At 41.5% G+C, this 57,671-nt stretch carries 59 protein-coding genes and 1 pseudogene (2 of these 60 cut by a window edge); 33 read left to right on the top strand and 27 right to left on the bottom strand.

The window, feature by feature from the left end:
• The 8 genes from OFN73_RS00300 to sstT all read right to left on the bottom strand — a co-directional run.
• Positions 1–109, bottom strand: partial view of a TlpA family protein disulfide reductase gene (locus tag OFN73_RS00300; RefSeq protein WP_270861724.1) — the 5' end (the start) only. It extends 506 nt beyond the left edge of the window; 109 of the gene's 615 nt are visible here — the first part of the coding sequence; its start codon is at positions 107–109; its stop codon lies beyond the left edge, outside the window.
• Between the two features lie 12 nt (positions 110–121).
• Positions 122–577 (bottom strand): SsrA-binding protein SmpB, encoded by a 456-nt coding sequence (smpB, locus tag OFN73_RS00305; protein ID WP_270861725.1) that lies wholly within the window; start codon positions 575–577, stop codon positions 122–124.
• Positions 578–581: 4 nt separating this feature from the next.
• A complete protein-coding gene (locus OFN73_RS00310; RefSeq protein ID WP_270861726.1) occupies positions 582–1,337 on the bottom strand; it encodes a 4-(cytidine 5'-diphospho)-2-C-methyl-D-erythritol kinase in 756 nt (251 codons plus the stop codon).
• On the bottom strand, positions 1,334–2,167 hold the full coding sequence (gene truB, locus OFN73_RS00315) for a tRNA pseudouridine(55) synthase TruB (RefSeq protein WP_270861727.1): 834 nt from the start codon (positions 2,165–2,167) through the stop codon (positions 1,334–1,336). The genes OFN73_RS00310 and truB overlap by 4 nt, the downstream gene beginning before the upstream one ends.
• On the bottom strand, positions 2,164–4,215 hold the full coding sequence (locus OFN73_RS00320; protein ID WP_270861728.1) for an ATP-dependent helicase: 2,052 nt from the start codon (positions 4,213–4,215) through the stop codon (positions 2,164–2,166). The genes truB and OFN73_RS00320 overlap by 4 nt, the downstream gene beginning before the upstream one ends.
• A 7-nt stretch (positions 4,216–4,222) precedes the next feature.
• A complete protein-coding gene (locus OFN73_RS00325; protein WP_270861729.1) occupies positions 4,223–4,624 on the bottom strand; it encodes a hypothetical protein in 402 nt (133 codons plus the stop codon).
• 2 nt (positions 4,625–4,626) lie between these two features.
• A complete protein-coding gene (locus OFN73_RS00330) occupies positions 4,627–6,342 on the bottom strand; it encodes a M3 family oligoendopeptidase (protein ID WP_270861730.1) in 1,716 nt (571 codons plus the stop codon).
• Positions 6,343–6,433: 91 nt separating this feature from the next.
• The gene (gene sstT, locus OFN73_RS00335; RefSeq protein ID WP_270861731.1) at positions 6,434–7,699 is read right to left on the bottom strand and encodes a serine/threonine transporter SstT; all 1,266 of its coding nucleotides are present in this window, start codon (positions 7,697–7,699) and stop codon (positions 6,434–6,436) included.
• A gap of 155 nt (positions 7,700–7,854) precedes the next feature.
• Between sstT and metK the strand changes: the two genes are divergently transcribed.
• The 5 genes from metK to OFN73_RS00360 all read left to right on the top strand — a co-directional run bounded on the left by metK (position 7,855) and on the right by OFN73_RS00360 (position 13,097).
• Positions 7,855–9,054, top strand: a complete 1,200-nt coding sequence (metK, locus tag OFN73_RS00340; protein WP_270858903.1) for a methionine adenosyltransferase — start codon at positions 7,855–7,857, stop codon at positions 9,052–9,054.
• Positions 9,055–9,217: 163 nt separating this feature from the next.
• Entirely contained in the window at positions 9,218–10,564 is a 1,347-nt protein-coding gene (locus OFN73_RS00345; protein ID WP_270861732.1) for an FAD-dependent oxidoreductase, read from the top strand.
• A gap of 72 nt (positions 10,565–10,636) precedes the next feature.
• Positions 10,637–12,079: a pyruvate kinase gene (pyk, locus tag OFN73_RS00350; protein WP_270861733.1), complete on the top strand. Its 1,443-nt coding sequence runs from the start codon at positions 10,637–10,639 to the stop codon at positions 12,077–12,079.
• Positions 12,080–12,212: 133 nt separating this feature from the next.
• Positions 12,213–12,575 (top strand): tetratricopeptide repeat protein, encoded by a 363-nt coding sequence (locus OFN73_RS00355; RefSeq protein WP_270861734.1) that lies wholly within the window; start codon positions 12,213–12,215, stop codon positions 12,573–12,575.
• A 159-nt stretch (positions 12,576–12,734) separates the two neighbouring features.
• Entirely contained in the window at positions 12,735–13,097 is a 363-nt protein-coding gene (locus OFN73_RS00360) for a hypothetical protein (RefSeq protein ID WP_270858907.1), read from the top strand.
• Positions 13,098–13,504: 407 nt separating this feature from the next.
• On the opposite strand, the gene OFN73_RS00365 is transcribed toward OFN73_RS00360, so the two are convergent.
• From OFN73_RS00365 to OFN73_RS00410, 10 genes are all read right to left on the bottom strand, one after another.
• The gene (locus tag OFN73_RS00365; RefSeq protein WP_270861735.1) at positions 13,505–14,581 is read right to left on the bottom strand and encodes a hypothetical protein; all 1,077 of its coding nucleotides are present in this window, start codon (positions 14,579–14,581) and stop codon (positions 13,505–13,507) included.
• Positions 14,581–15,756: a hypothetical protein gene (locus tag OFN73_RS00370; protein WP_270861736.1), complete on the bottom strand. Its 1,176-nt coding sequence runs from the start codon at positions 15,754–15,756 to the stop codon at positions 14,581–14,583. The genes OFN73_RS00365 and OFN73_RS00370 overlap by 1 nt, the downstream gene beginning before the upstream one ends.
• A 46-nt stretch (positions 15,757–15,802) precedes the next feature.
• The gene (gene hisD / locus OFN73_RS00375) at positions 15,803–17,095 is read right to left on the bottom strand and encodes a histidinol dehydrogenase (protein ID WP_270861737.1); all 1,293 of its coding nucleotides are present in this window, start codon (positions 17,093–17,095) and stop codon (positions 15,803–15,805) included.
• Positions 17,096–17,494: 399 nt separating this feature from the next.
• Positions 17,495–20,599 carry an Eco57I restriction-modification methylase domain-containing protein gene (locus OFN73_RS00380; protein WP_270861738.1) on the bottom strand — a complete coding sequence of 1,035 codons (3,105 nt, stop codon included), beginning with the start codon at positions 20,597–20,599 and terminating at the stop codon, positions 17,495–17,497.
• Positions 20,600–21,580, bottom strand: coding sequence for a 1-aminocyclopropane-1-carboxylate deaminase (locus tag OFN73_RS00385; RefSeq protein WP_270861739.1), 981 nt, complete (start codon positions 21,578–21,580; stop codon positions 20,600–20,602).
• The gene (locus tag OFN73_RS00390) at positions 21,567–22,577 is read right to left on the bottom strand and encodes an OmpA family protein (protein ID WP_270861740.1); all 1,011 of its coding nucleotides are present in this window, start codon (positions 22,575–22,577) and stop codon (positions 21,567–21,569) included. Before OFN73_RS00390 ends, OFN73_RS00385 begins: the two co-directional genes overlap by 14 nt.
• Entirely contained in the window at positions 22,567–23,850 is a 1,284-nt protein-coding gene (locus OFN73_RS00395) for a MotA/TolQ/ExbB proton channel family protein (RefSeq protein ID WP_270861741.1), read from the bottom strand. The genes OFN73_RS00390 and OFN73_RS00395 overlap by 11 nt, the downstream gene beginning before the upstream one ends.
• Before the next feature lie 9 nt (positions 23,851–23,859).
• Entirely contained in the window at positions 23,860–24,924 is a 1,065-nt protein-coding gene (gene fbaA, locus OFN73_RS00400) for a class II fructose-bisphosphate aldolase (RefSeq protein ID WP_270858916.1), read from the bottom strand.
• A gap of 20 nt (positions 24,925–24,944) precedes the next feature.
• Positions 24,945–25,766 carry a peptidylprolyl isomerase gene (locus tag OFN73_RS00405; RefSeq protein ID WP_270858917.1) on the bottom strand — a complete coding sequence of 274 codons (822 nt, stop codon included), beginning with the start codon at positions 25,764–25,766 and terminating at the stop codon, positions 24,945–24,947.
• Between the two features lie 124 nt (positions 25,767–25,890).
• A complete protein-coding gene (locus tag OFN73_RS00410) occupies positions 25,891–26,700 on the bottom strand; it encodes a peptidylprolyl isomerase (RefSeq protein ID WP_270861742.1) in 810 nt (269 codons plus the stop codon).
• A gap of 77 nt (positions 26,701–26,777) precedes the next feature.
• Between OFN73_RS00410 and nth the strand changes: the two genes are divergently transcribed.
• Together nth and OFN73_RS00420 are read left to right on the top strand one after the other, a co-directional pair.
• Positions 26,778–27,410, top strand: coding sequence for an endonuclease III (gene nth, locus OFN73_RS00415; protein ID WP_270861743.1), 633 nt, complete (start codon positions 26,778–26,780; stop codon positions 27,408–27,410).
• 19 nt (positions 27,411–27,429) lie between these two features.
• Positions 27,430–27,759, top strand: coding sequence for a hypothetical protein (locus OFN73_RS00420; protein WP_270861744.1), 330 nt, complete (start codon positions 27,430–27,432; stop codon positions 27,757–27,759).
• A gap of 113 nt (positions 27,760–27,872) precedes the next feature.
• Here OFN73_RS00420 and OFN73_RS00425 read toward each other — a convergent pair whose 3' ends face one another.
• Genes OFN73_RS00425 through OFN73_RS00445 form a run of 5 tightly spaced genes read right to left on the bottom strand, consistent with a single transcriptional unit; the run spans position 27,873 to position 31,110 of the window.
• Entirely contained in the window at positions 27,873–29,147 is a 1,275-nt protein-coding gene (locus OFN73_RS00425; RefSeq protein ID WP_270861745.1) for a M20/M25/M40 family metallo-hydrolase, read from the bottom strand.
• 8 nt (positions 29,148–29,155) lie between these two features.
• On the bottom strand, positions 29,156–29,428 hold the full coding sequence (locus OFN73_RS00430; protein WP_270861746.1) for a cation transporter: 273 nt from the start codon (positions 29,426–29,428) through the stop codon (positions 29,156–29,158).
• 8 nt (positions 29,429–29,436) lie between these two features.
• Positions 29,437–29,712: a heavy-metal-associated domain-containing protein gene (locus OFN73_RS00435; protein WP_270861747.1), complete on the bottom strand. Its 276-nt coding sequence runs from the start codon at positions 29,710–29,712 to the stop codon at positions 29,437–29,439.
• Positions 29,705–30,028 carry an aryl sulfotransferase gene (locus tag OFN73_RS00440; protein ID WP_270861748.1) on the bottom strand — a complete coding sequence of 108 codons (324 nt, stop codon included), beginning with the start codon at positions 30,026–30,028 and terminating at the stop codon, positions 29,705–29,707. Before OFN73_RS00440 ends, OFN73_RS00435 begins: the two co-directional genes overlap by 8 nt.
• Positions 30,025–31,110: a transglutaminase-like domain-containing protein gene (locus OFN73_RS00445; protein ID WP_270861749.1), complete on the bottom strand. Its 1,086-nt coding sequence runs from the start codon at positions 31,108–31,110 to the stop codon at positions 30,025–30,027. Before OFN73_RS00445 ends, OFN73_RS00440 begins: the two co-directional genes overlap by 4 nt.
• Positions 31,111–31,244: 134 nt before the next feature.
• Between OFN73_RS00445 and cmoB the strand changes: the two genes are divergently transcribed.
• The 15 genes from cmoB (at position 31,245) to OFN73_RS00520 (ending at position 44,529) form a co-directional block, all read left to right on the top strand.
• Positions 31,245–32,138, top strand: a complete 894-nt coding sequence (gene cmoB, locus OFN73_RS00450; RefSeq protein ID WP_442868092.1) for a tRNA 5-methoxyuridine(34)/uridine 5-oxyacetic acid(34) synthase CmoB — start codon at positions 31,245–31,247, stop codon at positions 32,136–32,138.
• Between the two features lie 163 nt (positions 32,139–32,301).
• Positions 32,302–33,105 carry an NAD(+) synthase gene (nadE, locus tag OFN73_RS00455; RefSeq protein WP_270861750.1) on the top strand — a complete coding sequence of 268 codons (804 nt, stop codon included), beginning with the start codon at positions 32,302–32,304 and terminating at the stop codon, positions 33,103–33,105.
• Positions 33,106–33,113: 8 nt separating this feature from the next.
• Positions 33,114–34,250: a DegT/DnrJ/EryC1/StrS family aminotransferase gene (locus OFN73_RS00460; protein ID WP_270861751.1), complete on the top strand. Its 1,137-nt coding sequence runs from the start codon at positions 33,114–33,116 to the stop codon at positions 34,248–34,250.
• Positions 34,243–35,184, top strand: a complete 942-nt coding sequence (locus OFN73_RS00465; protein ID WP_270861752.1) for a tetraacyldisaccharide 4'-kinase — start codon at positions 34,243–34,245, stop codon at positions 35,182–35,184. The genes OFN73_RS00460 and OFN73_RS00465 overlap by 8 nt, the downstream gene beginning before the upstream one ends.
• A 14-nt stretch (positions 35,185–35,198) precedes the next feature.
• Positions 35,199–36,047, top strand: a complete 849-nt coding sequence (argB, locus tag OFN73_RS00470) for an acetylglutamate kinase (RefSeq protein WP_270861753.1) — start codon at positions 35,199–35,201, stop codon at positions 36,045–36,047.
• 9 nt (positions 36,048–36,056) lie between these two features.
• Positions 36,057–37,508 carry a threonine synthase gene (gene thrC, locus OFN73_RS00475; protein WP_270861754.1) on the top strand — a complete coding sequence of 484 codons (1,452 nt, stop codon included), beginning with the start codon at positions 36,057–36,059 and terminating at the stop codon, positions 37,506–37,508.
• Positions 37,505–38,218, top strand: coding sequence for a 3-deoxy-manno-octulosonate cytidylyltransferase (gene kdsB / locus OFN73_RS00480; protein WP_270861755.1), 714 nt, complete (start codon positions 37,505–37,507; stop codon positions 38,216–38,218). The genes thrC and kdsB overlap by 4 nt, the downstream gene beginning before the upstream one ends.
• A gap of 1 nt (position 38,219) precedes the next feature.
• A complete protein-coding gene (gene ligA / locus OFN73_RS00485) occupies positions 38,220–40,166 on the top strand; it encodes an NAD-dependent DNA ligase LigA (RefSeq protein WP_270861756.1) in 1,947 nt (648 codons plus the stop codon).
• Entirely contained in the window at positions 40,156–40,860 is a 705-nt protein-coding gene (gene tlyA, locus OFN73_RS00490; protein WP_270861757.1) for a 23S rRNA (cytidine-2'-O)-methyltransferase TlyA, read from the top strand. The genes ligA and tlyA overlap by 11 nt, the downstream gene beginning before the upstream one ends.
• Complete coding sequence (locus OFN73_RS00495; RefSeq protein ID WP_270861758.1) at positions 40,861–41,376, top strand: lipocalin family protein; 516 nt, start codon at positions 40,861–40,863, stop codon at positions 41,374–41,376.
• On the top strand, positions 41,358–42,278 hold the full coding sequence (locus OFN73_RS00500; RefSeq protein ID WP_270861759.1) for a bifunctional riboflavin kinase/FAD synthetase: 921 nt from the start codon (positions 41,358–41,360) through the stop codon (positions 42,276–42,278). Before OFN73_RS00495 ends, OFN73_RS00500 begins: the two co-directional genes overlap by 19 nt.
• Positions 42,268–42,972 (top strand): carboxy-S-adenosyl-L-methionine synthase CmoA, encoded by a 705-nt coding sequence (cmoA, locus tag OFN73_RS00505; protein ID WP_270861760.1) that lies wholly within the window; start codon positions 42,268–42,270, stop codon positions 42,970–42,972. Before OFN73_RS00500 ends, cmoA begins: the two co-directional genes overlap by 11 nt.
• Positions 42,973–43,141: 169 nt before the next feature.
• Positions 43,142–43,522, top strand: coding sequence for a hypothetical protein (locus tag OFN73_RS00510; RefSeq protein WP_270861761.1), 381 nt, complete (start codon positions 43,142–43,144; stop codon positions 43,520–43,522).
• Positions 43,523–43,529: 7 nt separating this feature from the next.
• Positions 43,530–43,772 carry a hypothetical protein gene (locus tag OFN73_RS00515; RefSeq protein ID WP_270861762.1) on the top strand — a complete coding sequence of 81 codons (243 nt, stop codon included), beginning with the start codon at positions 43,530–43,532 and terminating at the stop codon, positions 43,770–43,772.
• Between the two features lie 388 nt (positions 43,773–44,160).
• Complete coding sequence (locus tag OFN73_RS00520) at positions 44,161–44,529, top strand: phosphoadenosine phosphosulfate reductase domain-containing protein (RefSeq protein ID WP_270861763.1); 369 nt, start codon at positions 44,161–44,163, stop codon at positions 44,527–44,529.
• Here the strand turns inward: OFN73_RS00520 and OFN73_RS00525 are convergent.
• The 4 genes from OFN73_RS00525 to OFN73_RS00540 form a co-directional block, all read right to left on the bottom strand.
• Positions 44,431–45,027, bottom strand: a complete 597-nt coding sequence (locus OFN73_RS00525; protein WP_270861764.1) for a hypothetical protein — start codon at positions 45,025–45,027, stop codon at positions 44,431–44,433. The two genes, OFN73_RS00520 and OFN73_RS00525, sit on opposite strands and share 99 nt — an antisense overlap.
• Before the next feature lie 464 nt (positions 45,028–45,491).
• Positions 45,492–46,406: a cysteine synthase A gene (cysK, locus tag OFN73_RS00530; RefSeq protein ID WP_270861765.1), complete on the bottom strand. Its 915-nt coding sequence runs from the start codon at positions 46,404–46,406 to the stop codon at positions 45,492–45,494.
• A gap of 44 nt (positions 46,407–46,450) precedes the next feature.
• Positions 46,451–46,864 (bottom strand): RrF2 family transcriptional regulator, encoded by a 414-nt coding sequence (locus OFN73_RS00535; RefSeq protein WP_270858939.1) that lies wholly within the window; start codon positions 46,862–46,864, stop codon positions 46,451–46,453.
• Positions 46,865–46,873: 9 nt separating this feature from the next.
• On the bottom strand, positions 46,874–48,166 hold the full coding sequence (locus tag OFN73_RS00540) for an O-acetylhomoserine aminocarboxypropyltransferase/cysteine synthase family protein (RefSeq protein ID WP_270861766.1): 1,293 nt from the start codon (positions 48,164–48,166) through the stop codon (positions 46,874–46,876).
• A gap of 201 nt (positions 48,167–48,367) precedes the next feature.
• Here OFN73_RS00540 and OFN73_RS00545 point away from each other — a divergent pair, with 201 nt between their 5' ends.
• From OFN73_RS00545 to OFN73_RS00595, 11 genes and pseudogenes are all read left to right on the top strand, one after another.
• Positions 48,368–48,700 carry a hypothetical protein gene (locus tag OFN73_RS00545; RefSeq protein WP_270861767.1) on the top strand — a complete coding sequence of 111 codons (333 nt, stop codon included), beginning with the start codon at positions 48,368–48,370 and terminating at the stop codon, positions 48,698–48,700.
• A 122-nt stretch (positions 48,701–48,822) separates the two neighbouring features.
• Positions 48,823–49,536: an SIR2 family NAD-dependent protein deacylase gene (locus tag OFN73_RS00550; protein WP_270861768.1), complete on the top strand. Its 714-nt coding sequence runs from the start codon at positions 48,823–48,825 to the stop codon at positions 49,534–49,536.
• Positions 49,517–50,137, top strand: coding sequence for an HAD family hydrolase (locus OFN73_RS00555; RefSeq protein WP_270861769.1), 621 nt, complete (start codon positions 49,517–49,519; stop codon positions 50,135–50,137). Before OFN73_RS00550 ends, OFN73_RS00555 begins: the two co-directional genes overlap by 20 nt.
• Positions 50,138–50,197: 60 nt before the next feature.
• A complete protein-coding gene (locus OFN73_RS00560; protein ID WP_270861770.1) occupies positions 50,198–51,100 on the top strand; it encodes a polyprenyl synthetase family protein in 903 nt (300 codons plus the stop codon).
• Positions 51,100–52,407, top strand: a complete 1,308-nt coding sequence (gene hemA, locus OFN73_RS00565) for a glutamyl-tRNA reductase (RefSeq protein ID WP_270858945.1) — start codon at positions 51,100–51,102, stop codon at positions 52,405–52,407. The genes OFN73_RS00560 and hemA overlap by 1 nt, the downstream gene beginning before the upstream one ends.
• A complete protein-coding gene (locus OFN73_RS00570; RefSeq protein ID WP_270861771.1) occupies positions 52,397–54,106 on the top strand; it encodes a proline--tRNA ligase in 1,710 nt (569 codons plus the stop codon). The genes hemA and OFN73_RS00570 overlap by 11 nt, the downstream gene beginning before the upstream one ends.
• Before the next feature lie 26 nt (positions 54,107–54,132).
• Complete coding sequence (locus OFN73_RS00575) at positions 54,133–54,681, top strand: PD-(D/E)XK nuclease superfamily protein (protein WP_270861772.1); 549 nt, start codon at positions 54,133–54,135, stop codon at positions 54,679–54,681.
• Positions 54,678–55,448, top strand: a pseudogene (locus tag OFN73_RS00580) (DNA-methyltransferase); the annotation flags it as partial. The gene OFN73_RS00575 and the pseudogene OFN73_RS00580, both read left to right, overlap by 4 nt.
• 111 nt (positions 55,449–55,559) lie before the next feature.
• Entirely contained in the window at positions 55,560–56,351 is a 792-nt protein-coding gene (locus OFN73_RS00585; RefSeq protein WP_270861773.1) for a DUF3298 and DUF4163 domain-containing protein, read from the top strand.
• A 69-nt stretch (positions 56,352–56,420) separates the two neighbouring features.
• Positions 56,421–57,401, top strand: a complete 981-nt coding sequence (locus OFN73_RS00590) for an agmatine deiminase family protein (protein WP_270861774.1) — start codon at positions 56,421–56,423, stop codon at positions 57,399–57,401.
• 16 nt (positions 57,402–57,417) lie between these two features.
• Positions 57,418–57,671: the 5' end (the start) of a carbon-nitrogen hydrolase gene (locus OFN73_RS00595; RefSeq protein WP_270861775.1), read on the top strand. 685 nt of this gene lie beyond the right edge of the window; 254 of the gene's 939 nt are visible here — the first part of the coding sequence; its start codon is at positions 57,418–57,420; its stop codon lies off the right edge, out of view.

Here is a 57,671-nt window from a genome sequence, read left to right on the forward strand (position 1 = left end):
ATGGGGTAAATTTCGCCGCCGCTTCGCTATTTTGCGCATTTTGCGCACTTTCATCATTACAACCACAAAGAAGCAATCCAGCAAAAATCAGCGTTAAAATTTTTCTCATTATTTCTCCTTTTTATTTAAAATTTTTCATCGCACTTCTAGCCTCCCTGTCGGCTTCCTTGCGTTTTAGCGCCTCTCTTTTATCATGCAGGTTTTTGCCACGCGCTAGTGCTACCCTAGCCTTGACGCGATTTTTGTCGTTTAGATACAGCGAGGTAACGACCAGCGTAAGGCCGTCCTTGCTGACATGACCTAGAAGTTTGTCGATTTGCTTTTTGTGCATTAAAAGCTTCCTTGGGGCCTTTTCGTCTGGGCGAAAATGCGGGTTAGTGTGCTCCAAATAGCTTATATGCGCCCCTAGCAAAAACAACTCGCCTCTTATTATGCGACAAAAGCTATCTTTGAGATTTGCCCTGCCAGCGCGCAAGGATTTGACCTCGCTACCCTTTAAAACCACGCCAGCTTCGAAATTTTCTAAAATTTCGAAGTCGTGGAAGGCTTTTCTGTTTTTTGTAAGTTCTTTTATCATTTTTCTACCTTAAATCTACCTTGAAGCACGAACTGCCACTTCCGCTTAAAAACTCGCCCTTTTCTAGGCGCAAATCTGGATAAAGTGCGCGCGCTGGGGCTAGCAAATCATTTAGGCTATCAGCGTCAAAATTACTTAAAATTTCGCTTGATTTTAGCTTTAAAAGCTTGTTAGCTAGGCCTAAATCAATTTTATTAAAATGATTTTTTCTAAATTCCCTATACACTGCGCCAGTATCGCAAAATATCTCTTTTAAACAGAGCTTTAAATTTGGAATTTCATCGTCAAATTCCTCGATTATTTCGCCTTTGCCACTCACATTTGCGCTTTTTTCGCCACTTAAAAAAAAGCAAATATCGCTTCCGAGCGAATTTGCAATTTGCATTAAATTTGGCTTTGAAATTCCCAAATTTAGCTCATCGTTTATCATTTTTAAAAACACAGCGCAGTTGCTACTACCGCCACCCAATCCACCGCCTGCTGGAATTTGTTTGTAAAGTTTTACATAAAATTTTGCAAAAAATTCATCGAGCTCATTTTTGTAACCACTCTCGCACAGCCGCTCGTATGCGCTTTGGATTATGTTTTTACCGGCGATTTCTTTGTTGCACTCTATGCAAAATCCGCCCCGCTCGCCCCGCTCAAAGCTAATCTCGTCATAAAGCTCATGGCATAGCACGAAACGAGAGGCGATATCGTGAAATGCGCCGTTTGCGCCAGTAATTTTCAAAAAAACATTTATTTTAGCAAAACTTTTCAAATCTTTATCCTATTCCATAAATATTTTACTTCACTATCGCAAATTTCGATTATTGCGTGAAATTCGCCCAAATTTATCAAATATTCGCCACTGTTTTGAAATTTAAAATTTTGCGCGCGAAGTTTTTTGCCGAGCAAAATTTCATTTTTATCGCCATTATAAAAATTTTCTTTTAAATTTAGATAATCTTTGGGATTTATACTCGCTTCGTCATCAAATTTGGCATTTTCTAGGCTAAATTCGCCCTCGCTTACTCGGCAAAGTGCGCTTAGTGTCCCGCACATGCCTAGCTTTTCGCATAAAAGTTTGCCGTATGAGCGGATATATCCGCCCTCACTAACTGAAATTTTAAAGCTCAAAAACGGGTGGCGATAGCTTAGGATTTCGCACTCATACACGCTCATAACCTGCTCTTTAAGCGCTACTTCCTCGCCTTTTCTAGCTAGTTCATACGCACGCACGCCATCGATTTTTTTGGCGCTAAATTTTGGTGGCGTGTATCGCACAAGCCCAAGCAAGCTATCCCTTGCGCCCAAAATTTGCTCCATGCTAAGCTTTGGCACATTTTCTACGCTATAAATATTTTCGTTATCGCCACTTTCGCTACTAGCGCCAAACCACAGCGTGGCGATATAGATTTTTGGGGCCTTACGCAAAAAGCGAAAAAACCGCGTGTATTCGCCAAAGCCAATGACCAAAGCCCCGCTAGCAAAGGGATCTAGCGTGCCAGAAAATCCGGCTTTTTTCACGCCGTATTTGCGCTTCAAGCGTCCTAAAAACTGATTTGATGAAATTCCGGCAGGTTTGTTTGCTAAAAAAAGTCTATTCATACTAGTTTTTGCACGAAATTTTTCATTATCATGCGCTCGATTCCGCCGAAATTTATGGTAAGTTTGTCGCCATTTACTGCGCTTACCTTCCCCATACCAAAGAGTTTGTGGGTGATTAAATCACCCTTTTTAAACTCGCCGTCATTTTGTGGGCTAAGTGGAGTATCGATTAGCCCTGCTTCGCCTAAAAATCGCGATTTGGATAAATAGTCCCGTTTCCCGCGATAAAAGCGCGAGTTTGCAAAACTAAGCGTTAGCTCTTTTTTCGCCCTAGTTATAGCTACATACGCTAGCCTGCGCTCCTCTTCTAAATCTGTCGTGTCGCTGATGATTGGGAAAAACCCCTCTTCAAGCCCGATGACAAAAAGGTGCGAAAACTCCAAACCCTTGCTAGCATGCACGCTCATGATATTTATCGCCTCTGCGCTGATATTATCTTGATCGCTAAGAAGTGCCAAATCGTTTAAAAACTCGCCCAAATCAAAATTTGGCTTATTTATGGCTTCATCTTTTAGCATAGCGCAAAATTCGTTGATATTAGCCAATCTATCATCGCCCTCTGGCATGCCCTCGTAGTATTCTTTTAGCTCAAATTTATCCAGCACTCCGTCGATTTTTTTCTCCACGCTCTGCTCGTGCGAAAGTTCGTTTATGTGGAGTTTGAGCTTTTCTAGGGCCTCTTTTGACTTTGCGCTTAGATTTGCACCCTGATCCGAAAACGCATCAAACAAGCTTAAATGCTTCCTAACTCCGATTTCATCGAGCCTTGCAAGGCTAACCTTGCCAACGCCCCTTTTTGGGACATTTATAATGCGACGCATTGAAAAATCGTCGTTTTCGTTGATGATTAGGCGCAGGTATGCGATGATGTCTTTGATCTCGGCTCTTTCGTAAAATTTCACGCCGCCGACTATGCGATATGCGATTTTCGCACGGTTTAGCCCCTCTTCGAGTGCGCGCGAAAGAGCATTTACGCGGTAAAGCACGGCGATTTGGGCTGGGTGGATACCTGAGTTTATGAGCTCTTTGATTTTTGCCGCTACCTGCGCGCTTTCGTCGCTTTCGTTTTCGCAGTGTAGGATTTTGACATCTTCGCCCTTGCCAAATGTGCTTTTTAAATTTTTGCCAAGGCGATTTTTATTATGCGAGATTAGCTCGTTTGCAGCGAAGAGAATTTGGCTAGTCGAGCGGTAATTTTCCTCTAATTTCACATATTTTACATTTTCAAATTGATCGCGAAATTTTAGGATATTTTCCACCCTAGCCCCACGCCAGCTATAAATGCTCTGATCATCATCGCCCACGACGGTTAAATTTTGGTGCGCTTTGCAAAGCTTTTGTAGTAGTTTAAACTGAATTTCGTTCGTGTCTTGATACTCATCGACGGTTATGTAGGTGTATTGGCGCGAAACTTCATCGCAAAGTGCCTCGTTTGCGTCTAAAATTTTATAAGGAAGCACGAGCAAATCATCAAAATCGACTAAATTATTGCTTAGCAAATACTCCTCGTATCTGGTGTAAGCTTCTAGCATTTTGGCGTAAAATCCCTCGTTTGCCTGCTTGATATCATCGCTTAGCGAGGCGATATTGTTTTTAAGCTCATCTGGGCCAATTAGGGCGTTTTTGTATTTTGAAATCTCATTTGCCATGGTGCTTATTTGCAAATTTATCTCAAACGATTTTAGGATTTTTTTCTTATCGTATGTGTCTATGACGGCGAAATTTGGCTTACGGCCAAGCTCGCTAATGTAAAATTTCAAAAATAAAAGTCCAAATTTATGAAATGTGCATAGTAGTGGCACACCCACTTCAAGCCCTAAATTTGCGATTAGATTAAGCGCGCGAGAGCGCATTTCGCTAGCTGCTTTATTTGTGAAAGTTAGCGTGAGCGTGTTTTGCGCTGGCACGCCGTTTGCTAGCAGGTAAGCTAGGCGCGCGGTGATTGTTTTAGTTTTGCCACTACCTGCGCCCGCTAAAATCAGCATAGCCCCGTCTATGTGCAGTGCTGCCCTGCGCTGAGCCTCGTTTAATTCGTCTAAAAATTTCATATCTTTCCTATCTAGCAAAAATTCTGCGAGATCTCTCTTTTTTGATCCACTCGCTATCAATTTTGGCTAAATTTACAGCCACTGGGGTATTATTTTGAACTAGCTCCATTATCCCATATAGCGGGATTGATACGACCGCTGCGAAATCCTCGCTACCAAAACCAGCTTCAAATTTCAAATCGTCCTTTTGGATATGCGCGCTTGAAAGCGTGTAGTTTTCTAGCTCGAAGAAAATCACAGGTTTTTTGATAAAGCCTGCACTTACCTCGCTAGGAAGTTCAGGGTCGAATTTCACCTCGCTTGTGCGCGCTACCACGCCAAAACTCTCGCCAAGCTCGAAAAAAAGCTCCAAAATTTCCTTTATATGCGCAATCTCTTTTTGTATGAATTTTTCGTTTTCTAAAATCATCTTTATTCCTTTACAAACTCGCTAACAAGGGAGCGAATTTGAGAAATTCCAATCTCCCAAAATTTATCATCGTCTAAATTTAGCCCAAATTTTGCGACTAAATTTTTAGGCGAATCACTTCCGCCCGAGCTTAAAAATTCAGTGTAAATTTCGGCGAAATTTGAAATTTTGCCACTTTTATACAGCCCATAAAGCGCCAAAACTAGCAACTGCGCAAAGCCATAAGAGTAGCAGTAAAACGGCGTATGGATAAAGTGCGGTATATAACTCCACCAAATTTTATATTCATCTCTAAGTTCTAGCGCCTCGCCAAACATTTTTTTGGACTCTTCTAGCCAAATTTCATTGATTTGCTCGGTGGCTAGCTCATCAGGCGAGGCGTGAATTCTGCGCTCAAATGTCGTAAATCCTATCTGGCGATACAGCGTGGCAAAAATATCTTCGAGTTTGTTTGCTATCATGGCGCGAGCCACGCTTTTATCCGCGCGCGAGAGCATATAGTCAAAGACTAGCATTTCGCAAAATACAGAGGCTGTCTCAGCTGTGGTAAGTGGCGTAAATGAGTAAAAATATCCCACGCCATAGCTTAAATACTGGTGGATTGCATGACCTAACTCGTGCGCTAGGGTGAATACATCGCGACGCTTGGCGGTGAAATTTAGTAGCACAAACGGGTGCGTATCAGCCGAACCAGAGTGCGAAAATGCACCACTTTGTTTATTTGGCTTTGGCATTGCATCAATCCAGTTTTTCGCAAACGCTTCCCTTGCGATTTGCCCAAATTTAGGGTTAAATTTATCAAAGGCGTCAAGGACGATTTGTCTGGCCTCATCAAAGCTAAATTTGCTATCGTCGTTTAAATTTAGCGGTGCGTATCGATCAAAATCATAGAGCTTTTCAAGTCCCAAAATTTCGCGCTTTTTATCATAGTAGCGCCACACTAAATCAAAATTTCGCTCGGTTGCGCTAATGAGCGCATCGACGCTTGATTTTTCGATTTGGTTTTCTTCGTGCATGATTAGCTCGCCTTGTGCGTATCCGCGAAGCTCGCAACTGATTTTAAGGCTAGTTTTTATCATATTATAAATGTAGGTTAAAAGGTGTGAATTTTGCTCTAAGACCGCACTTAGCGAGACTGCGGCCTGCTTGCGTGCATTTCTATCGCTATCGTAAAGGTGTGATAAAAGCTCCTCTTCACTGATTTTCTCGCCCCCAAAGTCAAATTTTAGCCTTGCCATACTCTCATCAAACAGCCTCGAAAACGCCTCTGCGCCAACCACGCTCGTTTTTAGCAAAACCTTTTCTTCAAGCAGGCTTAACTGGTGCGATTTGTGTTTTTTAAGCAAATTTAAATAGTAAGCAAAACGCCCGCTACCCGCGATGAAATTTTGCGCTCTCTCCTCGCTAAGCTCGTTAAATTCTAGCTCGAAAAATAGCAAATTTTGGGCGATATCGTTGCAGATTTGCTCCACTTTGGCTTGCCTTGCCCCACGCGTAGTATCTCTGGCGAAATCTAAATGCACGAAGCTCATAATCTTTGAAATTTGCGCGTTTATGCGCTCGTATTCGCCTAACGCTTCGCAAAATTCATCGCAGGTTAAATTCGCTAAATTTCCCCTAAATTTCGCCTCAAATTCGCTAGCCTTAGTGCGTGTATTTTCTATGGCAAGCTCAAATTTTTCCTCGTTTTGAAATAATTCACTCAAATCCCAATTCATACTTTTCCTTTAAATTTTTGGCGCAATTCTAGCCAAAAAGAGTTATACAGTGGTAAGCGACCAAAAATTTGGTCGCTTAAATTTTTAAATTTTAATGTTTTGAAGTTTGTGAAACGATAATTGTAAAAAGTGCGTCGGTAGAGCTATTTAGGGCTGTTTCCATTGAGTCTTGGATTACAGAGATTATGACACCGACGGTGATGACCTTAAATGCGATATCGTTGTCGATACCAAAAAGCGCACAAGCAAGCGGAATAAGCATAAGCGAACCGCCAGGCACGCCACTTGTGCCACATGCGCCCACGGCTGAGACTACGCATAGAAGCAAAGCTGTGCCAAAATCTGGGTGAATTCCTAGCGTGTATGCAGTCGAAAGTGCCAAAATAGCGATAACCACAGCGGCTCCCGCCATATTTACGGTAGCTCCTAGTGGGATAGAGATAGAGCTTAACTCATCATCAACGCCAAGTTTTTTGCAAAGGTTCATATTTACAGGGATATTCGCAGCCGATGAGCGTGTGAAAAACGCTGGAATTCCGCTCTCTTTAAGGCAGGTAAAGACGATAGGGAAAGGGTTTTTCTTGGTTACGAAAAATACGATTAGCGGATTTACCACAACAGCTACTAAAATAAGTGCTAGCACAAGCACGCCTGTAAGCTTAGCATAGGTTGCTAGACCTTCCACGCCCAAATCATACACAGTGTAGGTAATAATGCCAAAAATACCGATTGGCGCAAGCTGGATTACGACTTGGATTATTTTCGTTACACCTTCGCTTAAATCGCCGATGAAGCGTTTGGTTTCGTTCGTGCAAAATTTAAGCGCGATTCCAAGTCCTACCGCCCATGCGACAATACCGACATAATTACCGCTAGAAAGGGCATTTACAGGGTTATCAACGATTTTGAAAAATGTAGTTTTTAGCACTTCCCAGACATTTGCAGGTGCAGGTGAGTTTGCCGCGTCAACGCCATCAAGCGCAATCGGAGTCGGAAACATAAAGCTTACTCCAACGCCAACAAAAGCAGCCAAAAGCGTGCCTACGATATAAAGCACGATAACTCTTTTTAGTCCTGTCGTGCTTCCAAAAGTTTTATTGACAAGCGAACTTAAAATTAGAATAAAAACTAGCACTGGGGCGACAGCTTTAAGCGCACTTACGAAAAAATCACCAAACAATCTAGCCAAATTCGCTATATTACTCCACGCATTTGTTTCACCGCCGTCTAAATCCAGCCCAGATACACCGACCCTAGCAAAATACCCTAGCGCAGCACCGAGCAAAAGTCCGATGATAATGCGCATTATCAGGCTTTTGTTGCTGTAACTTTGTATTAGCTTATCTAAATAAGTCATCTTGCCTCCATTTCAATGAGTAAAATTTGTCGCAATATATCTAAATTTTTATTTAACATTATTTAAATTCTTTAAAAATTTAATAAAATTTCATTTTACATTAAATATTAAACGCTAGAATTACGCCCAAAATTTTCAAAATTTTAGGAGCTTAAATGTATCTATTCACGAGCGAGGTCGTAAGCCCTGGTCACCCAGATAAATGCGCCGACATAATCGCAGATTCAATTGTCGATGAAATTTTAAAAAAAGATCCCAAAGGACGCGTAGCTAGCGAGGTTTTCGTAGCGGGCAAACATATCGTAATCGGCGGCGAAGTAAATGCCAAGGTCGATTTTACACACGATGATTATCGCCATATCGTCAAACGCGCTCTTAGCGACATTGGCTACAATGACAATCCATTTTTTACCCGCGAGCAATGCCTACACCCGCAAGATGTCGAGGTCGATGTATATCTAAACCAACAAAGCCCAGATATCAATCAAGGTGTAGATCAAGAAAGTGGCGAGATCGGCGCGGGAGATCAAGGCATAATGTTTGGCTTTGCGAGCTCGGAGACGCAAAATTTCATGCCAGCAGCGATTACTTATGCAAGGCTTCTTTGCGATAAGGTTTATGAGTATGCCAAAACTCACCCAAATCAGCTTGGTGTGGATATTAAAACACAAGTTACGCTTGATTATGGCACGAAGTCAAATTTTGAAGACTGCAAACCACAATCAATCCACACAATCGTAGTAAGCGCGCCTTGCGTGGAGAGCATGAGTATCGAATATGTGCGCGAGCTAATCCAAAATTTAATCGACACAGCAGGCCTTCCAAAAGAGCTTTATCAAAAAGAAAAAACCATAATTTATATCAACCCAACAGGTCGCTATGTAAATCACAGCTCGCTTCACGATAGCGGTTTGACTGGACGCAAACTCATCGTCGATAGCTTTGGCGGATATTCGCCGATCGGTGGTGGCGCGCAATCTAGCAAAGACTACACCAAAGTCGACCGCTCGGGGCTTTACGCAGCGCGCTATATCGCTAAAAATATCGTCGCAGCAGGGCTAGCGAAAAAATGTATAATCCAGCTAAGCTATGCTATCGGCGTAGCAAAACCAGTTAGTGTGAGTGTCGATTGTATGGGCACAAACGCTGGTATTGATGATGATACACTATCGAAATTTGTCCTCGAAAATTTCGCCCTAACCCCACGCTGGATTACTGAGAAATTCGGCCTAGACAAACCAAGTGCCCAGACATTTTTATACGCAAAAGTAGCTGCTTACGGCCAAGTCGGCAACCCAAAATACCCATGGGAGCAACTCGATAGCGTAGAGCTTTTCAAATCTTTGAAAAAATAAAATTTCGCAAGGAATTTAACCTTGCGAAATTTTTAAATTCTTAGTTATTTTATGACAATTTAATCTTAAATTTAACTCCGAGAAATTCCGATAAATTCGGCGAAATTTAACACTTTTTTAAGTAAAATTTTTGCAAAATATCGCATACTTTTAAGGGGTGAAAATGCAAGAAAAACACTACGAAGTCGTCATCGTCGGCGGCGGTATTTCTGGCGGTGCGCTAGCATACACTTTGGCGCAATACACTGATATAAAATCCATCGCAATCATCGAAAAATACGAGGGTTTAGCCACGCTAAATACAAAAGGCACGGCAAATTCACAAACGATCCATTGTGGCGATATCGAGACAAACTACACAATCGACAAAGCCAAAAAGGTCAAACGCGCAGCCGATATGATTGCGAAATACTGCAAAAAGCACGATTATATCGGTAAATTTATCTTTGAAGGGCAAAAAATGGCAATCGGCGTGGGCGACAGCGAGGTCGCTTTTATCAAAGATCGCTATGAGGTTTTCAAAGAGCTTTATCCGTATTTGGAATTTTATGACAAAGACAAGCTAAAACAGATCGAGCCAAAGGTCATTTTCGATAGCAATGGCAACCCTCGCCCCGAAGATGTCGCAGGTCTTGGCGTGCAAACTGGCGCATATACCACGATTGATTTTGGCGCGATGACAAATACCCTAGTCGAAAATGCGCAAAAAACAAAGGGCAAAATTTGCGATTTATACCTAAATTCTGAGGTTCAAAATATCACAAAGGTAGGCGATAAATTTTATATCCGCACTGCAAATAAAATTTCAGTCAGCGCTGATTTCGTTGTAGTCGATGCGGGCGCGCACTCACTGTGGCTAGCGCACAAAATGGGCTATGGCAAAAACCTTAGCGCGATTTGTATCGCTGGAAGCTTTTATCTAACCAAACAAAAATTACTAAACGGCAAAGTCTATATGGTGCAAAACCCAAAACTCCCATTTGCCGCACTTCACGGAGACCCTGACCTGCTAGCTGATGGTTGCACGAGATTTGGCCCTACTGCGCTAACTATGCCAAAATTAGAGCGTTACAAAGGCTGTCGCTCGGTGCCTGAGTTTTTCCAGTCCCTAAATTTCACGCCAAAGGTCGCAAAGGTATTTTGGAACAATTTCGGCGATAGCGATGTTAGAAATTTCTTGTTGCGAAATATCGCGTTTGAAGCCCCAGTTTTAGGCAAAAAACTCTTTGTCAAAAATGCCAAAAAAATCATACCTAGCATTAGAGAAGAAGACATTTACTACGCCAAAGGTTTTGGTGGTGTAAGAGCTCAAATCATCGACCAAGACAAGCTTGAATTGCTTTTAGGCGAGGCTAGAATCGACGATAATAACGGCGTGATTTTCAATATGACTCCAAGCCCGGGTGCGACAAGCTGTTTTGGCAACGCAGAGCGCGACGCTATCTCAATCTGCTCGTTTTTGGGCAAAAAATTCGACGCTGAAAAATTCGAAAACGAACTTGTAAAATAATCAAATTTATGCAGAATTTTTCTGCATAAATTTTACTTTTAAATTTCAAATTTCAACACAAAGGAAAATTTAATGAAAAAAGCAAAAATCATAGCCACGCTTGGCCCAGCTAGCGATAACGAAGAGATAATGGAAGCCATGGTTAGGGCTGGGGTCAATGTTTTTAGACTAAATTTTTCGCACAACTCGCACGAATATCACGCGCAAAATGTCGCAAAAATCCGTAGCGTGGAGAAAAAGGTCGGATTTCATATCGGGATTTTGCAAGACATCTGCGGCCCTAAAATCCGCATTGGCGAGCTTGATACGCCCTTCGAACTAAAAGCCGGCGATAGGCTTGATATCTACGCAAAAGAGCAAATCGGCACCAAAATCGCCCCACACCACTATGCTCTTAGCATTAATCAACCCCAAATTTTGCCTATGCTAAAAGCTGGCGAATATGTCTATCTCTACGACGGCATAATCCGTGCTAGGGTCGCTCACAGCGGAAACGATGTCGTCCAAACCGTCATCGAAAACGACGGCACTCTAAGCTCGAAAAAGGGTGTAAATTTCCCAAATACCGTTCTTGGCATAGATGTCATCACGCCAAAAGATAGAGCCGATATGGAATTTGGCGCCACTCTTGGCGTGGATTTTGTGGCAATCAGCTTTGTGCAAAGCGCAAACGACATAATCAAAGCAAAGAAAATTTTGCGCGCCTCTGGCTCGCACGCCCATGTTTTGGCAAAAATCGAAAAATTTGACGCTGTGGAAAATATAGATAGCATTATCGACGAGAGCGACGGAATCATGGTCGCTAGGGGCGATTTGGGTATCGAGGTGCCGTTTTACAAGGTGCCTTCAATCCAAAAATTGATTATCAAAAAGGCAAACGAAGCCGCCAAACCAGTCATCACAGCTACTCAAATGCTTCTTAGCATGACACGCAACGAAACAGCCACCAGAGCCGAAATCAGCGATGTCGCCAACGCCGTGCTTGACGGCACAGACGCTGTAATGCTAAGCGAAGAGAGCGCAGTAGGCATAAATCCAGTCGCTGTCGTGCGCGCTATGTCGCATACGATACTAGAAGCGCAAGAGATCTACGCTTACAACCGCTTCAAGCACGAAAACCACGATAGCACCGATATCATGGCAGAATCTGCCGTTAGGCTAGCAGGTCAGCTAAACGCGGATAAAATCATCGCCCTAACCTCCTCTGGCAAACTAGCCGTGCAAATGGCGAGATATCGCCCAAATATCGATATCCTAGCCGTTACTCACGATATAAACACAGCGCGCTATCTCACGCTTTGTTGGGGTATAGGCCAAAGCCTAGTTATAGCAGAAGAAGCCAAGCTTCACACGCTTATGGCAAAGGCTATCAAAAGCGGCGTGGATTGTGGTGTAATCAAGCTTGATGGAACATATATCATGACGGCAGGTTATCCAACAGGTGTAAGCGGGACTACAAATCTTATCCGTATGTTAAAGGACGAGCAAATATCCTACTACTTACTAGACGCGTAAAACCTAGTAAATTAATAAAATTTGTCGAATTTACTAAAAATTTAAGTAAAATTTAGCTTTATTAGCAAATTTTTGGAGTATAATACGCCCCGTTTTAAAGGAAACGAATATTTTATTTAAAAGGAGCAAAGTTATGAAAAAATTAGTTTTCTTAACATTGTTTGGTGTTGCGAGTTGTGCATTCGCTGGTATAGCTGAGGAAATGGACGCAAAATGTGAAGCAGGAGATTATCAAGCTTGCACTGAGCTTGGTATGAAATACTACCGCGGTCAAGATGGTTTGCCACAAGACCACGAGAAAGCTCACTCATATTATGATAAAACTTGTAACCAACACAATTACGCTGAGGCTTGCTACCGCGACGGAATATTTCACTCAGTAGGCGTTGGTGCAGAGCACAACCACGATCGCGCAATGCTATCTTTGAAAATGGCTTGCGATCAAGGTCATGAAAAAGCTTGTAAAATGGCAGAGAGAATCAAAGACGATAATTAATCGCTATTTTTACTCTGTTTTTACCACTGCGCCGATAAAATTCGGCGCAAATTATCGAATTTACACAAAATTTAATTAAAATTTAACTCTATTATAACTATTTTAGTGTATAATCACGCGTTCCAAAGGAAACACATATTATTTTACAAGGAGAAAGTTATGAAAAAACTAGTTTTCTTAGCACTATTTGGTTTTGCGAGTTGCGCATTCGCTGGTCTAGCAGAGGATATGGACGCTAAATGCGAAGCAGGAGATTATCAAGCTTGCACTGAGCTTGGTATGAAATATTTCCGTGGCGAAGATGGCTTACCAAAAGACTATGACAAAGCTCACACATATTATGACAAAACTTGCAATATCGCTAAATGGGCTGAGGCTTGCTACCGCGACGGTATCTTCCACTCAGTTTTAGACGGCAAATGGCATAATCACGATCGTGCAATGCTATCACTATCAATGGCTTGCGAGCAAGGTCACCAAAAAGCTTGCTCTATGAAAGAAAGAATTGCTAACGATAAATAATCGTTATTTTACTATTATTTCTACTTCGGCGCCGAATTTTTCGGCGCTTTTTTTATGCCCGAAAATTCTTTGTCATTGTAAGAAGCATTATTTTTGTCATGAGCTTTCGCTACCGCAAGTTCCTAAATACTGCCCGATTTTTGTCATTGCGAGCGCATTGCGACGAATTGTTATTTTTGTCATTGCGAGCAAAAGCAAAGCGTCAAGACGCTTGCCGAAGCAATCCAGGGAAATTTAGATAAATTTTGATTAATTCAAATTCTCTCTAAATTTTACTGGATTGCTTCGACCACTGCGTGGTCTCGCAATGACAAAGCAAATAAAATTTGCAAAATTTCTCAATGACACAAAATCGGTGCAGTATTTCAAGGTTGCGCCAGCGTGAAATTTCAAAATTTCACAGAATTTCAAAATTTATGTTTCAGCTCCAAGCTAAGCATATCCGAGATTTTCTCGGCCTCGAAATACTTCGCCTGCGCCTTCATATAAGCGCACATTTGGCGGTCTTTCTCGCAAATGCCATGCTCCAACAAAAACTGCACCGCAAGCGAATTATCCATAAGCGCAGAAAATTTAATAAAGCCTTCAAGCTCCTTTTTATCGAGCTCATTTATCCCTTTATACTTCAAACTCTCCTCGAAAAACCGCATTTTATCGGCGTGAAATTTTGAAAAATCGTAACTCTGCGCAATACGCCTAAGATCGCTTGGCGGGGTTTTTAAAAGATAATCAAGCGTGATATTTTGGTTCTTGATAAACTCCGCCTCGCTCGAAGTTATATCAGCGACCACGCCATTTCCTAGCGGTGCGCCATTGGCCAAAAAATATGCAAACGCGTCGAAATTATCGCACGCACTAGCCATTTTAGCGTCGTTTTCGCTAGGTTTGGCGCCACTACTTACTAGCAAATCTATTAGCGCAAACAGCTCCTCGCTATCAAATTTAGTGGAATTTTCGTCATTTTCCACACCTGCGCCGATATCGCAACCATAGGAATTTACGATATTTAATGGATTGTCAAATTCGCCCTCGTTATAATTCAAATTTGGGCTGAATTTTAAAATTTCAGAGATTTTGTCGAAGTCAAATTTGCCTGTGCGCGAAATTTTGGAATTATAGATAAAATGCGTGAAAATCCGCTCGCCATACTCGCCAAATTCCTCATTTATGCGCTCAGCATTTGCGCGCGCAAAATCCAAAAGTGCGTCTAGTGCGCTAGAAATTTGCTCATTTGTAGCGTTTTCGTCATGGAAAATTTCAAAATTTGGCGCAGTATCTGCAAAAATACCATTACTAGAATTTGCGTCCAAATTCGGCGCAGTATCAGAAGCAGTATCGGGCGCAGTATCCACAGAAATACTCTCGCTTAAATTTTGCGTAAAATTTTGTGATAAATTCTGCGTAAAATTCTGTTCATTTGCGCTAGCCAAACAAACGAACGCAACCAAAAAACAAAAAATTCCGCCCATTTGCCCTATTTTCACTATAACTCCCTTATTGGCTTGTGCATGTAGTAGTGGTCGCAATACTGATTGATGAGTGCGCCGTCTTTGGCGTAAATTTTAAGCTCATATTCGATAAATTTTTTGCCAGTTGGGACATTTTTGTAGGTCATTTTATCGGGTTGCTGCTCTTTCCTAAACTCCGCAAACTCGCTAGGTATCATCTCAAATGAGGCTATATCGTCGATTTCGTAGCCCTCTTTTAGCCCAAAATGATAGCCATTAGTCCTATGTAGCGGGCTATTGGTATATGATCTGGAAGTGAATTTGCGCTCTAAATTTAAAAAAACTATCGCTGTTTCATTGCCTATATTTTCGCAATATTTATTTTTTTTATCTGTATCCGTGAAAAGAAATAAACAAAATTTATCCCCGCAAATCGCCTTTTGTTTTTTGTATTCTACTGGCCATTTGCTCATATTTGAGGTGCGGATTTTCTGCACTCCTTGGGCGGTTTTGATCTCATAGACATTTTCATCTACTGGCAAAACCTCGTTATCTCCGTGAAATTTGCCGTATTTTTGAGGCGTGATTTCGGTATTTCTATTTAGTTTTGGTGGGAAATCGTAAGCTTCAAGCGGGATTTGCAATCTTGAAATCGCCTCGAAATTTTGCTCGGCACTGCTAGGAAACCACACCGTCCTACCCGGGTTTGAGTGCAAATCAAACGAGCCAATGTATTGCCTAGTGATTTTATGCGCAGTTTGCTTGTAAATTTCGTTTGCGCCCTCTTTTAGGGTGATATTCCACGATTTGTGCCTGAAAAATTTCTCCTTTTTTCGCACTTCCTCGCTTGGCGAAAAATCATCTTCTATGTATAAATAGTGCTTCCCCGGCATATCTTCGCCCAAAAGATAATCAAACGACAAGCGGTCGTTGTAGCGAAGCCACACGCCATGCTTATCTCGCAAGTAAATATAAGGCACGCTAATGGCATCAGGAAATGCCCCCTTAATCGCATTTTCCCAAAATATAGGCTTTGGGGTTAAATCCGCAGGAAAGGGGTTTGCTTGGGTGTTTTCAAACTGGCTTTCGTAATTTGTGTTTATATAATCGCAAGCGTCGCTGGGCTCGCGTGGATCGCATCCAGCTGGCGGCGTAAATAAAATTAAAGCATTAAAAAAAATAATAATAGCAACGCCAAAAACAAAAAGCAAAAAACCAACAATACCAAAAACCCAAAGAAAAAATTTGAAAATTTTTTTAATCATTATTTTTATAGCGAATTTCAACCGATTTTTTGTGTGCTGTGAGCCCCTCAGCCTGCGCTAGCGCCATGCACGCTTCGCCCAGAGCGTCGATTGCGCCCTTGTTTAGCGCGATTATCGAGCTTCGTTTGATAAAGTGATAAACCCCAAGCGGTGAGAAAAATCTAGCACTGCCACCAGTCGGAAGCGTGTGGTTTGGCCCCGCCAAATAATCCCCCATAGCCTCAGGCGTGTAATGCCCCAAGAAAATCGCCCCTGCGTGCTTAATGCGCGCAAGGTAATCGTAGGCGTTGTCCATGGCGATTTCTAGGTGTTCGACGGCTAGGTCGTTCATCAAATCTATCGCCTCGTCGAAATCTCGCGCGATAATAATCGCACCCTTGTCATCAATGCTCTTTCTAGCGATACTCTCGCGCTCTAATGTAGGCAAAATTTTATAAATTTCATCTTTTACGGCAAGGGCAAATTTCTCATCTGCACTTACCAAAATACTGCTTGCGATCTCGTCGTGCTCGGCTTGGCTTAGCAAATCCACAGCCGTGTGATATGCACTCGCACTAGCATCTGCTAGCACGCCCACTTCGCTAGGACCTGCGATCATATCGATATTTACATCGCCAAAAACGAGCTTTTTAGCTGTGGCGACAAAGATATTTCCAGGACCCGTGATGACATCGACCTTTTCTATCGTTTCTGTGCCATACGCCATGGCTGCGACTGCGCTCGCACCGCCTACTTTGTAGGCTTTTTTGATTCCTAGCACATGCATAGCAGCTAGAAGAAGCGAATTTACCACTCCGCCCACAGCAGGGGTGCAGACTGTGATATCAGCGACACCCGCGACGATTGCAGGCACTGCGTTCATCAAAAGCGAGCTAGGATAGGCAGCCTTGCCACCTGGGATATACAGCCCCGCGCGATCTACGGGCGTGATTTTTTGGCCCAAAATTTCGCCGTGCGTGCCGAAGTCAATCCAGCTTTTTTCGAGTTGCTTTTCGTGATAGGCATAAATGCGATCATACGCCACTTTAAGAGCGATTTTTAGCTCGTCGCTTAGCTCGTCAAAAGCCTTTTTCATCTCATCTTGCGAAATCGCCAAATTTCCCTTAACTTCCCATTTGTCAAATTTGGCTATTTGCTCGTTTAGCGCCTCATCGCCACGCGCCTTGATATCATCGATGATACCGCTTACGATCGGCATTACCTTTTGCATATCCATATTGCCACGATTTACCAGAGCCTCGAATTCTTGCGCGAAATTGCTATCTGTGCTTTTTAAAATTTTCATATTTAATCCTAAAATTTTGATTGTAAAAATTTGAAGTTTATAGCATAATTTGGTTTTGAATTTAATAAATTTGGGAATTTAATGTCATTGCGAGATTTCCGCTACCGCAAGTTTGAAATACTGCCCCGATTTTGTCGTTGCGAGCTTTCGCAGAAAGCGAAGCAATCTACGAGTATAAAATTTAAAATGCGTGTTTTTGCTGTCATTGCGAGCGTAGCGAAGCAATCCAGGGAAATTCAGATAAATTTTGATTAATTTTAAATTCTCTCTAAAATTTACTGGATTGCTTCGTCGCCTTGCTCCTCGCAATGACATGGATTATAGCGTTTGGTAATTTTCACTCGTAGATTGCCACGACCACTTCGTGGTCTCGCAATGACAGATTGGGCATTGCGAGAATTAAGAGTTTTCGATTAAGGCGATTTCGTCGGCGGTTAAGTTATAAAGTGCATAAACAAGCGAATTTAGCTCGTTTTCGCTTCTTAAAATTTGCGATTTTAGGCTTAGTGTCTGTGATTTGTATTCGCTAAAAAAGCCTTGATAGTAATTTTTAAATTTCACTTCGGCAAGTTTGTCGGCGAATTTTTCTTTTTTGGCTTTTGCGTATTCTTTGATAAATTCGTCGAATTCTAAATTTTCAAATTCGGCTAGTTTTTGCGGTATTTTTTCTAAATTCAGCTCACGCAAAAATTTGGTTTTTGTGGTTTGTAAATTTTTATTTAATTCCAAAAGCAAATCAACCTTTTGAACAAACGGCTTTTCTTCATCTAAATTTGCAAGTTTTGGTAAGCCAAAAGGTTTTATATAATTTGTCTTAAATCTAAAATATCCGCCCCTTAGCTCTGTGCCTATATTTTTTAGATAAAACCATAAAAGTTTTGAATTTAATATCGCAAGATAAAATTTTATAAATTCGCCAAATTCATCATTTATTACTATTCCGTAACTACTACCATTTATACCATAACCGACATTATCAAAGGCGATTTGAATTCCAAAAGTTATATCAGGCACAACTAATTTTTTACTATCTATCAAATTTAAACTTTTTGGATAAATGTATAAAAACCAGCCATCTTTATCCATTTTGCCTTTTTCTCTACCACGCAAAAAAGCTTCATTTGCTTTTAAATATTCGTATCCATTTGGAAAATTTGATTTTATATAATCTTCGCTCATAGGCGTTGCTTTGCCGTTTTCAAGCAAATATGGAAAAATCACAAAATAGCGATTTTGCAAATTTGCATAGCGTTTAATGTCTTCGCCTTTTAAAATCGGTTTTAAAAGTCCGTTTTCGATTTGGACGATTTTATCTAACGCTTTGGAATAAAGCCCGTTTTTGGTGATTTGCACTAAATAAACATTATCTCCACTTGTTTGAATTCCTGCAAAAATTTTAGCAAAAACATCGCTCACTTTTAGTGGTTGAGAGTTTATCTTTTCTAAAATATTTGCTGTTTTATTGTCTGTCAAATTCCATTTATCGCTACTTAAATTTTGATATGAAATTTCGTTTAAATTTAGCGAATTTGTTAGTTCATTTGGATTTAAATGTGTAAATTTAAGCTTTTGGTTATCGTGCGATAAAATACAGATACAAGTATAAGTCGAAGCATCGCTAAAAACACTGTGGCTACCGAAATGATAGAGTTTTTCAAGGGCTTTGTTTTGGCTTAAAAATTTGCGAATTCCATTTCCAAAATCTGAAATCAAAAATTTATGTGGCAAAATAAAGCCTAATTTGCCGTTTTTATTAAGCCATTTAAAACCTTGTTCCATAAAAAGCACATAAATATCGTAATTTCCTGTGGCAGAAGTAAATTTTTGTTCGTAAATTTTACTTTCTTGTTCGTGGTGTGCTTTTAAACCTTGCACTCTGATATACGGTGGATTTCCGATAACGCAGTCGAATTTGAAATCAAACGGAAAATCTAAAAGCGAATTCGCGCATTTTATATTATTCGATAAATCAGTCAGTTTTCGCCCTTTTTGCGCGGTGCGGAGCCAAAGCGAGAGTTTGGCGATTTGCACGGCGTCGGCGTTAATATCCACGCCAAAAAGGTTGTTTTCTAAAATTTGGGGTTCTATGTCGTATAACGGCAAAGCTTCGTTTTCGTAAATTTTGCGAAATTTATCTAGGTTTTTGTGTTCGTTTATGAGAAAGTCTAACGCTCCGTTTAAAAACGCACCCGAGCCACAAGCAGGGTCGATGATTTTTAAACCAAGCAAAAATTCTTTATAAGCACGGATATTTTCTAGCGTTTGCGTTTCTGCTTTGCTAAGGCGTTTTGGGTTTTTGGGAAGTGAAATTTCGTGCAAATTTAGCCTTGACTTTTCGTTTTCGCAAATCTGCCCTAGGGTTTGGCTAATGATAAATTTCACAATGTATTCAGGCGTGTAGAAAATGCCGTCTTTCTTGCGTTTGCTATCTTTTTTGTCAAATTTATCGCCTACAATCTGCGAATTTAGCTCTTCTAAATCGCTTAGGCTTTGTTCGAAAATATGACCTAAAATATTTACGCCGATGTCGCTTGCAAAGTCGTAAGATGAGAGTTTGGCGATATAGCTTTGTAAAATTTCATCGCTAAGCCTTAGCGAATTTAGCGTCTCATCAGTGGCGAAAAGTCCGCCGTTGTAGGCTAGGACGCCGAGTTTGTCGTTTCCTTTGTCGATAGCGTCGAAGTAGATTTGCCAAATTTCATAAAGGCTAAAATCGGTGAATTTTTGGTTTTGCCACTGCTCGTGGATATCGGCAACGAAATTTGAGCGCAAAAGTCCGTAATCTTCGGCAAAAAGGACGAAAATTATGCGGTCGCAGAGTTTCTGCACTAGGCTTAAAATTTCTTTTGGCGAAATTTGCGGATTTTCTTGGACGGCGTTTTCAAAGAGTTTTAGGCGAAATTCACTAAAATCAGCGTAAAGTCTTTTTGAAATTTCTCTATCCGAATTCTCGCTTTTATCCCGCAAATCAATAGTTTTAAACGAATTTATATTTTCGAAGCAAAAAATTTGGTGAAAAAGCTCGAATTCATCTCGCGTCATAGTAAAAAGGCTGAATTTTTCGTAAGCTGTCTTTTTGTCGATATATAGGCGAATTTCATCGAAATTTGAGATGATGATATAACGGCTTTTTGAGTTTGAATTGTGATAATTAAAGGCTTGATTTTCGATTTTGTCCAAATCATGCGTTTTTTGGTCTTTTAGCTCGATAACGCCGATGACTTCGCTGTTTGCGCCTAGGATTGCGCCGTCTGCTTTTTTGGCGTCGGTTTCGTTTTTGCTCTCTCTTGCTAGGTTGAAATTTTGCGGATTTGTCGTTTTTAGCGTGTAGCCTAGGCAGGCCTCAAAAATATCGTGTAAAAAATCCGTCTGATACTCTTCTTCTTTGTAGCCTTTTATGGCGTCGATTTTGGCTTGAAATTTGAGTAAATTTTCGTAGCGTTCGTTTAGAGTTTTTTCATCTTGCTTTTGTTCTTTGATGATTTTTTCTTTGAAAAGTGCCATTTATTTCCTTTTAAATTTATACTCATATCTTTGCAGTTGCGAGATATTGCCAAGCACTCCGCCTTGGTGGATATACAGGACTTCGTTTGCGAATTTTTCGCGGTTAGCTAAAAGTGTGAGAAGTCCCACAGGGTCGTAGATTAGATCAAATTCTATGCCGGTTTGCGCGTGGGCTTTCTGCCAAATTTCATAAAGTTCGGCGTAAGGTTTGCCAAAGTGAAATTTGCGTGGTGGGGGCAAAATTTGCACGCCCGAGCGCGGATCTAGGGCGAGTATTTGCTCTCTCAGATACGAGCAATCACCCACGCAAGGCGTGGTAAAGACGCGAAAACGGCTGTGTTTGGCTAGATACGCCGCGCTCGTGCCAGTGCCACTTGGCAAAAAAATGTCAAATTCTCGCCCATTTTCGCACGCATACTCTTCGATAAATTTAGCCTGCGCGATAAATCCAGCCTCAGCCTCGCCCTGTGCAACTCCCTCTTCGATAAAAATCGTGCTCTCATCGCAAAGGCTAAGCGCGAATTCGCGGCGATTTTGCGCCACGAAAATTTCCATGCCATTTTCTAGTGCGGCGGCGAAATTCCCACACGGGCGCGCGCTTAAATTTTCGCTTAAATGCGAGATGACAAACTGAAATTTTAGCCCTTTTATGCGGGCAAAAACGCTTTCGTTATACATAGCGTTTGATTGCGAGCTACCAAAGCTTACAATCTTTGAAATGCCCTGCAAATCGGCACCGAGCAGGGATTGAAGCTTCCTTGCTTTATTGCCGTTAAAAATCCCAATCAAATCATCACGCAAAATTGCAAAGCTAAAATTTTCGATTTTTATATTTTGGATTTGTGGGGGTTGTAGCGAAATTTCGCCCGTTTTTTGCGCCTTTTCTACTTCGCGCAAATTGGCTTGAAACTCAGGCGAGATTATGGCGCGCTCTGCAAGCTCGCGCGAGTATTGCGCCCCGCCAAAGCTATCTTGTCGCATTTGCGTCAAATTCCAAAAATTTGCGGATTTCTTCCATAGCCTCTTTATTGCTAAGTGTAAATTTGATTTCGATTCTACGACTTGCATCTTTGTCCTCGACGCCGTCAGTTAGCACAGGCTGAGAATAACTGCGACCGCTTGCGATTAGGTATTTTTGTAATCTCTCGTCTTTGTTCCACTCGTTTATGAAATTCATCACCGCCAGTGCGCGCTCTTGCGAAAGGGCTAGGTTGTATAAATACCCGCCGTCGCTGTCTGTGTGGCCCTCGATGATGATTTGATCTAGGCTATTTCTGATTTCATCATTATCCATAAGTGCGCTAAAATACCCTTCTAGCGCGGTTTTAAAGCTCTCTTTGCTACCCTCTTTAAGCTCACTTGAACCCTTGTCAAAAAGCACGGACGAGTTTAGCGTCATCGCCCCGCTCTCGCTATCTATGCGGATTTTGCCACCTAGTCGCTCTTTAAGTTCGGCGATTAGTTTGACTTTTTGACCGGTTAGGTTGCGAATTCGGTTTTTGGTGACATTTAAATCGTGCAAAATTTTGTTGAAATCGCTCTCTTTTTGGGTTAGTTGATCGAGCAAAAACGCGATTTTTATCTCTTTTTCGGTAGCTTCGGTGCGAGTGTTTTTCAAAAGCTCGCTAATGTCGAAATTCTCTTTTTTGAGTTTTTCTGCCATGGCGCTGAGATCTTCGATTTGGATAAAATAGATCGAATTTTGCTTGCGAAGGTCGGTGTTTTCGACATTTAGCTTTTCAAGCTGTTCGGAAAAAATCTTATTTAAAGCCTCTAATTCAGCGGATTTTTTCTGCGAGGATTGAAGTGCGACCATAGTCTTTTCATGCTCGCTAGTTTGGGCTTTGAGGTCGTCTTGCACCAAATAATACTTAACGATAATCCCGCCGATTAGTAAAATAAAGACAAACAAAAGCCCCGCCATTAAATCAGCGTAAGCTATCCAAAAGGTCTCTTTTTCGCTGGTTTTACTCTTCATTTTGGTTTTCTTTTTCGTCTATGCTTTTAAGCGTTTTGCGTAGCTCGTCGATGATACCCTCTGAGCTTGTGTTTTTGCCTAGGCTAGAATCAAAAAGCGATTTGATTTCGTCATTTAGCTCTTTAAAACTTGCCTTAAAGCTCTCTCTTGCGTTAATTTGCTCGCTTAGCATATTTTCATTTAGGGATTTGATCTGCAAGGTAAAATTTACGATTGCCTGATTTAGGGCGTCTGCGCTGGTTTGCAGATTTGCGCTCTTTTGCTCAGATGATTTCGAAAAGCTCAAATATCCCGCTGAAATGCCGTTTTGGATCTCGACCATATTGCTCGTAACGGCCTTTAAAGACGATAAAATTTGGTCGAAATTTTTGCTGATTTCGCCGTGAGTTAGGTTGGCATTTAGTATCATTTCATTAGCCCTTTCTAACTCGCTAGTAGTTAGCGCAAGGGCGCGCTGCTCGGCGTCAATTATGCCTTGAAGTGTTTGCATTTTTTCATCGATTGCGACATTTAGGCTATCGCTAAGGGTATTTGAAGCCATAGCCATGAAAGAGCGCGAAACCTCGGCGTTGCGATCAAGTATCTCGCTAAGGTAGCTTTGCGTGATTTCCTCTTTGCTCCAAAAAAAGTTTTTTGTGGCGTTTTTGTATTTTAAAAGCAATCTTTCGAATTTGCTAATTCCCTTTTTTTCGAAATAAATCCACCAAAGCGCTAGAAAAATACCATAAATCGACACATAAAACGCCGTGCCAACTCCACCTAGAAGCCCTGCGATTTCGGTCTCTAAATTTGCGATATTTGATGATGAGAAATTTGGCATAGAAATCGCAATGCTGATAAATGTGCCCAAAATGCCCAGCATTGGGAAAACACCCACCGCGACAGAGGCGTAATTGTCATTGCGAAGCGAGTGCGAGTATTCATCTACGAAATTTTCAAATTTAGCGTCTGACTTTTTCTTAGCGCCTATGCTAAGGAGATTTTCAACGATGTAGTTTTTAAGCTGAATTTTAAAATTTTCGATACTATTTTGAAATTTCAAACAGCCAAATTCAGCATTATGCCTAGCCAAAAATAGCGCAATGATGAGCAAAAAGCCCATCATTACAATCGAGTGAAGCTCGACTTTGAAGTCGATTACCTTCAAAAATCCTAGCAAAAATATGGCGAAAATCGCCACAGGAACAAACACGATTTTCAGATAAACGCCAAGTAGTGAGCGCTCTGGGTTTTCTGGAAGCGTTAAATCTAAAATTTCTGTTGTTTTTTCCATAAATTTGCCTTAGTTTTTGTTTATACAATTTAAATTTTCAAATGCGACAAGCAATCTTTTTACCATACTTTCTTCGCCACATCTTAGCCATTTGCGTGGATCATAATATTTTTTGTTTGGTTTATCTTCGCCTTCTGGGTTACCGATTTGACCTTGTAAATATGCTCTGTTTTTGAGCTCATACTCTCTCACGCCGTCCCAAAACGCCCACTGCGTATCGGTGTCGATATTCATCTTAACCACGCCATAGCTTACAGCGTCTTTGATATCTTTTATCTCGCTACCGCTTCCGCCGTGAAAAACGAAATTTACAGGTTTGGCGTCATTTAAGCCAAATTTTTCTTGCACGAATTTTTGCGAATTTCGTAGAATTTCAGGGCGAAGCACGACATTTCCCGGTTTATACACGCCATGCACATTGCCAAAGCTCGCTGCAATCGAGAAATTATCGCTGATTTTTTTAAGTCTTTCATATGCAAGCGCGACATCTTCTGGTTGCGTGTATAAAAGCGCGTTATCCACGCCTGTATTATCCACACCATCTTCCTCGCCACCTGTTACGCCAAGCTCGATTTCTAGGCTAATTCCTAGCTCGCTCATCTTTTTAAGATAGCTTTCGCAAGTACTTAAATTTTCTTCCAAACTCTCTTCGCTAAGATCTAGCATGTGAGAGCTAAATAGTGGCACGCCGTGCGCTTTTTTATATCCTGCGCTTGCCTCTAATAATCCATCAATCCAAGGAAGCAGTTTGCGCGCTGCGTGGTCAGTGTGTAAAATCACAGGCACGCCATAATACCTAGCTAGCAAATGCACCTGTAAAGCACCTGCGACTGCGCCCATAATCGCGCCGTTTTCGCACTCTTTGCCCGCATAATAACTCGCTCCGCCATTGCTGAATTGGATAATCACAGGAGAGTTTGCCTTTTTGGCGCTCTCTAAGACAGCATTTACAGAGTGGCTTCCTACGACATTTACAGCAGGGATTGCAAAACCCTCGCTCTGCGCGTATTTGTAGAGCTTGCTAACATCATCGCCAAATAATACACCAGCTTTAACTACATCTAAAACACCCATTTTGCACCCCTTTTTTAAGATTATTTGTATTCGATTTTTGCTTTTTTAAGCAGATCTTGCGCTAATTTTTCTGAATTTGCGGCTGCTTTTTCTTGGCGGATTGAGCCTTCGATTAGAGGTTTTACCTCGCTAACTGGGACTTGGCGTTTTGCGATTTGATCCTCTTTTAAGATTACATGGTAGCCAAATTCTGTTTTAACAGGAGTTTTTGAAATTTCACCTTTTTTTAGCGCAAATGCAGCGTCTGCGAAAGGTTTAACCATAGCACCCTCTTTTGGAAACGCTGGTAGTGCGCCACCTGATTGTTTTGCGGCTGGCTCGATTGATTTGGCTTTTGCGATTTCGCTAAATTTAGTGATTAGCGCGCCACCATTTAGCCCTTTTAGCTCATCAATCACAGCCTTTGCCTCGGCGTCTGTTTTGACCAAAATATGGCGAACTTGGGCAAGTTCTGGATTTACAAATTTGGCTTTATTTTTGTTGTAAAAGTCTTGAACCTCTTTGTCGCTGATTTTGATTTTTTTGGCCTCTTTTGATTGCCATACGCGCACAGCTAGGTTGTCTTTTTGGAACTCTAACTCTTTTTTATAAACTTCGTCGTTCATAACGCCTGCTTTTTTAGCTTGTTCTACGACAAGTTTTCTAGCGATAACGCGGTTTAAGATATCTTTTTTGGTGTTTGCTGGCAGTGAAGCGAATTGTTGTGGAGCTATGCCTTGGGCTACTAGAAATGGAATAACATCGTTTTCTGTGATGTTTTTGCCATTAGCAGTCGCTAAAACTGTCGCATTTAGGCCCATGGCCACAGCCAAACTAAGTGCTGAAAAAACTAATTTGTTCATCTGAATTCCTTGTAAAAAAAATCGCAAGATTATAGCCAAAGCTGGTTAATGATTAAAATTTTGCCCGCCTTAGGATACGCATTTTCGCGTATCTATAAGCGGGTCAGTGTAATTGAAGTGAAATTTATTTTACTTCTACCTTCGCGCTTTTGCGAAGTTCTTGTAGTTTTTGCTCTAATGCAGCGCCTGCTTGTTGGCCTTTGATTAAATTTTCGATGAAAGGCTTGGCTTCGTCTTGACTAAGCTGTTTTTGAAGTTTGGCGTCTTCTTTGAGCACGATATGATAGCCTAAATCAGTTTTGATAGGGGTTTGCGTGATAGCACCTCTTTTAAGCTTGCTTGAAGCGTCCCAAAACGCTTTTGGCATCATTTCTTGGGTAACCCATGCAAGATGACCTTTGGTTTGTTTAGCCTCAGGCACGATTGATTTAGCTACTGCAAGTTCTTCAAATTTTGCCACCAAAGCATCGGCTTTTGTGTTTTTTAGCTCTTTGATAATCGCGTCAGCTTCGGCCTTTTTATTCACTGTGATATTAGATAGCAACAAAGCGGCTGGTTCGACGAAAGCAGATTTGTTTTCGTTGTAAAATTTAGCGATATCAGCGTCGCTTACTTTGATTTGCTTTGATAGTTGATGTTGATACATTTCGATAGCAATTCTATCTTGTGCTGCTTTTAGGGCGTCTTTGTATTCTTGTAGATTTGTAACGCCACTTTTTTTAGCCTCAGTGGCTAAAATTTCGATATCAATCGCTCTTGCAAGCACCATTTGTTTTTCTTGATTGCTAAGCGTGGCTGGATTTTTGCCAAGTGCTGCTATGTGCGGGGCGACCTCGGCCTCTGTGATTGGCGCGCCATTTACTGTGGCGAAAACTGTCGCATTTAGGCTTACTGCCGCTGCTAAACTTAGGGCTGAAAATAGTAATTTTTTCATTAAAATTCCTTGTAGAAAAATGCGAAATTATAACCAAAAAGCTGTTAATAATCAAAATTTTTGTGTAAAATAAGGGCATGAGAACGAAAAAAGATATAAAAGAAATCAAAAATTTATTATTGTCGCATTTTGGTGAGCCGACAACTGAGCTTAAATTTAGGAATTTATATGAGTTAATCGTCTGCGTCATGCTTAGCGCGCAATGCACCGATAAACGAGTAAATTTAATCACACCTGCGCTATTTAGGGAGTTTCCTGACATACACTCGCTGGCAAATGCAAATTTGGGCGCGCTTAAAATGCTGATAAATTCGTGTAGTTTTTTCAACAACAAAGCCACAAATTTAATCAAAATGGCAAAGTCTGTGGTGGAAAATTTCGGTGGCGAAATCCCGCTAAATGAAAAGGATTTGCTTAGCCTTGCAGGGGTCGGGCAAAAGACAGCCCATGTCGTGCTAATCGAGCATTGTGGGGCGAATTTTATCGCCGTGGATACCCATGTTTTTCGCGTATCACATAGACTTGGACTTTCAAGCGCAAAAACACCAGAACTTACCGAAAACGACCTTACAAAGGCATTTGTAAGCGATTTAAACTACCTGCACCAAGCTTTGGTGCTATTTGGACGATACACTTGCAAAGCCGTCAAACCAAAGTGTGCGGAGTGTTTTTTGGCACATTTATGCAAGAGTAAGGATAAAATTCTGTGAAATTTCGCAAGGAGCGATTATGAGAGTAGAAGATAGTTCTTACCCATTAATGGGAACAAAAATTGTTTTAGATGAGGAAAAAATCAAGCAAGAGGGCAAATATAATCTCGATGAAATGTATGCAAAAATCGATGAAATGGCGCAAGTTTGCAATATGCAAAAGCACGATAGGCATACTTTTTATGCGATAAAAGGCGAAAAAAGCTTGTCTGATTTAGGAATTTTTATTTGGTCGTATCTAATGAAAGCAAAATGGGTTACAACAAATGTTAAAGAGTGGGTGTGGCTCGATGAAGATGAGGGCGATGAGAGTTTGATGGATAAAGCAAAGGAGTATTCTAGAAAATGAAAGCACGAAAAATGATAAATTTTGATTTATCAACAATAGAGTATAGTATGGCGGGCATACTAGCCCACCATAAGTGTCAAATAAAAGATTAAAAATAATAAAATTTAATAAATTTATCCTACATTTTTAATGATTTCTCGCACGGCATTTAGGATTTTTTCGACCGATTTTAGCTCTACTTTTTCGTGCGTGCTGTGTGGCGAAGTGATATTTGGACCAATCGAAGCTGCCTGTATAGCGCTATCTTTTGTGATAAAAACGCCACACTCTAACCCAGCATGGACGGCACCAAGCTTCGCAGTTGGCACAAATTTTTGCAAATTTTTTAAGATAAATTCGCTAAATTCGCTAATTTGCGGTTGCCACGGCTCGCTAGTTTCGCCAAAAACGCACTCCAAGCCAAAATTTTCAGCCGACATTTTCGTTTGGTATTTCACCCCTTTTAAGCCCTTTTCGCTCATCGATCTAGCGTAAAACAAAAGTTCAAATTTGCCGTTTTTTTCACCAGCCAAAGATAAATTTATGCTAGTCCCGGGCAAATTTAACTCATCGTTAAAATCCCTAACGCCTTGTTTAAATTCGCAAATGAAATTTAAAATATTGTCCGAATTCGCCAAAATTTCACACTCTTTAAAACCTAAAAATTTATGCTTTATAAAATTTGGAAAATTTGAAATTTCATTTTCGAAAATTGCCGTTATATAAGCCTTTGCGGGGATCGAATTTGCCCTTTCACCGCCTTTAAAACTAACGATTTTTCCGCAATTTTTAGCGACAAATTCGGCTAAAAATTTAATCGCATTTGGCAGGTTTTTATGAATTTCGATTCCACTATGACCGCCCGGAAAATCATCAATAAAAATCTCATAGCAAAAGCCACTTTTTTTCTCGCGCGCAGTATCGCAAAGAGCGTGAATTTCGGCACTTCCTGCGCACCCGATTATGACTTCGTTTTCATCTTCGCTGTCTAAATTTAGCATTTTTTTGCTTTTTATCATGCCCTCAAATTCTCTAACGCCCCAAAGCCCCGCTTCTTCGTTGTTTGTAAGGACCGCTTCGAAGTTCTCAAACTCGCTCATCATCGCCATTATAATTGCTACACCGATTCCGTTATCAGCCCCAAGCGATGAGTTTTTTGCGCTTAAAAAGCCATCTTGTTCCACTAGCTCGATTTGCGGCGCAAGTCCCACGCCAACCATATCATAGTGAGCTTGCAAGCAAATTTTTGGATCACCTTTTATGGCATAAATATTTCCGGCACTATCAACTTCTACGCTAAATTCGTGCTTTTTTGCAAATTCCACTAAAAAATCTCGCAATTTTTCCGTTTCATAGCTAAGGTGTGGAATTTCGCAAATTTGGCGAAAATAATTCATAACTTTTTTCATTTTTCGCCTTATTTTCGCTTATCACTTACGATTTTGCCCTCGTAAGTGGTCTTTGCGATCGCTTCAAGCATTGCCTTAGTATCGGCATCATCGCGCGCTAGCACGCTGGCTGTTTTAGTTGCTAACTCCACGCGCGCGCTGATTACGCCATCGCACTCGCTTAGGGCCTTTCGCACCATTTGCGTGCAGAGCGGGCAGTGTATTTTCTCTACATAAATTTCAATCTCTCTATCGGCGAAAACCGCGCTAACAAGGGCAAATAATAGTAAAATTTTACGCATAAATTTCCTTATTTTTGTTTAATACTTAAAATTTTGGCTTTTTCGTATTTTGCGTTTTTCAAAGCCTCGATCATAGCGTTCGTATCGGCGTTATCTTCGGCGATGACGACCACTTTTTTCTCGCCCTCTTTGGCCTCGACGCTGATTACTCCCTCGCATTTTTGCAAGGCGAATTTAATCGAAGCTGCGCATAGGTTGCAATGGATTTTTCCGACTTGGATTTCGATTTCGCGCTGTGCAAAAAGCGCGCCACAAACGAGTGATAAAACTAAAATTTTACGCATAAAATCTCCCTAAAATTTCAGGATAAAATAGAAGTAAAAATATCAAAATTCCGCTTAAAATGTAAATAAAATACCATTTTTTGCGACCTGCGCCGATAACGCATGAGTTTTTGCGAAATAGCACAAAATACAGGCTCGCAATGTAAAAAACAATGGAAATCGCCGTAAAAATGGGGCGAAATCTCGCCAGCTCGTCCGTAAAGGAAAGCGCCGAAAAACTCACCCCAAAAAGCAAAAACAAAAGCGCTGGCAAACAGCACAAAGTCGCCATAAATGCGCTTATAATCGCCAGTGCGATAAATTTTAGCCTACTCAAAATTCGCGACTTTTATAATCGTAGCTAAATTCTTTCGGGTCGTAGTAATTTAGCGTTTGTCCGTCCGTTTCGCCATAAACATAGCCGAAATTGTTTATCGGAAATTGCGCTGGACGCGGACTTAGCGTGAAATCTCTGCCGTAATTAAACCCTATCCAGCACATCTCCCAGTTGCCAAAGAGATATTCGCGGATTTGCGCGATTTTTTGGTCGTCATTTGTGAGTTTTTCGCCAAGTCTGACTTTGGTGACATCGGCAGGATCTACTGGAATCCAGCCGTATCCTTTGAGATAAAACTCAGCTCTACAATGTTGTCCGCCCGAAATATGGCTAAATCCGTCATCTTTGGGTGCTGCGCCCATTTGACCTGAAAATCGTGATTTTCCAACCCTTATACCAAACATTTCGCGCGCAGGTATCCCAGCAGCCCTCGCCAAAGCCACAAAAACTGAGTTTATGTCGGTGCATTTGCCACTTAATTTACCGCTACTTAGGATTTGCTTCACATCGCCTAACCCACACCCAAGCACGCTGTTATCGCGCTCCATGGTGTTTGCCACCCAGGTGTAAATCGCCCTAGCCTTTTCTAAATCGCCTTTGATATTTCCTACGATTTCATCTGATTTTTGTTTAACCACGCCGTCGATTTGAATTTGCGTAGTTGGCTGCAAAAATTTAGCGATTTCGGGAGCTAATTTTTCGTTTTCGTTGAAATTTACCTTCGAAAAATCGGTATTTCGCTCTGTGGTTTGCACATCGAAACTGATATCAAGTATCGGAGTTTCGCTTCCGCTAAATTTCGCATAATATGTCGGAATTTCGCCCTCAGCGATAAACTTCTCCACTGCGTTTGAGCCGACCTTATAGTGCGAAATGACCTGCTGAAAATCGCTAGGAAGCACGAGCGGGACCCATACCCTGCTCTCGTTGCCGACCTCTTTGATAGCGTGTTTTAAACTAACGCTAAATTTGCGCGTTTTTTGCTCGGCTTCTTTGGCGCTCACATCAGCCAAAACCACGCTAGGAGCGAAGCTAGCGACACTTAAAATACTACTAAATTTGAAAAAATCTCGTCTTTTCATTTGAAAAAATTCCTGAATAATCTAACCAAACTTGGCTCTAAAAGGCGGGATTTTATCCTTTTAACGCTTTAAAATTGCTTTTTTAAATTTGCTTTGATAAAATGGCGCAAAATTTATGAAATTTAGGGTGAAAAATGGATTTAACTACCATAAAAAACGAAATGTTAAAAAAACTAGAAAACGCTCAAAACGCCGAAATTTTAGGCGCGATTAATGCTCTGCCAAAATTTGATTGCGAGGTGAATTTTGGCAATACCATAAGTGCGAAATTTGACGCAAACGAAGAGCAAATGGAGCAAATCAGGCAAATTGCACTATCACTAAAACCTTGGCGCAAGGGGCCTTTCGCGCTAAATGAGCTTTTTATCGACAGCGAGTGGCAAAGCTTCATCAAATTTAACCTTTTAAGAGGGCATATTGATTTGGCGGGCAAAAATGTCGCAGATGTGGGGTGCAATAATGGTTATTATATGTATCGTATGCTAGGCCTTGGCGCGCGTAGCGTCACGGGCTTTGATCCTAGCGCGCTATTTTATCTGCAATTTTTGTTTTTACAGCATTTTATGCACGCGCAGGCGATTTTTGAGCCGCTTGGCGTGGAGCATTTGCCGTTTTATGGGGCGAAATTTGACACGATTTTCTGCCTTGGGGTGATTTATCATCGCTCAGATCCTATCTCTATGCTAAAACAGCTCAAATCTGCGCTAAATAGCGGTGGCGAGGTGATTTTAGATACGATGTATATAGATATGGACGGGGATTTCGCGCTTACACCAAAGGGCGGGTATTCTAAGATCTCAAATATCTACTTCGTGCCCACTATCGGCGCACTTAGCAACTGGTGCGAAAGGGCGAAATTTAAGAATTTTGAAATTTTAGAAACCAAACAAACTGATTTTAACGAACAGCGAAAAACCGAGTGGATTGACGGCCAGAGCTTGGAAAATTTCCTAGATCCAAAAAACCCAAATCTCACTATCGAGGGTTACCCTGCCCCGAAACGAGTCTATGTCAAAATCAGCCTGTAAATACGCAAAATTTTACAAATAATTTTGCGTATTTTGTCAAATTTGGCGAAATTTGCAAATAAATCATAAATTTTAATCAAATTTTTCTCTCTTTTTTAAAGCTTAATTTTAGTTTAATATTGGTAGAATTAAAAGTTTAGTTTATAATTTACAAAGGTTTTCTATGAACGCTCAAAATTTAATTCCATATTTGACCGATTTTTTGGCCACAGAACTTGAAAAAACAGGAGCAGACGCTTTCGTAGTCGGAGTCAGCGGAGGACTTGATAGTGCCGTAGTATCGGCGTTATGCGCCCTAACAGAGATCCCAACTCACGCCCTAATCATGCCTATGCCTAGCTCAAATTTAGCAAATTTAGGCGATGCGATTGAGCACTGCGATATGTTTGGTATAGACTACGAAATCCAAGAAATCGCCCCATTTATGGAGGCTTTCGCTTCGCTTGATACTGGCGCAGACAAGCTAAGAACCGGAAATTTTGCGACAAGAGTTCGCATGGGATTATTATATGATTACAGCGCAAAACACCGCGCAGTCGTAGTCGGAACAACAAATTTGAGCGAAAGAATGCTAGGATATAGCACGATTTATGGTGATTTAGCGTGTGCCTTTAACCCAATCGGCGAAATTTTAAAGACAAAAGTAAGCAAACTTGCCGAAGCACTTACAATTAATGAAAACATAATCGCAAAAACTCCGAGTGCTGATTTGTGGGAAAACCAAAGCGACGAAAGAGAGCTTGGATATAGCTATGATATCCTTGATAGCGTGCTTAGAGACATCTTCTCTCGCCCTGAACTTCGCGAAAAAATTAGAGGCGGCAAAGAGATTATAAAAGATGATTTAGCATACTTGCTTGATTCGAATCACAACGCTGATTTATGCAAATTTATCACAAATAGAATGATAAAAAATAGCTTTAAATTACGCATGCCAAATGTAGCACAAGTAGATCCTAATGCTTAGGATTTCACATGAGGCAAATACCCTTTTTTAAAGCGCAGGTTGATGATAAAGAAGAATCGCTTATACTAAATGCTCTTCACAATCCACAAATAAAATACTCAGAAATTTTTGAAAACAAAATTTGTGAGTATTTTGGCGTGAATTACGCGATCTCCACTACTAGTGGCACTACTGCGCTTCATCTTGCGCTTTGCACACTTGGCGTCAAGCGCGGAGATAGAATTTTATGCTCAGTTAATTCATTTCCGCATGTAGCGGCGGTTATTAGGCATTTTGATGCTGAGCCGATATTTGTAGATATCGATACCAACACCTTTAATATCACCCCTGAAAGCTTTACAAAAGCTATCGAGCTAAACAGACACAAAAAGCTAAAATGCGCCTTTATCTCGCACACAGCTGGGCTCGTAACCGATATGGACGAGATTTACGAAATCGCTAAAAAAGAAAATATCACTATCATAGATGACGCTTCTAGGGCCACAGGTGCTACATACAAGGGCAAAAAAATCGGCTCGTTTGAAAACTCGCTGTTTTCGTGCTTTCAGATAAATCCACAAGCCCAAGACGCAATCTCTACGGCTGGATTTTTCGTCACAAACAACGAAGGTTTGGCAAATTCTGCCAAAATTTTGCGCAATAACGGAATTGTAGGCGAAGCGTTTTATGAGGACGGAAATTTAGGCTTTACTTACAATGTAGATCGTATCGGTCAAAAATATGATTTAAACTCGATAAATGCGGCATTTGCGCTATCGCAACTAGAAAAAACAGATAGTTTTATCAAGCGTCGCCAAAATATCGCAAAAATGTTTAGGAAATCCTTGGAAAATTGCCCTCATATCGAGCTTCCTACCGATAGTGCGGAGCATATTTACACACAATTTATCATCAAAATCGACAAAAACCGCGATGATTTCGCGCGCGAAATGATTTCTAGGGGCATTGATGTGGGGCTTCACTATGTGCCATTGCACCTGCTAAGCTACTACAAATCCAAGTATAATTACAAGGTCAATGACTTCCCAAATGCGCTAAAAAATTATCAGCAAATTTTATCTTTGCCGATTTATGCCTCGCTTAGCGATGACGATGTGGCGTATATCTGCGAAAAAATTATAGAAATTGCGAGAAGCCGTGTTTAAAATTTGGCTCGAAAAAAATTTATACGATCCGGGCGTTATTTGGCTTATAATTTCATTTTTTTTGCTTCCACTCTCAATCATTTTTGGCTTTATTCAGATGATTAGGCGCGCCCTAATTAAGCCCAAAGATTATGGCATAGCAGTAGTAAGCGTGGGAAATTTAACCCTTGGCGGAAGCGGTAAAACTCCGCTTGTGGGGGCGATTTTTACAGAATTTAGCCCCGAGATTCCTACTTGCATAATACTGCGTGGATACGGCCGCAAAAGCCACGGACTACAATATGTGGCGAAAAATGGCGAAATTTTATGCGACATAAAAACCAGTGGCGATGAAGCCATGCTCTATGCCAAAACCCTAAAAAACGCAAGCGTTCTTGTGAGCGAAAACCGCGAAAATGCCATAATGCAGGCCAAAAAAGATGGCTTTGCTCTCGTGATTTTAGACGATGGATTTTCTAAATTTCATATAGAAAAATTTGAAATTGTTTTGCGCCCTAGTGATTCGCCACTTTTGCCCTTGCCACTGCCAGTCGCAGGCTATCGCTATCCGCCAAATTTCTACAAATTCGCAGATTTTATCCCAAGTTTGGACGATATAAAATCTACGAGTGAAATTTCAAATTTCCCAAATCCACACACCGATAAGGAAAATACGATTTTAATCAGCGCAATCGCCAAACCATGGCGTCTAAAAGAGTTTGAAAAACACGCCAAAGCTAGTTTTTATTTCCCAGATCACTATGATTTTACAAAAGATGAAATTCAAAATTTACTTCATAAATCTAGTGCCACGCATATCATTTGCACCGCCAAAGATTTCGTCAAGCTCGAAAATTTCGGGCTAAATATCAGCGTAATCGAGCTTAAAACCACGCTTAGCGAAAATTTCAAAAACCAAATCAAAGCCTATATTACTAGCAAACTAAACCACTAAATTTGGAGAAAACAATGATAAAATCAAGTCAAATCGCAGAAATTATCATCTCAGCCCTACCTTATATCCGCAAATTTCGCGATAAAATTTTCGTCATCAAATACGGTGGCGCAGCCCAAACCGACGAGGTTTTAAAGCTAAATTTCGCCCGCGATATCACGCTTTTGCACATGGTTGGTATCAAGGTCATCGTCGTGCATGGCGGCGGCAAAAAAATCAACCAAACCCTCGATTTACTGGATATCAAAAGCGAATTTTGCGATGGTTTGCGCGTAACAAGCAAAGAAGCTATCGAAGTAACCGAAATGGTGCTAAGCGGACTTGTAAATAAAGAAATCACCGCGCTTCTTAACCAAAACGGAGCCCCTGCCATAGGCATTAGTGGCAAGGACGGCTCGCTTTTGAGGGCGAAATTTTTAGACCGCGAAAAATACGGCTTCGTAGGCGAAATCACAGATGTAAATACAAAAGTCATTTATGATTTGCTAGATCGCGATTATCTGCCTGTCATCGCGCCACTTGCTGGGGGTGAAAATGACGAAAATATCAGCTTTAACATAAACGCAGATCTTTGCGCTAGCAAAATTGCTAGCTACCTAAAAGCCGACAAAGTGATTTTTCTAAGCGATATCGATGGCGTGCTAGATAAAGAGGGCAAACTCATTAGCAAACTCGATGAAAATTCGATCTCGGCTTTGAAAAAAGACGGCACGATTAGTGGCGGTATGATACCTAAAATCGATGCTTGTTTGGAGTGCATAAACACAGGCACCAAGGCCGCTCACATAATAAATGGCAAAATCCCACACTCACTTTTATTAGAGCTTTTCACTGATACTGGTATCGGAAGTTTGATTAGATAAGGAGAATTTATGAAATTAGTTTCCACACGAGATTTTAGCGCCAGCGCCACACTTAGCGACGCACTACTAAGCCCGAGTGCTGCATTTGGCGGACTTTATACACCGCGCGAGTTGCCAAAACTTACACCTGAATTTTGGAGTGAGTGCAAAGAGCTTAGCTACAAACAAATCGCTTTAAAGCTTATAAAAGCCCTAGATTTCGACATTTCGCCGGAGGTTTTCAAAACCGCTCTTGCTAGGTATGATAATTTCGAAAACCCTGCCCTGCCGCTTGAAATTTCTAAATTTAACGATAACACCTATATTTTGGAGCTTTATCACGGCCCAACACTTGCTTTTAAAGATATGGCGCTTCAACCTTTTGGCGCACTTCTTGGCGAGCTAGCGGCGCAAAGAAATGAAAAATACCTCATAATCTGCGCTACTAGTGGCGATACTGGCCCAGCTACGCTTGAAACATTTGCAAACGACCCAAATATCAAGGTTGTCTGCCTCTATCCAGCTGGCGGGACGAGTGAAATTCAGCGCCAACAAATGGTAAAACAATCAGCCAAAAATTTAAAAATTCTAGGCATTAAAGGGAATTTTGACGACGCGCAAAGAGCGTTAAAATCGCTACTTAGCGATGATGATTTTAAAAACGAGCTAAAAGCTAATAATCTTTGCCTAAGTGCGGCAAATTCTGTAAATTTCGGCAGAATTTTGTTTCAAATCATCTACTACATTTACGCTAGCGTGCAATTTAGCAAAAATCCAAAATTTAGCGCACACGATAAATTTGATGTAATCGTGCCAAGCGGAAATTTCGGCAACGCCCTTGGTGCGTATTTCGCCAAAAAAATGGGGGCAAATATTGGCAAAATCAAAATCGCCTCCAACGCAAACAATATCCTAACTGATCTAATTAAAACTGGAATTTACGATTTGCGTGGCAGAGAGTTAATTAGCACGATTAGCCCTGCAATGGACATTTTGATTAGTTCAAATGTCGAGCGCGTGCTGGCTGATTTATTCGGCGATAAACGCACAAAAGAGCTTATGGCTAGCCTTGCGCAAGATAAATTCTACGCCCTTAGCAAAGATGAGCTTACTAAGCTTCAAAGCGAATTTGAGGCCGGTTTCACAAGCGATGATGAGTGCTCGAAATTTATCAAAGAAGCTAGCAGTAGCGGCCGTCTCATCGACCCACACACTGCAAACTGCTTCAAGCTTTTAGGTGGCGATACACCGACACTTATCGTTTCTACGGCGAAATGGATAAAATTTACCCCGTCGATGATAAAAGCGATAAAATCTCGCCCATGCGAAGACGAAAAGGCCGATATGATCGCGCTTTCAAAAGAATTCAAAAGCGATATTCCAGCGCAAATTTCACGCCTTTTTGCCAGCCCTGAAATTCACACGAGCATAATCGAGCAAAACGAGATTAAAAACACGATTATTGATTGGATAAAACTATGATTATAATACCTGCCCGCCTAGCCTCAACTAGGTTTAAAAACAAAATTTTATGCGAATTTGCCGGTGTGCCGATGTTTATCAGAACAGCGCAAAACGCCGCCAAAGTCGATAGCGTGCTAATCGCAGTCGATGATGAAAAAATCCTGCAAATCGCTAAGGATTATGGATTTCACGCCGTTATGACAGATCAAAACCACCAAAGCGGCACAGATAGAATAAACGAAGCTGTGAAAAACGCAAATTTAGGCGATGATGAAATTTTAATCAATGTCCAAGCCGACGAGCCGTTTTTTGAGACACAAAATTTAATTAAATTTAAAGAATTTGCCACCAGCGCGATAAAAAACGGCGCATTTATGGCTAGTTGCTACAAAAAAATCGACCCCACAAGCGCGCAAGATCCAAATTTAGTCAAGGTGATTTTGGACAACCACGGCTTTGCGATTTATTTTTCACGCGCGCCGATACCTTATCCAAGAGCCGAATTCAAGGACTATTTGGGGCATATTGGAATTTATGCGTATAGCGCAAAAACCTTGCGCGAATTTTGCGCCCTACCGCCTAGCGTGCTAGAAAATACCGAGAAATTAGAGCAACTTCGTGCCCTAAGTGCTGGCAAAAAAATCGCAATGTTGCAAATTGCTACAAACAGCGTCGGAATCGACACGCAAGAAGATTATGAAAAAGCGCTGAAAATTTTTGGGAAATAAAATGGATTTTAACGAATACAAAAATGCTGTCCAAACCCTGAATTTATGGGCGAGAGCGTATTACACGCAGGATAATCCAATCGCTAGCGACGAAGAATACGACGCGCTATATAGCAAGGTCGAAATCTTCGAGCGCGCCCACCCAGAGCAAATTTTGCCATACTCCCCTACTTTGCGTATCGGGGGCGAGCTTAGCGAGGGTTTCGAAAAGCTTTCTCACGGCGCGCAAATGTGGTCTATGGAGGATATCTTTAACGACGGCGAACTTTTGGCGTGGCTTGGGCGTGGCGAAAAGACAAATTTAGAATTTTATGTCGAGCCGAAATTTGACGGAGCTAGCCTAAATTTGACCTACAAAGACGGTATTTTAATCTCTGCTGCCACGCGTGGGGACGGCAAAATCGGCGAAAATGTAACCGCTAACGCAAGAGCGATAAAATCTATCCCACTTCAAATCCCATATAACGAAAAAATCGAAATTCGTGGCGAAGTTTTGATTGCTAAAAGCGATTTTGACGCTCTAAACGATGAGCGCGCGCAAAATGGCGAAGTGCTGTTTTCAAACCCGCGCAACGCCGCAGCTGGAAGCCTTCGCCAGCTAGATAGCGCGGTTGTAGCAAGGCGAAAACTTCAATTCATACCTTGGGGCGTGGGAGAAAATAGATTAAATTTCACACGCCATAGCGAGATTATGGAGTTTGTGCGAAGTCTTGGCTTTAAGAGAGACGATTTTAGGCGAATTTGCGCGAGTGCAAATGAAATCCGCAAGGCTTACGAGGATTTGCACGCCCTGCGCGATAAAAAAGATCTGATGTTAGATGGCATGGTGCTTCGCATAAATGATGTCGCAAAGTGCGATTTGCTGGGATACACCGTGAAATTTCCGCGTTTCATGGTAGCGTATAAATTCCCAGCTATCGAAAAGGTTACAAGGCTAAAAGACATTGTTTTGCAAGTAGGTAGAACGGGCGCAATCACCCCTGTGGCGGTGGTCGAAAGCGTCAATATCGACGGAGCAAATGTCAGCAACGCTACGCTTCATAATTTCGATGAAATCGAGCGTTTGGGGCTGATGAAAAACGATTTTGTGGGAATTATACGAAGCGGCGATGTAATCCCAAAAATCACAAGCGTCTTTGCTGGGCGCAGAGACGGCTCGCAAACGCCCATAACTCGCCCTAGCGCGTGTCCTGTATGTGGCGGTGGTCTGCTCGATGAGGGCGCCTTGATAAAATGTCAAAATTTGGGTTGCAAAGCACGGATTGTAGGGGCTTTGATCTATTTTTGCTCAAAAAAATGTATGAATATCGAAGGGCTAAGCGAGGCTACGATTAGCTTGCTTCATAGCCTTGGCAAAATTAACGAAATCGCCGATATTTACGCGCTTAGCGAAGCTGATTTTGCGGGGCTTGAAGGCTTTAAAGATAAAAAAATTTCAAATCTCTTAAACGCTATAAATTCGAGCAAGGGCGCGCAGCTTTATCGCTTCATCAGCGGGCTTGGTATCGAGCATATAGGCGAGGTCGCAGCGCGCAAAATCGCCGAGAGTTTTGGCGAGAAATGGCTAGAAGCTAGCTTTGAAGAGGTGCTAAATTTAGAAAATTTTGGCGAGGCTATGGCAAAGAGTTTTTGCGAATTTTGCGCCGAAAACGAAGAAAAAATTCGTAATTTAATCACAATCATAAATCCACAAATTTCTAAGAGCAAAACCACGCAAACCGCCTTTACAGGCAAGACTATCGTGCTTACTGGCACCATGTCGCGCTCCAGAGATGAGATCAAAAACTGCCTTTTACAAATGGGCGCAAAGGTTTCGGGCTCAGTATCAGCCAAAACCGATTTTGTGATTTATGGAAGCGAGGCTGGAAGCAAGCTAGATAAGGCAAATGCTCTTGGCGTGCGCACACTAAGCGAAGATGAGTTCGAGGAAATGGCGCGTGAGATTTGATAGTTTCGTGGCCCAGGCTCTAAAAATCAGCCGAAACAAAGCCCAAAATCTCATTAAAGAGGGCAAAATTTTGCTAAATGGCGAAATTTGCGACAAGCTCTCAGCCGAAGTAGCAAGTGGCGAGATTAGCGCGACAGACGAAATTTTCGTAAGCCGTGGCGCGCTGAAATTAAAGGGATTTTTAGATGAAATTTCGCTTGATATCACTGGCGTGCGCGCCCTAGATATCGGCTCATCGACGGGCGGATTTGTGCAAATTTTGCTAAAATACGGCGCAAGCGAGGTCGTAGCCCTTGATGTGGGAAGCGCACAGCTAGATGATAGCTTACGCTATGATCCGCGTGTAATCGTGCGCGAAAACACCGATATCAGGGAGTTTGAAAGCCAAACGAGTTTTAAGCTAATCACCTGCGATGTCAGCTTTATCGGGATTGAGAAAATTTTGCCTAGTATTTTGCGCCTTGCTTCGCGCGATATAATCTTGCTTTTCAAACCGCAATTCGAAGTCGGCGTGGGCGCGAAACGAGATAAAAAAGGCGTCATAAAAAATCAAAAGCTAGTAGAGCAAGCAATGGCGAAATTTGAGTTAAATTGCGCTAAAATGGGGCTTATAATGATACAAAAACTCCCTTGTCAAATCAAAGGCAAAGAGGGAAATCAGGAGTTTTTCTATCATTATAAAAAAGGAGAATAGATGAAATTTAAACAAATTTTAATTTTAACTTTAACTATATTTTTCCTAGGGGCGTGCGCCAAAAGCATTTCGCCAAACGCGCCTATCACGCGGGATTTTGACATAGCTAAATTTTGCGGTGGTTGGTATGAGATAGCCCATATCAAGGGCTTTGGGGGCGAGTTAGAAAACACAGCTTATGAGATTTTCGTCGATAAAAACGGCTCGATAAATATGCTAAAATCAGCCCAAAGCCAAAGCGGAAAAATCAAATTATCTAGCGAAGAACTAGCCTTTGTAGGCAAAAAATCCGAGGGAAATTTAGTTCGCAAAGGCATGATAAAAAATGCCAATTTTAGCGTCGCTCAAACCGATGTGGATTACAGCTACGCGCTCATTTTTGGCGAAAACACAGGCGAGCTTTATATGCTTTCGCGCACCAAAACCATGCCCGAACTCATCAAAAATATCTACCTAAACAAAGCCAAAGAAAGTGGCTATGACACCCAAAAAATCGTATGGACGAAGCAAAAATGAGTGAGCCTAGCGAAATTTCAATCCTAGCCAAATTTGGCGAAAACGAGAAATTTCTAAATTTAAATGGAGCGAAAAAAAGCGAGATTAAAGCCCTTGCTATCGGCAATTTCGACGGATTTCACAGGGCTCATCAAAAGCTTTTTGACGCTCTTGGCGAGCATGGCGGCATAATCATAGTCATCGCTGATACTGCGCCCAAACTCACGCCACCTAGCCTAATTAGCCAAATTTGCGAAAAAGAGATTTTTTACTGCGATTTAGCTAAGGTGAAAAATTTAAGCGGAGCCGAATTTATCGCGCTTTTAAACGCAAATTTTCCAAATTTGGAAAAAATCGTAGTCGGAAATGATTTTAAATTTGGCAAAAATAGAGCCAGCGACGCAGAGTTTTTGCGCGCGAATTTCGCCGGCGAAACGCTCATAATCGACGAGTTTAAAATCGACGGTGTGGGCGTGCATACGAGGCTGATTAAGGAGTTTTTAAACGCTGGCGAGTGCGAGAAGGCGGCGCAGTTTTTGGGGAGGGAGTATGAAATCTCTGGCAAAGTCATCAGCGGTCAAGGTCTTGGTGCAAAGGAGCTGTTTGCGACGCTAAATCTGGATGCTAGCGAGTTTTATATGCCAAAATTTGGCGTTTATGCCACGCTGTGCAGGGTAAAAAACAAAATTTACAAAAGCGTATCTTTTATAGGGCACAGGGTCAGCACGGATAGCAATTTCGCCATAGAAACGCACATTTTAGGGGAGTTTGGCGCAAATTTCACGCCAAAGCGTGCGAGCGTGAAATTTATCAAATTTATCCGCGAAAACAAAAAATTTGCAAATTTAGGCGAATTAAAAGCGCAAATTTCAAGCGACATCGCCCTTGCTAGGGAAATTTTAGGAAACAAATATGAAAGATGAAATTTTCAAAACGCCGATAAAAAAGCAGTTCGAGTTCGACAAAAGCGTCGCTAGCGTCTTTGATGATATGATTTCGCGCTCGGTACCGTTTTACAAACAAAGCTCCGAGCTTGTTTGCGAGCTTTTGGCACGGATTTTGGCTCATGGTGCCAAAGCCATAGACCTTGGCTGCTCGACGGCTGGGATTTTGCTTAGCTTGTATCAAATGCGCCCTGATTTGGCACTTTTTGGCGTGGATAACTCCGAAGCAATGCTAGAAATCGCCGCGGCAAAAACCGCTGCTTTTGGCGCGCAGATAAAATTTTCGTGTGAAGATATCTTAGAGTGCGATTTTAAGGGCTTTGACGCCGTGATTTTAAACTACACTTTGCAGTTTATTCGCCCGATAAAACGGGCGGAATTTATGCGCAAAATTTATGAAAATTTGGGCGAAAACGGGGTTTTGATTTTCGCTGAAAAGCTCGTTTATGAGGATAAAACGCTTAGCAAAAATATGATTGAAATTTACGAAAATTACAAAGAAAATCAAGGCTATTCGAAGTTTGAAATCGCCCAAAAGCGCAAAGCGCTCGAAAATGTGCTGATCCCATACACAGAGAGCGAGAACAAAACGCTCGCGCTTAATGCTGGATTTGCCAGCGTGGAAATTATCTTTAAATGGGCGAATTTCGCTGTTTTCATGGCGAGAAAATAGGCGAATTTTGCCCCTTATTTTTTGGTAACACTGCCCCGAAAATTTGTGTTTTGCAAATTTATTGCAATCTGGAAAGTTAAAATTTTAAATGACTTTAAATCCATAAAATAACTTTCAAATAGCGAGCTAGACACTTACGGCTTTAAGCCCACCACAAAACGGCTTTTAAATGTCGCGGAGCCTGGCTTTCGCAAGCATAGTGGCAAGTTCTAGCACGAGCGAAAAATTACAGCGCGACACTATGGCGAAAATCGAGCGAAACGACAAAATTATAAAAGCAAATTTAGGCAAAACCACGCCAAATTTAAGCGAAGCGCTAGCTAGTGGTTTTAAAATTCAAAACTACACAAAAGAGCTAAGCCATGCAATCGATGAAATGTTAATTAAAGAAAACAAAAACACCTATAAATTCTATCAAAAACGGCGAATTAAGCGATTTTGTGAAAGAAAAAATGAAAGAAATTCTAGGGATAGATTTAGAAACAAACGAAATTATAGTAACAAAAAGCAAAATAACACATTTTTCACCAAAAAGAAAAGACGAGTATAATCAAGGCTTGCGAATTGATGAGATTAAACAAATCCTGCAAATTTTAGCGGACAACAATACATTTAAAACTATCGATACAAAAAAGAAAAATATAATTTTTTGGTTTAATGACGAAAAAGACAAAACAAAAATTAATAAAATTGTGCTTCAATTAAACTATAAACTAAAAACAAAAACAAAAAATATAGTAATAACGCTTGGAAAAGTAAGCAAAGAGAATATAAATGAAGCGAATTATATTAAAATCTAAAAGCGGTGGGAGTTGCACCCACAATACGAACTGCTACCCGTCGAGCGGACACTTCCCGGCTACTATGTTACCGCCATCAACTTTTAGATTTAAAAAATAATTTTAAAGTAGCAGTTAAGAGTTGCACTCAACCATAATAAGGCTTTCGCCTCCTCCTCTGACTACCTGAGGCATTGCTACTTTAATTTATTGTTATTATATATTTTTTTTATAATTTTGTCAAAAAAATATAAGGAAATTGGAGCCAGAGTGGCTAACTCTGGCACAAAAAGCTAAGGCGCACCGCACAAACTCGCCTTTTAATTTCCTACTTTATAGCCAGAATTTCGGTGTTATAGCGATATATAAAGCTTTTTGTTTCCCGGCATTATACCAAAAAGGACAAAAAATGCCAAAAATTTATTATTTCGCCTGTCTAAGTGGTGGCAAAGATAGCTCTGCTATGGTGGATTTACTCTTAAAAAATGGCTATCCTATCGACTATATCATTTTTAACGACACTTTGGCTGAATTCTCAGCCATGTATGAATATCTAGCCAAATTTAACGCCCATTTAAAGGCTAATTATGGGCGAGAAATCACTATTTCGCGCCCATATCGATATTTATGCTTAATTTACTCATATTTTCCCTTGATTTTAAAATTTAAGTCAGATAGCCTATCTCCACACGCCTCTGGCGCGCACTTCGCCACTTATGCAAATTCCATTTCGCATGACGCAGTTATTTTGGGAGCTCTTAGCTCTTTGTGTAGTTAGGTGCTGTGGCACGGGCGCAGGTTTGGCGACTCTGTTTTGCTCATGCGCGCCAAAGCGACGCCCGCGGTGCTCCTCGTAGCGCGGCGGTAGTGGTCTGCGTCGTAGATTGCCCTCCTCTATGATAGTGATACCATTGCCGAAATTCTGTTCGTAGCGGTATCTTGGCGGGTGATTTACATAGACCTTTTTTTCTGGTTGGATTATGATTATGTTTTGTTCGCTCTCTTTTTTAGGTTCTGGGACAGGCTCTGGCTTTGGCAGGGCTTGCAAATCAAAATTTTGCGCGAGCCTAGTCGTATCATAACCGCCAAAACCGGTTATATTTTTTAGCTGATTTTCATCTGTGATTTCGCGCGATTTGCGGTAGTTTATGAGCATGTCCGCCCTGCCCGCATCAAGCCCGCCAATGGTCATTAGCTCGTATCTAGTCGCGTCGTTTATGTTGATTTTGCCCCACAAAGAAGCGCACAAAAACAAAAAAACAAAAAACTTTTTCATAACTTTCCTTTTTTATGAAATTTAGCCAAATTCTAGCGCAAATTTTGATAATAATGTGTAAATTTATGGAATTTCAATTTCGCAAATTTAGCGTTTGGAATTTTTAACTCGTAGATTGCCACGCTCGTTACACTCGCTCGCAATGACAAATTAAACAAAATTGCTCGCTAGTGTCATTGCGAGAATTTGCGTAGCAAATTCGAAGCAATCTACGAATTTAAAATTTCGGCGCAGTGTTTTGGCAGAAATTATGAAATTTAAAATTTTGCAAATTTAGCGTTTGGAATTTTTAACTCGTAGATTGCCACGGCGACTTTGTCGCCTCGCAATGACAGATTAGAGGCTATGGAATTTCTCTGGATTGCTTCGCTTTGCTCGCAATGACAGCGAATTTAGCGTTTGGAATTTTTCGTAGTAAAAAGCAAATTTGCGAATTACAAAATTCGCAAATTTGAGATTAAATTTTATTTGAATAAATCGGTAGAAAGGTATCTCTCGCCTGTGTCATTTAGCGTAGTTACGATGATTTTGCCACGATTTTCGAAGCGATTGGCGACGATGTTTGCCGCATAGACATTTGCGCCGCTTGAAATGCCCACTAGCAAGCCCTCTTTTTGTGCCAAAGTCTTTGCAGTCTCGAAAGCTGCGCCATTTGCGACCGCGATATACTCATCGATTATGTCTAAATTTAGGTTTTTCGGTATGAAATTTGCGCCGATTCCTTGTATTTTGTGGCTTCCGGCGCACCCTCTACTAGCTAGTGGCGACGAATCAGGCTCGACCGCGATTACCTTTAAATCAGGGTTTTGCTCTTTGAGATATTTCGCTGTCCCGCTTAGCGTGCCTCCCGTGCCAAATCCAGCGACTAAGATATCGACTTTGCCGTCTGTATCGCGCCAAATCTCAGGGCCAGTGCTCTCGTAGTGAGCTTGCGGGTTGGCTGGGTTGTCAAACTGGCTTGGAATAAAGGAATTTGGGTTTTCCTCGGCTAGTTCGTTTGCCTTATCCACGGCACCCTTCATGCCAAATTGCGGATCTGTGAGCACGATTTTCGCGCCAAAAGCCGCGATTAGCTTTTGTCTTTCGATACTCATCGAACTTGGCATTGTTAGGATTAGTTTTAGCCCCATTTTCGCAGCTACCATGGCTAGTCCTACGCCCGTATTTCCGCTAGTTGGCTCGATTAGGATTGTGTCTTTGTTGATGAGGTTTTGCACGAAGGCGACCTTGATGATATTCCACGCGATACGGTCTTTGACCGAGTGGCTTGGGTTTAGAAACTCAGCTTTTGCAAGTATTGTCGCGTTTTTTGAAAAGGTATTAATCCTAACTAACGGAGTGTTGCCGATTAAATCTGTTACATCATTTGCTATTTTCATTTTTTTCCTTTTTTTATCGTTGTGAAACTGCGCGCAGCCCTAAATCAAATACTAAAATCCAAAAATTTAGTGCTTTCTTCCTTGTATTCTTCAAATTTGCTAATTGATTTGTTAAAAATTTCTAGCAGTTTTTCATCATACTCTTTGAAAAAAAACTCTAAATTTGGGTTTAATAGCTTCAAATTTGTAAGTTTAAAGTCCTTTTCCATAGCCTTGAAAACATCGGCAAATGTGATATCCTCGATATCTCGCGAGAGATAATATCCGCCGTTTTTGCCCTTTATACTCTCGATCAATCCACCGCCTCTAAGGCCGTTTAAAATCTGCTCCAAATAGTTTTTTGAAACCAAAATTCTATCTGAAATTTCGCTAATGCTAATCGGCGAAATTTCACTAGCTTTGGCGATTTCTAAAATCGCCATTAAGCCATACACGCCTTTTGTAGATAAAAGTGCCATATATTCCCCTTATTTCGTTGCTTTTTCGATTGCGTTTTTAAGATCATTAATCAAATCGTCAGTGTCTTCTAGCCCCACGCTAAGCCTGATTAGCCCCGGAGTAATGCCCGCACTAAGCAATTCCTCGTCGCTTGATTGTGAGTGAGTTGAGCTAGCCGGGTGAGTGATGACGGATTTGCTATCGCCGATATTTACGACAACGGCAAAAATTTTCACCTCTCGCATGATATCATCAGCTACTTTTCTGCTTCCGGCATCAAAGCACAAAAGCCCGCTACATAGCCCCTCGGTAAAATTTTCGCTCACAAATTTATTTAATGGCGAACTTTTTAGCCCTGGGTAATTTACGCTTTTTATCGCTGGGTGAGATTCTAAAAATTCGGCGATTTTTTGCGTTTTGCGAGAGTGTTCTTTAACCCTCACGCTTAGGGTTTCAAGCCCCTGAATCAACTGCCACGCGCTAAATGGGCTCATCGTCGCACCGATATCGCGAAGCAAACCAAGGCGAATTCGAAGCGTGAAAATGTCGAAATTTTCTACCAAATCTGTATAAACTAGCCCATGATAGCTCTCATCAGGCTCGTTGAAATCAGCATATCTTGGATTAGCTAGGATTTTTTTGTTTGTGCTAGCCCCGCTTACGACAGCACCTGCGATGGTTAGCCCTTGACCGCTGATATACTTGCTCGCACTATGCACGACGATATCGGCGCCTTTTTTGATAGGATTAAACAGCACTGGCGTGGCGACTGTGTTATCCACAATGCTGATAATGCCGTATTTATCGGCGATTTCGATGATTTTATAAAAATTTGGAATTGCCACTTGCGGATTTGAAAGCGTTTCAAAGAAAATCGCCTTTGTTTTATTATCAATCAAGCTTTCTAAATCGTCCGCGCTGTCTGCGTCGAACATACGCGTCTCAATGCCAAATTTTTTAAGCGTATGGAGCATTAAATTCGAAGTTCCGCCATAGACCTTTTGCGCCATAATGATATTATCGCCCGCACTTGCGACATTTGCGACCGCATAAAACGAAGCTGCTTGACCGCTAGCAGTGCCAATCGCCGCAACTCCGCCTTCTAATGCTGCAATGCGCGCCTCGAAAATATCGACCGTTGGGTTATTTAAGCGCGTATAAATGGGACCAAGCTTTTGCAAAGCAAATCTAGCTGCCGCCTCCTCGCTCGTGCCAAAGTCAAACGCTGTGGTTAGATAAATCGGCACAGCCATTGCACCATAACCCTCTTTTGAGCTGTATCCTGCGTGAGTTGCTAGTGTTTCGAAGTTAAATTCCGCCATTTCTCCTCCTTAAATTTTAAAATTTTCGGAGATTATAACAGATATTTACCAATAAGTCAATAGATAAAATATATTTTGTAAAACCCCTATTTGCAACAGTTTCAAAAAAATATAGTTTTAATAATATATAGGAAAAATATGCAAAATAAAAAATAAAGCTAAATTTGGTATAATCGCACTTTTGATTTCAAAGGATAAAATTTGAGCCAAATAAATGAAAAAAGCGATCGTATCAAATACATCCGCGCCTTAGAGCGCTTCGCAAAATCGGCAATTTCGATTTTAAAACGAGATGATTTTGACGAAAATTTATTTAAAATTCGCGTGATAAAAAACTACGAAGTTTTAAAAAAAGTAGAAGCTGTTTATTTAGATCAGCCCTACACGAAATCGCTCGAAAACTTCGTAAAATCGGTCTTGGCGCACAAGGGCAAAGACGAGCTGATAAAAGAGGCAAATTTGCTAGAAAAACTCAAAAATTCAAAAACTTACAAAAAAGAAAAACACAAGGGCAAATTTAACGATGAATTTTAAAGTAAAATTAGCGCGCAAAGCGCGCCACTACTAGCGTCGGCCTAGTGAGGGCGCGGGGGCGGGTGGCCATCGCAACTCTGAGCGCCGCCCCCCGCAAAAAAATAAAATTTATGGAGTAAAAAATGAAAAAAGTATTGATTTTAAGCGGGGCTGGGCTGAGTGCTGCTAGCGGGCTTCGCACATTTAGGGAGAGTGGCGGATTATGGGAGCAATACAGCGTGGCAGAGGTTTGCTCGGTGCCTGGGTTTTTAAAAGATAGAGCGAAGGTGCTTAAATTTTACGATGAGCGCAGGGCGCAATTAGCAGGTTGCGAGCCAAATTTAGCACACTACACAATCGCAAAATTAAAAAAAGAATTTGGCGAGGCTATCGTCGTGCAAACCCAAAATGTCGATGATCTGCTAGAACGCGCTGGGTGCGAGGGTGTAATTCATTTGCACGGATTTTTGCCCGAAATTCGCTGTGAGGCGTGCGGGCATGTCCAAAATATCGGCTACGCGCCAATAAAGGGGCAAATTTGCGAAAAATGCGGGAGCGAAAAAATGCGCCACAATATCGTTATGTTTGGCGAGCAAGCCCCGCACTACGCCGATTTATACGAGGCGTTGCAAGAGTGCGAAATGTTCGTCTGTATCGGCACGAGCGGAGAAGTGCTTGATGTAGCAGGCTATACAAGATACTTTAAAATCAGCGTTTTAAACAACCTTGACGCCTCGCGAATTGATAAATTTTTCGATAAATGCTACACCCAAAGTGCCGTTACCGCTGCGCCAAAATGGGAGAGTGATATTAGAAAATTTTTGCAAGGCGAGGCGCATGAAAACGATAATCTTTGATATGGACGGCACGCTACTGGATAGCAAAAAGGCCATTTGCGAGAGTATAAATTTCACTAGAAATCGCCTTGATCTCGCACCTTTGGAGCATGATTACATAATGAGCGTGATAAACGATCCCGCACAAAACCCCTTTATCGCGCTATATGGTACAGAGAGCGTGAGCGCGGAGCTAGGGGCTGAATTTATGGCTGTGTATATGGGGAATTACCGCAAATTCGCCCTGCCCTATCCTGGGATTTTGGATTTGCTAAAAAAATGCAAAAATGCTGGCTTTTTCGTCGCCCTAGCCTCGAACGCCCCACAAGCTAGCCTTGCTAGCATAGCCGAATTTACGGGGCTAAGCGAGTTTTTTGACTTTATCGTGGGCGAGAGCGAGAGAGTGCCGCACAAACCAGATCCCGCTATGATTTTAGAAGTTTTGAAAAATAGCAAATTTAAAAAAGCAATTTTTTTAGGCGATAGCAAAAAGGACGAATTCGCCGCCAAAAGGGCAAATATCCAGTATCTGCAAGTAAGCTGGGGCATGGGCGAGTTTAGAGAGGGCGTAAAAAACGCAAAAACGCCAGAGCAGGCGTGGGAGATTATCGATAAATTCTAGCTTGGATTAAATTTAATTTTGCTATAATCGCTAAATTTTTTATCAAAAAAGAAAGAAATAATGGACAAAATCGATCAAATTATGCAAAATTTCATCGCTAGTTGCGGATACAGCGTGGCTAGCGAAATGTTTTTGACTCTTAGTTCAGGCAAAAAACTGCGCTCAAAACTGCTTTTAAATATCGCCGGAGAGAGCGAAGAGAGCCTAAGACTATGCGCTATTACCGAGCTTATTCAGGCTGCTAGCCTGCTGCATGATGATGTCATCGACGAAAGCGTAATGCGTCGCGGCAAACCCTCAATCAACGCAACAGAGGGCTCTAAAAACGCCGTTATGCTCGGCGACATACTCTACTCCAAAGCTTACAGCGAGCTTTGCAAATTTCCTGCTTTCATCGCTACTTCGCTAAGCTCAGCCGTCACCAAACTCGCAATCGGCGAAATGATGGATGTCAAAATGTCGCAAAATTTCAACTCTGACGCCCAAAAATACACCCAAATGATTTATTACAAAACCGCCGTTTTCATTGAGGAAGTGGCAAGAAGTGCGGCGTATTTGAAATTTGGCGAGGGCGCGGAGGTAGAAAAATTTGGCGAATATGGCAAAAATTTAGGCCTTGCCTTTCAAATAATCGATGATATTTTGGATATCACGCAATCAAGCGAAGTGTTAGGAAAGCCGAATTTAGGGGATTTCAAAGAGGGTAAAACGACGCTAGCGTATATTTATCTATACGAGAATTTAGGCGAAAATGATAAAGAAAAACTAAAATCGTTTTTCAAAAAAGAGCTAAACGAGGGCGAAATTTCGTGGCTTAGGGCAAAATTTAGCGAGCATAAAATCATCGAGCGTTGTATAAATGAAGCGAAATTTTTGGGCACTAGCGCAATAGAAGCGATAAAAGATTTCAAAAACGAAAAGCTTATACAAATCGCTGAAAATATGATAAATAGGGAGTTTTAATGGCTTATATGAGTGTGAGTTTTACTCACAAAAACACAGACATTACAGTGCGTGAAAAGCTATCTTTCACAAACGATGTGCGAAAAAAAGAAATTTTGCGACTTTTATGCTCGAACGCGAGTATCAAAGAGTGCATGGTGCTAAATACCTGTAACCGCGTGGAAATTTTCGCTAGTGTAAGCGATTATGAGGCTGCGTCGAAATTTACCCTGCTTGCGCTATCTCGCGTCAGTGGCGTGGGGCTAGACGAGCTAGAAACCAGGGCTGATTTATACGATGATGATGGCGCGATTCATCATCTTTTTTCGGTCGCGAGCTCGCTTGATAGCCTAGTTGTCGGCGAAACGCAAATCGTAGGCCAGCTAAAAGATGCGTATAAATTTGCGCTTGAAAACAACAACACAGGCGAGGATATCAAAAGCGCAATCGACGCTTCGCTAAAATGCGCCGCTAGCGTGCGCACAAAAACCGAAATTTCCAAAAATCCAGTATCTGTTTCAAGCGTGGCAGTATCCATGGCAAAAGAAAAATTAGGCTCGCTTCAAGGCGAGGAAGCCATAGTGTGCGGGGCTGGCGAAATGAGCGAGCTAGCGTGCAAACACCTGCTCGCAAGTGGCGCGAAGATTACAATTTTAAACCGAAATTTAAAAAACGCCGAAAATTTAGCCAAAAGCCTAGGGGAAGGCGTGAAATTTGATAGCCTTGAAAACCTAAAAAAATATGTCAATATCAATAGACTATTTTTCAGCGCGACAAGCTCCGCTACGCCCATAATCACCGATGAAATCATTGAAGCCAAAAATTTCAAACGCTACTTTTTCGATATCGCCGTCCCGCGCGACATAGAGCTAAGCCAAAGCGAGGATATCGTCGTATATAGCGTCGATGATTTAGAAGAAATCGTCAAAAACAACCTAATCTTGCGCGAGGAGCAGGCCCACAACGCCTATGCGATCATCGGAGCGCAAACCAGCGAGTTTTTCGATAGCCAAAACGCCAAAGCAGCCACCCCACTTATCAAGGCCCTACGCGCCAAAGCCAGGGATATAGCTGAAATCGAGCTAGAAAAAGCTATCAAAAAGGGCTATTTAAAAAACAGCGACAAAGAAGAAGCCAGAAAGCTAATTCACCAAGTTTTCAAATCATTTTTGCACACGCCAACGACAAATTTGAAAAATTTAAAGAGCAAGGACGAGATTGATTTCGCGACAAATTCGTTAAATGAAATTTTCGCCCTTAAAGAAAATTACGAAAAATTTTTAGACTACGAAAATAGCAAAACAATGGAGAATAAAAATGAAATTTAGCAAACTTTTTGCACCGACATTTAAAGAAGCACCAAAAGACGCCATTTTGCCAAGCCATATTTTCTTGCTTAGGGCAGGATTTATCGAGCAGCTAGGCAGCGGGCTTTATAATTTCATGCCACTAGGAAAAATGGTTTTAAACAAAATCACGCAAATCGTGCGCGAAGAGATGAATAACGCAGGCGCGCAAGAGGTCGCATTTAGCGTGGTTACACCAGCTGATGCGTGGAAAGCAAGTGGCAGGTATAACAAATACGGCAAAGAGCTTTTGCGCCTAAAAGACCGCAAAGAAAATGACTTCGTCCTAAGCCCGACAAACGAGGAAAGCGCCGTGCTAATGGTGGCGAACAAAATCACCAGCTACAAGCAACTCCCGCTTCATATCTACCAAATAAACACCAAATTTAGAGATGAGGCAAGACCGCGCTTTGGGTTACTTCGTGGTAGAGAATTTACGATGAAAGACGGATATAGTTTCCACGCAAACGAGGTTGATTTGAAGCGCGAATTTGATCTCATGGAGCAAACTTACACCAAAATTTTCACCCGTCTTGGGCTAAATTTCCGTGCCGTCGAAGCCGATAGTGGCGCAATCGGCGGAAGCGGAAGCAAAGAATTTATGGTGCTAGCAGATAACGGCGAGGACGATATTTTAGTCTGCGAAAACTGCTCTTATGCTGCTAATATCGAAGCAGCGCACCGCGCTAAACGCACAGCCCCTTGCGAAGCGCCAGAGACCGAGGGTATGATGAAATTTCACACGCCAGGCACCAAAACAATCGAGAGCGTGGCTGAATTTTTCAAAGTGGATAAATTTTTTACAATCAAAGCTGTGATGAAAAAAGCAATCTACGAAGATAGCGCAAAAATCGTGGTTTTCTTCGTGCGAGGCGACGATGATTTGCAAGAGACAAAGGCGCAAAACGCTTGTGGCGCGCTAGAACTAATCGACGCAGATGAGAGCGAAGTGCGCGAAGCTGGGCTTGTGCCAGGATTTTGCGGGCCGTTTGGACTGCCAAGGGATATTGATTTTTACATAGACGCCGAGCTTGAAAATGAGCGCGAAATGATAGCTGGGGCAAACGAAGAAAACTACCATTTAATCGGTTGCGCGGTTACGAATTTTAACAAAACTCGCTTCAAAGACTTAACTGAGGTCAAAGCTGGGGATAAATGCCCGTGCTGTGGTGGCGAACTACGCGTTACAAAGGGCATTGAAGTAGGACACATTTTCCAGCTAGGACAGAGATATTCAGACCCTATGGGGGCGAAATTTTTAGACGAAAACGGCAAAACACAGCCATTTTTCATGGGTTGCTATGGTATCGGCGTGAGCCGTCTAGTCGCAGTCGCAGTCGAGTCTAGCCACGATGAGAAGGGTTGCGTGTGGAGCAAAGAGCTATCGCCTTTTGCGCTAGAAATCATCATTTCAAATGCAAAAGATGAAAATGTCGTCAATTTTGCGACCGAGCTTTACGAGAAATGCCGAAATTTAGGCATTAACGCCCTGCTTGATGATAGAAACGAACGCTTTGGCGTTAAGATGAACGATTACGAGCTTATGGGCTTTCCATACGCCCTGCTAGTCGGCAAAGGCTTGGCTAACGGCGAAGTAGAGTTTATCGAGCGCAAAAACCTAGAAAAACAAAGCGTTAGCGTGGATAAAATTTTGGATTTGATTAAAGAAAAATTGGGTTAAATTTAAAAATAAATTAAGGATAGAAAATGATTAAAGGTGGTATTGGTGGAGCAAATACACAAACTGGTGCTCGTTTTGAAGGTAAAACCGATTTAGCGACTTTTCTTGCAGAGCAAAATGGTTATAGTGTCATAGAAATAAACGAGCCTAAATATAGAACTAAACGGTATAATGTATTTTTTGATAATAAATTAATCGCTCAAATTTTCAAAAAAGATGCACTTTATAGATTTTTAGATGAACAAAAAGTTAATTGGAAAAACATAATATCTAAACAATTATTACCAGACGATAGCTTATATGTAGTTTTAAACAATACATTTTTCGTCATCGAGTGTAAATTCCAACAAGTCGCAGGCAGCGTAGATGAAAAACTCCAAACTTGCGATTTTAAAAAGAAACAATATCAAAAACTTATGTCGCATTTAAATATGGAAGTTAAATATATTTATCTGCTTAGCGATTGGTTTAAAAAACCGGAATATAAAGATACATTAGACTACATAATAAGCGTTGATTGTCAATTTTATTTTAACTATATTCCATTACAAAAATTAGGTTTGCCTGTAACATGAAAGATTTTAAATTATATCACGGAGACACATTTGAAATTTTGCCAAATTTAAAAGAAAAATTTGACCTTATTTTTGCCGATCCGCCATATTTTTTGTCAAATGACGGACTAAGTATCCAAAGCGGAAAAATCGTCAGTGTAAATAAAGGCGAGTGGGATAAATCATTTGGATACACTGAGATTGACGAATTTAACTATAATTGGTTAAAAATCGCCAAAGAAAAACTCACAGATAACGGAAGCGTGATGATTAGCGGAACTTATCACAATATTTTCTCAATCGGCAGGACTTTGCAAAATTTGGGCTATAAAATTCTAAATATCATAACTTGGGAAAAAACAAATCCACCGCCGAATTTTAGCTGTCGCTATCTCACGCACTCCACAGAGCAGATTATTTGGGCTAGAAAAAGCGAAAAACACAAACACATTTTCAACTACGATTTGATGAAATTTTTAAATGACGATAAGCAAATGAAAGATGTTTGGCGATTTAACGCAATCGCTCCGTGGGAAAAGGCTAACGGCAAACACCCGACACAAAAGCCAATGTCTCTTTTGGTGCGACTGATTTTAATGGCAAGCGATGAAAATTCGCTCATTTGCGACCCGTTTAGTGGAAGTTCTACGACTGGAATTGCCGCGAATTTGCTTGGGCGTAAATTTATCGGTATCGAAAAAGACAGAGAATTTGTAGATATTTCTATGGCTAGAAGAAAAGAGCTAGATCAAAACATGGCGAATTTTAGGAAAAAAATCGCGGATTTGGTTAAGATTGATAAACAAGCCAAAATAGCAAATTTAGCGACCAAAGACCGCGAAAATTTAATCGCTTCTAGCGATAAAATTCGCGGTGGATTATTTATTTAAAGGAAAAAAATGAAAAAACTTACCATAATTGCGCTGTTTGCGCTGTTTTCTTACGCGCAGATTAACCCTCAGTCCCAGGAGCTTTATTCAGACGATGCGCACAGCTACACCCTAGTTCAAACCGGCAACGAAAATTTAGACATTTTACTAAAAAACCGCCTGTTTGGGATTTGCGAGGGCGAGAGTATCGACGAGAGATGCGCGCTTTTGCTAAAAAGCTTGGACGCGAAAAAATACGCCACAAGTTTAGTAGAGCAATCAAAAGCCCAAGCCGATAAAGAAATGGCTCAAAATGGCGATTTGGACTTTCATAGCGAATTTAGCGCCGAGCAAAGCTTCGTCTCTCAAATCGGCAACCTAGCCCAAATCAAGCAGTTTTCATACTCGTATTCTGGCGGAGCACACGGCATGGAGCACACGAGCTATATCATCTACGATTTAGTCGCAGACAAGAAAATCGACATTACAAATGTCCTAATCGGCGCGGTTAGCGTGGAGCCCCTATACAAGGAGATTTTCAAGGGCTACAAGGATATGCTTCGCGCAGATATCATAGCCTCGCAGCCAAACTGCGACAAAGCCTGCCAAGAGCGCGATATTACGGAGTTTATCAAGACATTTTGGGTGGATAATCTGCCAGAAGATATCGTTTTTAAAAGCGAATTTTACTTCGCCAAAGAGGGCGTGGCGTTTGTCTTCGCGCCGTATTTTATCGCGCCGTATGCTATGGGCGAGCCCGAAATCATCGTGCCTTACGAAAATTTAAAAGGCATTTTCAAAGAGGAATTTTTAAAATTTTAACAAATTTAGCGTAAAATTTTACGCTAAATTTTACATAAAATTCAACGCAAATTTAATTTTGGAGAGAAAATGAGAGCATTTGCAGAGTGGGAAAATCAAAACGCACTTTTAGTTTCACTGCCTCACGAGGACAGCGACTGGGCGCCATATCTGGGCGAGATTAGTAGCGCTTATACGCACTTTATCCGCGCTGTGGCGCAGTTTCAACCGCTCATAGCTATCGCACCAAAACGAGCAGTATTCGACAAAGTATGTGGCGAAATAGACGAGAAATTCGCCGTTAATTTCGTGCAGATTCCTACAAATGACACTTGGATACGCGATTATGGCGCGATTGATGTCGAAAATGAGGGCAAGGTAGAGGCGCTAAATTTCACCTTCAACGCTTGGGGCGGGAAATTTGCGAGCGAAAAGGACAATGCGCTAAATGCTACGCTTTATGAAATTTGGGGCAAAGCGCTACGCAATGTCGATTTGATTTTAGAGGGCGGAAGTGTCGAATTTAACGGCGCTGGCGTGCTAATGACGACCGAGGAGTGCTTGCTAAATGACAACCGAAACGCCCTTAGCAAAGAAATTTTGGAACAAAAGCTAGGCGAAATTTTTGGGCTAAAAAAAATAATCTGGCTTAAAGGCGGATTTATTCAGGGCGACGATACAGACTGCCATATCGACACGCTGGCTAGATTTGTGGGCGAAAATCTCGTTGCCATGGCCTCATGCGATGATTCTAGCGACATACACTACCCTGCCCTGCGCTCGCTAAAAGAGCAGGTTTTAGCGCATGGATTCGAGGTCATCGAGCTTCCGCTTCCAGCACCGATTTTTTACGAAAATAGGCGTTTGGGGGCAACTTATGCGAATTTTGTATTTGTAAATGGAGGACTTATCGTGCCTACTTATGGCGATAAAAACGATGAAATCGCGCTCTCTCGCCTCGCAAAGGCTTGCCCAGGGCGCAAGGTCGTTGGCGTAGATGCGCGGGTTTTTATCCGTCAAAACGGCTCGCTTCACTGCTCGTGTATGAATAAATTCAGCGATAAAATTTAAAATTTAAAGGCAAAAAATGAAAAATTTAAAAGTCGGACTAATCTCACACAAATTTTACGGCACCAAATCAGCCACGATAGCGCGCACCAAGGAACTTATCGCCGAGGCTGCGCAAAAAGGGGCAAATTTAATCGTGCTTCAAGAACTCCACCAAACTCACTATTTTTGTCAGCGCGAAAACACCGAAAATTTCGACTATGCGGTAAATTTCGAAGACGATGTGAAATTTTGGGGCAGTATCGCCAAAGAATTTGGCGTGGTGCTTGTGGC

Source organism: Campylobacter sp. JMF_14 EL1 (assembly GCF_027737585.1).
GTDB lineage: Bacteria > Campylobacterota > Campylobacteria > Campylobacterales > Campylobacteraceae > Campylobacter_B.

Bases quoted from the DNA above. Each gene is read 5' to 3' on its own strand.
- OFN73_RS00570 (WP_270861771.1), top strand. From the start codon at position 52,397: ATGAAATTTAGCAAACTTTTTGCACCGACATTTAAAGAAGCACCAAAA.
- OFN73_RS00430 (WP_270861746.1), bottom strand. From the start codon at position 29,428: ATGCGTAAAATTTTACTATTATTTGCCCTTGTTAGCGCGGTTTTCGCC.
- cmoB (WP_442868092.1), top strand. From the start codon at position 31,245: ATGGATTTAACTACCATAAAAAACGAAATGTTAAAAAAACTAGAAAAC.
- OFN73_RS00550 (WP_270861768.1), top strand. From the start codon at position 48,823: ATGAAAAAAGTATTGATTTTAAGCGGGGCTGGGCTGAGTGCTGCTAGC.
- OFN73_RS00590 (WP_270861774.1), top strand. From the start codon at position 56,421: ATGAGAGCATTTGCAGAGTGGGAAAATCAAAACGCACTTTTAGTTTCA.
- thrC (WP_270861754.1), top strand. From the start codon at position 36,057: ATGAAATTAGTTTCCACACGAGATTTTAGCGCCAGCGCCACACTTAGC.
- OFN73_RS00540 (WP_270861766.1), bottom strand. From the start codon at position 48,166: ATGGCGGAATTTAACTTCGAAACACTAGCAACTCACGCAGGATACAGC.
- OFN73_RS00495 (WP_270861758.1), top strand. From the start codon at position 40,861: ATGAAATTTAAACAAATTTTAATTTTAACTTTAACTATATTTTTCCTA.
- kdsB (WP_270861755.1), top strand. From the start codon at position 37,505: ATGATTATAATACCTGCCCGCCTAGCCTCAACTAGGTTTAAAAACAAA.
- OFN73_RS00555 (WP_270861769.1), top strand. From the start codon at position 49,517: ATGAAAACGATAATCTTTGATATGGACGGCACGCTACTGGATAGCAAA.
- OFN73_RS00425 (WP_270861745.1), bottom strand. From the start codon at position 29,147: ATGAAAAAAGTTATGAATTATTTTCGCCAAATTTGCGAAATTCCACAC.
- OFN73_RS00345 (WP_270861732.1), top strand. From the start codon at position 9,218: ATGCAAGAAAAACACTACGAAGTCGTCATCGTCGGCGGCGGTATTTCT.
- OFN73_RS00380 (WP_270861738.1), bottom strand. From the start codon at position 20,599: ATGGCACTTTTCAAAGAAAAAATCATCAAAGAACAAAAGCAAGATGAA.
- sstT (WP_270861731.1), bottom strand. From the start codon at position 7,699: ATGACTTATTTAGATAAGCTAATACAAAGTTACAGCAACAAAAGCCTG.
- OFN73_RS00575 (WP_270861772.1), top strand. From the start codon at position 54,133: ATGATTAAAGGTGGTATTGGTGGAGCAAATACACAAACTGGTGCTCGT.
- OFN73_RS00355 (WP_270861734.1), top strand. From the start codon at position 12,213: ATGAAAAAATTAGTTTTCTTAACATTGTTTGGTGTTGCGAGTTGTGCA.
- OFN73_RS00560 (WP_270861770.1), top strand. From the start codon at position 50,198: ATGGACAAAATCGATCAAATTATGCAAAATTTCATCGCTAGTTGCGGA.
- OFN73_RS00510 (WP_270861761.1), top strand. From the start codon at position 43,142: ATGTCGCGGAGCCTGGCTTTCGCAAGCATAGTGGCAAGTTCTAGCACG.
- smpB (WP_270861725.1), bottom strand. From the start codon at position 577: ATGATAAAAGAACTTACAAAAAACAGAAAAGCCTTCCACGACTTCGAA.
- argB (WP_270861753.1), top strand. From the start codon at position 35,199: ATGATAAAATCAAGTCAAATCGCAGAAATTATCATCTCAGCCCTACCT.
- ligA (WP_270861756.1), top strand. From the start codon at position 38,220: ATGGATTTTAACGAATACAAAAATGCTGTCCAAACCCTGAATTTATGG.
- OFN73_RS00460 (WP_270861751.1), top strand. From the start codon at position 33,114: ATGAGGCAAATACCCTTTTTTAAAGCGCAGGTTGATGATAAAGAAGAA.
- OFN73_RS00520 (WP_270861763.1), top strand. From the start codon at position 44,161: ATGCCAAAAATTTATTATTTCGCCTGTCTAAGTGGTGGCAAAGATAGC.
- OFN73_RS00535 (WP_270858939.1), bottom strand. From the start codon at position 46,864: ATGGCACTTTTATCTACAAAAGGCGTGTATGGCTTAATGGCGATTTTA.
- cysK (WP_270861765.1), bottom strand. From the start codon at position 46,406: ATGAAAATAGCAAATGATGTAACAGATTTAATCGGCAACACTCCGTTA.
- OFN73_RS00325 (WP_270861729.1), bottom strand. From the start codon at position 4,624: ATGATTTTAGAAAACGAAAAATTCATACAAAAAGAGATTGCGCATATA.
- nadE (WP_270861750.1), top strand. From the start codon at position 32,302: ATGAACGCTCAAAATTTAATTCCATATTTGACCGATTTTTTGGCCACA.
- hisD (WP_270861737.1), bottom strand. From the start codon at position 17,095: ATGAAAATTTTAAAAAGCACAGATAGCAATTTCGCGCAAGAATTCGAG.
- OFN73_RS00435 (WP_270861747.1), bottom strand. From the start codon at position 29,712: ATGCGTAAAATTTTAGTTTTATCACTCGTTTGTGGCGCGCTTTTTGCA.
- cmoA (WP_270861760.1), top strand. From the start codon at position 42,268: ATGAAAGATGAAATTTTCAAAACGCCGATAAAAAAGCAGTTCGAGTTC.
- OFN73_RS00405 (WP_270858917.1), bottom strand. From the start codon at position 25,766: ATGAACAAATTAGTTTTTTCAGCACTTAGTTTGGCTGTGGCCATGGGC.
- metK (WP_270858903.1), top strand. From the start codon at position 7,855: ATGTATCTATTCACGAGCGAGGTCGTAAGCCCTGGTCACCCAGATAAA.
- OFN73_RS00525 (WP_270861764.1), bottom strand. From the start codon at position 45,027: ATGAAAAAGTTTTTTGTTTTTTTGTTTTTGTGCGCTTCTTTGTGGGGC.
- OFN73_RS00445 (WP_270861749.1), bottom strand. From the start codon at position 31,110: ATGAAAAGACGAGATTTTTTCAAATTTAGTAGTATTTTAAGTGTCGCT.
- nth (WP_270861743.1), top strand. From the start codon at position 26,778: ATGAGAACGAAAAAAGATATAAAAGAAATCAAAAATTTATTATTGTCG.
- OFN73_RS00395 (WP_270861741.1), bottom strand. From the start codon at position 23,850: ATGGAAAAAACAACAGAAATTTTAGATTTAACGCTTCCAGAAAACCCA.
- OFN73_RS00330 (WP_270861730.1), bottom strand. From the start codon at position 6,342: ATGAATTGGGATTTGAGTGAATTATTTCAAAACGAGGAAAAATTTGAG.
- OFN73_RS00390 (WP_270861740.1), bottom strand. From the start codon at position 22,577: ATGAAGAGTAAAACCAGCGAAAAAGAGACCTTTTGGATAGCTTACGCT.
- pyk (WP_270861733.1), top strand. From the start codon at position 10,637: ATGAAAAAAGCAAAAATCATAGCCACGCTTGGCCCAGCTAGCGATAAC.
- OFN73_RS00500 (WP_270861759.1), top strand. From the start codon at position 41,358: ATGGACGAAGCAAAAATGAGTGAGCCTAGCGAAATTTCAATCCTAGCC.
- OFN73_RS00360 (WP_270858907.1), top strand. From the start codon at position 12,735: ATGAAAAAACTAGTTTTCTTAGCACTATTTGGTTTTGCGAGTTGCGCA.
- OFN73_RS00385 (WP_270861739.1), bottom strand. From the start codon at position 21,580: ATGCGACAAGATAGCTTTGGCGGGGCGCAATACTCGCGCGAGCTTGCA.
- OFN73_RS00320 (WP_270861728.1), bottom strand. From the start codon at position 4,215: ATGAAATTTTTAGACGAATTAAACGAGGCTCAGCGCAGGGCAGCACTG.
- hemA (WP_270858945.1), top strand. From the start codon at position 51,100: ATGGCTTATATGAGTGTGAGTTTTACTCACAAAAACACAGACATTACA.
- OFN73_RS00420 (WP_270861744.1), top strand. From the start codon at position 27,430: ATGAGAGTAGAAGATAGTTCTTACCCATTAATGGGAACAAAAATTGTT.
- OFN73_RS00410 (WP_270861742.1), bottom strand. From the start codon at position 26,700: ATGAAAAAATTACTATTTTCAGCCCTAAGTTTAGCAGCGGCAGTAAGC.
- fbaA (WP_270858916.1), bottom strand. From the start codon at position 24,924: ATGGGTGTTTTAGATGTAGTTAAAGCTGGTGTATTATTTGGCGATGAT.
- OFN73_RS00585 (WP_270861773.1), top strand. From the start codon at position 55,560: ATGAAAAAACTTACCATAATTGCGCTGTTTGCGCTGTTTTCTTACGCG.
- truB (WP_270861727.1), bottom strand. From the start codon at position 2,167: ATGAATAGACTTTTTTTAGCAAACAAACCTGCCGGAATTTCATCAAAT.